Raw genomic sequence first — 44,977 nt, forward strand, 5'->3', positions numbered from 1 at the left:
CTCCCGACTCCCCGAAAGCCGGGAGCGAGCACCCCTCCGGACCCTGTACACTTTTTCTCGGCCGGTGCGGAAAGCGCCGGTCATGGTGGGTATAGCTCAGCTGGTAGAGCACCTGGTTGTGGTCCAGGATGTCGCGGGTTCGAGTCCCGTTACTCACCCTCTTCGAAGAGGCCGTTGACCTGCGCAAGTGGGACAGCGGCCTCTTTCGTCTCTCCTTATGGCCACACCGATGACCATAGGGATCTTGAGAAGAGCCCTGTCGGCCACGTGACGGCAGGTTTTACGATCTGCTCATGGCTGAGGCTCCGCAGCATTGGACCGTGCGTCATTTCTCGCAGGCCAACCCCTTCGGCCCGGGCTGCGATAGCGTCCCGGCCCTGTTGCGGCGGCTGGCCGATTCAATCGAGGCGTTGGGCCCTGTTGAGATCCAGGACGTGGTGATCGAGTCAGAGATGACCGAGCACGGCCCCTGGCAGTCGGGGACCGTCTACTTCCACCTGCCGGAAGACGGATAAGGCGGCGTGTCCGCGACAGCTACGCCCCTGAGCCGCGTCACCAATCTCTCGGAATACATACCTAGCCCAGCGGCAGCTCCGCGAGCATGACGGCATAGACCGGGGGAGTCGGGGGAAGGGCTGGCGCTCCCCCACCTTGCGAGGTCAGGTCCTTCGCGGGCGCCGGGCCGAGGTACTCGCGCCACCACTCACGACCGGGGCTGGCCGAGGCGCCGCACGCGATGCCCACTGCCTTGTCGCCGTCGAACGCGATCACGCAGGAGAGCTCCGGGTGGCCGCCCCAGTGGTCCACGGCGCGTCTACGTCAGTCCCGTGTCGCGCCCTCTGGCCAGACTCTCTCCACGAGTACACCTGTCCTCTCCGCGTAGGACACGACGTCTGCGGTGCCGCCGTATCCACGAGCGGGTTGTCCGTCCCAGACGGCGATCAGCTTGTCCACCACGCCCACGAGGATCTCGCTGCCCGCTTGGTGGGCCTCCGAGGTGGACTCCTTGAGGCCGGTCGAATGGGTCTCGGAAGCGCGCATGAGCAGGGCGTCGTAGGTGGGGTGGTGCCAGATGGGAAGGCCGGCGCGGTACTCGTCTGCTGGGATCACCACTTCGATCTGACCTCTGTGGTCCAGAATGAACTGGGCGAACCAGGAGTCCGGACCGTCCGCGATGCACGAGACCGCGATCAGATCATCGCTGCCGTACCTCTGGACCACTTCCGCGAGAGCGGTACGAACCAGGTTCTCGCTGTCCTTGGGCAGCCCCCGATGCCCGGTGATCCCCAGTCGCATGGCCTCATCCTTCCGCTCAATGCTCACAGATAGATTCCGTGCAAGCGCTCGTCGAACTCTCTTACCACTTGTGGTTTGTCAGCCGAGGTGAAGGATCGGCGCACCGCGCGGGACCGCTCCACGATCCGTCCGGATCGATAGCGCACGCCCGTCTCCAATGCCCTGGTCGCCAGGGAGAATGCCACGTCAAGCCGTCCCGAGACCATGTGCGCGGAGGCGAGATCGAGCATGAGCAGGGCCCGCTGCTTCTCATGTCCGGAGGTCAGGGCCTCGCCCGCCTCGTCCTGGGCTGCCCTGACCCGTTCAGGGAGCCCGAGTCGCGCTCCGCAAGTCAAGCGCATGGCCGCGACCTTGGCGCCGTTGAACGTGAACATCCAAGGCCAGGGCGCGGGATCCTCGGTGGACACCTGCTCGGCCGCCTTGGCTGCCCGGACCAGGGCCCGGTCCGACATTCGGGCATCGCCTGCTACGGCATGCGCCAGGGCCTTGGAGGCGCTCAGCCACGCGGTGACCGTGGCGATGGGACGTTCTTCGATCCGGCTACGGGTCTGGTCGAGGAGGTTCAGGCTTTGCACGGCGTTGCCTCCATGGGCCTCGAACTGGGCGAGAGAGCCGAGTCGATAGGCGGCCAAGAGGCGGTCTCCGGAGCTGCGGGCCGCCTTGATGGCGTTCCCGTACCAGGTCCTGGCGGAACCGTAGTCACCCATGTCCCAGGCCAGCCATCCGGCCAAGCTCCCGACCTCGCTCCCGACCGCGGCAAGGCGATACCTGGCGTCCTGGCTGTCAGCCTCGCTGGTGATGGTTTGCGCGAGGCGAAGGTGGGCAAGTACGGGCTCTTGAAGCTGTCTGGAGGGCGTTGCGCCGTCGAGGCGCCGGAACGCCGTCGTGGCGAGCCTGAGGATGGCTGCCTGGCCCCCGTCACCGCCTTGATGACGGTGCGCCATGGAGGCTATCGGGCCAGCGACTATCGCTGCCGTCCCGTGAAGGAAGGTGCGCCTCCTCGATGACCACCCGACCCAGTGCGCCCAACCGCCGCGTATGACGACCCTGCCCATGCCTACGTCGCCAACAACAGCGTGCCGGTGCCTGTGTGGTGCGGGTGCCTGCCCTCACCGAGTTCGCTCGGGCCTCGGCAGCGGCCACCGCCTTCTTCCGCGACCATCTGGCACCGAACGGAGCACCGAACGGCGACTGACCCAACAGGGGCAGCCTTGGATCAGGCGCTCTGCGGGAGGCAGCACATTTCGCCTCCGACCGTGCCGCTGGCCGCCGCGATGACCTCCTCGAGGTGATCGCGCGCCGTGGCCAGGTCGGCCATCTGGGCGTTGATGCGGTCGCGTTCGGCGGTCAGGCGGGCGATGTCGGCGGGGGTGGCGACGCCGGAGTGCACGCAGGGGAGGAATCCGCGGATGGTCTTGCTCGACAGGCCCGCGGCGTAGAGGCACTGGATCCACAGGACGCGGCCGACCGCGGTGTCCGCGTAGTGGCGCTGGCCGCTGGGGCTGCGCTCCGAGGTGAGCAGGCCCTGCTCCTCGTAGTAGCGCAGCGCTCGTACGCTGACGCCGGTCTTGGCGGCGAGTTCGCCGATACGCACCGTGACTCCTACTGCCTCTACGTCAGGGATGCGTTTCAGGGTAGTCGAGGCGCCCGGGAGTCGGGGGGCGGTTGGGCGGGAGCCTCATCCGCCGTCGGCTTCCCGTCGCCGAGGGGGCCGTCGGCGTGTTTGCGCCGGTCCTCGTCCTCGACGAGCAGGGAGAGGAGCGAGGCCACGGGGAGCCCGGCTTCGGCGGGGTGGCGCAGGACCTTCCCCGGCTCGATGCGGTACGTGTTCGTACGCCCCTCACGGGTGTGGGACAGATATCCGTCCTGCTCCAGGTCGCCGATGATCTTTTGGACGGCGCGCTCGGTCAGCCTGCAGTGCGCGGCGATGTCGCGGATCCGTACGTTCGGATCGTCGGCGATCGCGGCCAGCACGCGGGCGTGGTTGGTCAAGAACGTCCATCCGCTGTGCGATTCAGGCACTCCTCCCATGGCCTCATGATATTGCCGAAACAATAACGCATCTGGAAACATGAATCCGACTTCGTGTATAGCAAGCCGTGTGACGCCAGCGAGGCGACCTCGAGGGGAGACAGACAGGTGCACGCACGAGACATCTCCGTGCCCGAGCCTGGACATCGCTCGCCGTACAGGCCCGTGATCGGCGCGGCGCCGGGCATATCGGCCGACTCGGCGCCGCCGCGCCCCTCGTCCATCCTCCTCACCGACAGCTACCCGGAGGGACCCCGGAAGGTTGTCGTGGTCAACGGAGAGGTGGACTACGAGACCGCCCCCGTCATGTCCGCCGAGCTGCGCAACGCCCTCCGCGATTCCGCCGAGGGCGTTGACGTGGACCTGAGCGCGGTGAGGTTCTGGGACTGCTCGGCGCTCAACGCGCTGCTGAGGCTCCGCCGGGAGGCGCACGCACACGGCAAGACGGTCATCGTCCGCTCCCCCAGTCGCACGGCCAGTCGGGTCCTCGGCCTGACCGGCACCGCACGGCTGTTCCGGCCCTCGGCTATCCCTTCCCCTCGTCCTTGACTGCCCTCTCGTTCTTGACTGCCCTCTCGTTCTTGACGGTCTCGTCCTTGACGGTCTCGTCCTTGAGTGCCTCGGCGACGCGGGTCAGCGCCTGGGCGATGAACTCCGCGGAGGCGGCCTTGTCGATGCCAAGGTCGGTCAACAGGCCCGCGCCGTCCTCGTGTTCGAGGAGGGCGAGGAGGATGTGCTCGGTGCCGATGTAGTTGTGGCCCAGCCGCAGGGCCTCGCGGAAGGTGAGTTCGAGGACCTTGCGCGCGTCGCTGTCGAAGGGGACCAGTGCGGGCATGGAGTCGGCCGCGGGCGGGAGGGCGGCGGTGGCGGCCTGGCGGACGGCGTCCAGGAGGACACCCTGGGCGACGATCGCCTTGGCGGCCAGACCCTCATCCTCGGCCAGGAGCCCGAGGATGAGGTGCTCGGGGCGGATCTCGGCGTTGGTGGCGGCGCGGGCCTCGTTCTGGGAGGCGACCACGACGCTCCGGGCGCGCGGCGTGTAACGGCCGAACCCCTGGCTCGGGTCGAGGTCCGACGGTTCGCCGGACGACTTGGGGACGAAGCGCTTCTGGGCCGCCTGCCGCGTCACCCCCATGCTCTTGCCGATATCGGTCCAGGAGGCGCCGGAGCGGCGGGCCTGGTCCACGAAGTGGCCGATGAGGTGGTCGGCCACCTCGCCGAGGTGCTCGGCGGCGAGCACCGCGTCGGTGAGCTGGTCGAGGGCGTCGGGGTGGACCTTCTTGATGGCCTCGATCAGGTCGTCGAGGCGCACGGGATGGGTGAGTCCGACTGGTTTCGTCATGCGTCAACCATAGGTTGACACCACCAGCGCGTCAACGTTGGGTTGACAGCGAATCTAGCCCCGGTGTTCGCGCTGCGCCCGGTTAGGGGGCCAGAACGACGTCCAGGTGAACTTGTCGCCGCCCACCCACCGGACCACATCCGGATCGTCCAGATCGACGTCGTCCAGGCCGACCTCCCGCGCGATCTCGATGACGTCCAGGACCGAGTGCGCCTTGCCCGCCAGCTCACCGGCGATCTCGACCAGACGGTACGGGGGATCGTTCTGCTGGACGCCGAGCACCACGATCGGAGGCCGGTGGATGCGCGGCGCCTGGGATTCGGTCATATGTCCCAGGCTGCGCCCCACGCCCTCCCGCCGCACCTCGGAGGCGCCGCACCCCGGTGACACCGCACCCCGTAGACACCGCACCCGAGTCACCGATCCGGTACACCTGGACGACCGCGCCGACGGCCACGACCAGGGCGATCACCAGCGCCGCGACACGCACCGGCAGGGAAGAGGCCAGCCGGGCCACTGAGGACGCCGCGCCCCCGGTGGAGCCGTCGTCCTCCCCGCCGCGCTCTTGCCCCCGGCGGGAGCCGACCCGGCCGAGCAGCCATACGGCGACGGTGAGCACGAACAGGGCGATCGCCCATGGAGTGAGACCGGTCCCCATTTCGGCGTGCTCCTCCACCAACGCACTCTCCCGCACTCGCTCCTCCAGCCACTCGCCGGACTCGGTGGTCAGCACGACCAGAGCGAGAGTGACCAGCCCCATGACCGGCAGCACCGGGCCGAGCCTGCGTGCCGCCGAACGCCACAGCGCGCAGACCGCGAGCGCCAACGCCGTCAGCGGGACCAGCACCGCCGCGCCGTGAACGAAGAGGGGATGGCCGGGAACGCCGTTGATCAGCCCAACATCCACGGGACCTCCTCCAGCAGATGCGCGTAAGGCGCATTCGGTAGAGATCTATTGTTTCGGGCGTGCGTGGCGAATATGTCCATGTGTGGAGGGCGTGCGCGCGTATGGAGCAGTGCCCAGGGCTCCGATGAACGGCCGGTTCCCGCCGATGTCACGGGTCACGGGGCCAAGGAGAAGTAGCTCTCCTCCTCCTGGGAGAAATGCAGCCGCAGGACGGTGTGCAGTCCGTAGAGACAGGAGCGCAGGTCGTCGAGTTGACCGGCGTCCAGCCCGCCGCGGGCGTGAGCCAGACGCAGGTGAGTGGCGACGCGTCGGGAAAGGCGCTCGATCTCGGCATGGGCGCGGCTCATGGTGGCGGTGGCCTCGGAGCCGCCGAGCGCGGGGGCGAGCGCGGGGTAGAGCTGGTGCTCCTCGGCGTACTCGTGCGGCAGGAGTCGCTCGGTCAGCAGCCGGTGCGTCTCCTCGACGGTCGCCAGGGCCTGGGGGCCTGAGCCGGTGGAGAGGCGGTCGGCGGCGGCGCGTATCGCCTCGAGCACGTCCTGTAGATCGTCATGTTCGGCCGCGAAGCGGTGGATGAGCGCTTCGGCGTCCGGTGCGAGAGCTGGTCGCACCGCTTGGCCGACGCGCAGGGCCCGCAGGGCGTTGAGGATGACCGCGACATCAATGCCCTCCTGGAGCAGGGCGCCGGCGGCGGGCGGGAGCAGGCCGGCGGCAGCCGCGGCCATGGCGGCGAGCGACAGCAGCATCCCGCCCAGCGCGCTCTGTACGGCGATGCGCCGGGAGCGTTTGGCGATGGCGACGGCATCGGCGAGGCGGTCCACACGGTCGGCGGTCAGGACGATGTCGGCGGCTTCGGAGGAGGCGGTGGAACCACGGGCGCCCATGGCCACCCCGATGTCCGCCGCGGCGAGTGCGGGGGCGTCGTTGACACCGTCGCCGACCATGATGGAGACGGCCCGGTCGCGTTCGGCGCGGACCGCGGCGACCTTGTCCGCGGGGCTGAGTTCGGTCCGTACGCCGTCGAGACCGAGGACGGCGGCGACTTCGTGCGCGGGCTCGGCCCGGTCACCCGTGAGCATCATGATCCGCTGGATGCCCGCAGTCCGCAGGTGGCGCAGGGTCCTGGGAGCGTCGGAGCGTATGGGATCGCGCAGGAGCACGGCGCCCGCCAGGTGCCCGTCGACGGTCAGCCAGGCGACGGCCGCTCCGTCGAGCAGTGCGCGGTTTTCCACCCCTCCGGCCCAGGACGGCGCGGCACTCGTGGTGTCGATCCGGCCGATGGACGCCCGCTGTCCGTCCACGGTGCCCGAGGCGCCCCGCCCGGGGTCCTCGGTGACGTTCGACACCAAGGGCGGTTCCAGACCGCGTTCCCGGGCGGCATCGACGATGGCGTGGGCCAGCACGTGCGGGGAGTACTGGTCGAGTGCGGCCGCCAGGCGCAGCACCTGGGCCGGCTTCCACCCCGGCGCGGCAGCGACGTCAAGGACGCGAGGACGGCCGCCGGTGAGGGTGCCGGTCTTGTCCAGCAGCAGCGTACGGGCTCGGCCGAGGTTCTCCAGCGCGCCGCCACCGCGGATCACCATACCCAGGCGTGAGGCGCGGGACAGACCGGAGACGATCGCGACCGGCGCGGCCAGCAGCAGCGGGCACGGGGTGGCGACCACCAGTACCGCCACCGCCCGTACCGCGGAGCCGCTCAGGAGCCAGGCCAGCCCGGCCACCGCGAGGGACAGGGGCAGGAACCAGGCCGCGTACCGGTCGGCCAGGCGGACCACGGGAGCGGATTCCGCGCCGGCCTGCCGGGCCAGCCTCACGATCTCGGCATAGGCGCTGTCCTGCTCGGTGGCGGTGGCTCTCAGGTCGAAGGCGCCGCCTGCGTTGATCACCCCGCTGCGTACGGCTTCGTCCTTCGCCCGCTCGACGTGCGGGGCTTCCCCGGTGAGCACCGACTCGTCGAATACGGCGATGGCACTCTCCACGCGGCCGTCGACCGGGACCACTTCGCCCGGGGCCACCACGAGCAGGTCACCGACTTCCACCTCGGCGAGTGGCACCGTGCGCACTCCGGCGTCGGTGAGGCGCCGGGCCGTGCGCGGCGCGCGTTCCACCAGGGCCCGCACATCGTGTGAGGCCCGCCGCCCTGCCGCGGCCTCGAGAGTGCGGCCGGTGGCCAGCATCAGAGCGATCAGCGCGCCGGCCAGGTACTCGCGCACGGCCAGGGTTCCGCCGAGGGCCAGAACCGCGATCAGATCCACGCCCGCACGACCACGCCGCAACGCGGCCACCACCCACACCACCGCCGGGACGATGGTGAACACGGTCCCCAGGCCCCACAACAGGTCCGCGAGGCTGTCGGCGCCGACGGCCCAGGCCACACCGCCGGCCGTCAGAGCGGCCGCCGTGACGGCGAGGAGGGACGGTTCCAGATGCGTGGAGAGGGCGGCTGCCGAACGGCGAATCGGCCCTGCGGCGGCGAAGTCGTTCATGGGCACACCTCTGGTGTCCATCCTCCTCCCTGACGGCGCGGTTCGCAGGGCCGGCGCACCGTCCACCCACCCACCCGCACCGGCCCGCGCCCGCACTCATGCCCGTGTCCGTACCCGCGCCCGCACTCGCGAGCCGCATCCGTCAGGCCAGTACGTCCCGCCAGGTGTCGGTCAGCGCCGTCGACACGTCGTACGCCGCGATGGGCGCGCCGTGCGGGGCCGTGGTGCGGCGGGCGGCGAGGCCGTGGAGGTAGGCGCCGGCCGAGGCGGCGTCGCGGGCGGGGAGGCCCGTGGCGAGCAGGGAGCCGATCAGGCCGGACAGGACGTCGCCGCTGCCCGCCGTGGCCAGCCAGCCGACGCCGGTGGGGTTGACGCGTACCGGCTGGTGCTCGGCGGCGATCAGCGTGGTCGATCCCTTCAGCAGTACGGTCGCGCCGTAGCGCTCGGACAGCGCTCTTACGGCGGCCAGCCGGCCCGCCTCGACCTCCTCGCGGCTCACGCCGAGCAGCGCCGCCGCCTCGCCCGCATGTGGGGTGAGGACCGTGGCCGCTTCGCGTTTGCGCAGGTCGCTGCCGAGGGCCGGGGCAGCAGCGCCGCCACGTCCTCGTGCTGCAGCGCCTCCAGGTCGGGGTCGGCCGGGAGGTGGGCGGGGCCTGCGACCCGCCCCCTACCCTCCCGCGGTCCAATGCGGTTCACCGCTCTGTCCGGCCAGGACCTGAGCAAGCTCTTCACAGGCCGGCTGTACGGCAAGGGCAAGCCGAAGCGAGGAGGCGCGTCAGCTGACGTGTTTCTCGATCGCCTCGAAGATGTCCGCGTCCGTCTCCTGCTGCCAGCAGGGAAGATCCGGCCAGTCGGCGACGTACCCGGGCTTCGGGTCGTCGAAGTGCCGGTACATCTGCGCGGTCCAGCACGTAGCGACGAAGCGCCCCTTCTGCTCCCGCGTAAGTCGCCCGGCGTGCCCCTCGCTCACCTCCAGGAACTGCCTCACCTGCTCGTACACCGCCCCGGCAGCCGCCCGCTCCCACTCCGGGGTCTCCTCCCAGGGGGTCACATAACCCGGCTTGGGCTCCCCGGGAAAGTGCCGCCGCACCCCCGCGATCCACGCCTCCCGGAACAGCCGGGCACCCTCGGTCCGCGACATCCCTGCCCCTTTCGTCAGTTCACGCTCAGTGCCTTGATCTCGGCATCCAACTCGACAACCCGCACATCGCGAGCGAGGGAGCCGAAGTCCATACGCAGGGCCTGGAGTCTACGAGCGACGTAACCGGAGGAAGATTCACGTGCCAGGTGGATCGCCTTGCGGGCATAGACGACAACCTGCTCCGGGTCCTTGCGCTTGACGCCGATGGCGGCCAGATTCGCGAGCACGGCACCTCGGCGCCGAAAGGACTGGCCCTCTGCCAGGGCACCTTGCCGAAGGGCGCTCTGAAGCACCTGTTCAGCGAGGTCGAGTCGACCCAGCTGGACATACCGAGCGCCGCGCTCCTCCGCGAGCCGGGAGCCATCAAAGCGGAGCCATCCGCCGTTCTGTGCCGATCCGGTCATGTCCGCGACCCTCTCGGCCTGCTCGAGTGCACTTTCGCACGCGGTCAGATCTCCCAGCCCCGCGAACGCCTCAGCCTGTACCGCAGCGACCCAATGTCGTGTCGACAGGCAACCGTCCCCTCGGCGAGCGATGCGCTCAGCGACCGACAAGATGCCCGCGGCCTCCCGGTAGCGACGCTCGTACACGTCGACGTACGCATGCCGAATGAGGGCGCAAGCCCAGAGATCGAACGACCCTGCCTCCTTACCGGCTGACGCGGCGAGCGTGTACGAAGCCGCCGCGTCGGTATACCGGTTGCCGTCGAAAGCCAGCTCACCGGCAAGCTGGAAGAGGTCCGCCGCAGCGCCGCACAGAGCTTGCCCGTCCTTGCCGTAAGGGCCGTCCAGGGCTTCGGCGAGGGCAGCGAGCTGGCCGGAGACGATGGGCTGCACAGTCCCTTTGGCGCGGGCGAGTTGATACACCTGCCACAGGTGGTTGTTCATCCGGATGAAGTCGCCGGACGCTCGGCGGTGCACTCCTTCCGCGAGCGCCTCCGACTCCTCGGCCGACAGACCGGCCAGTGCCCCGGCAACGGCAATTACGCGCAGGAACTCGCGTCGAATCATGTCGTCGGTATCCCCCGAGCCGTAGTGGTCGACTGAACACGACACTACGGGCTCCTGGAACGTGGCTTGGGGTTTGGTGACCCAGGCGTCCAGTTCGGCCAGGTCGAGTTGCAGCGCTGCTGCGTACTGTGGACGCAACTGGGGCTGGATCTCAGTTTTCCCGCTCTCCCAGCGGCTGATCGTTGTGCGGTCCACGCCGACGACGTGAGCGAGCCCCTCCTGGCTGTACCCCAGTGCTTTGCGCCGCTCAGCTAACCCCATGGGGCTCCCCTTCCCCGCTCCGCGGACCGCCACTCGACGTGTGCACACCCTGCACGCTTCTGCGTCACCTCTGCCGCATGGACGCCGTGGAGCGCACCTGCTCGGAGCGGTTTCCTTGACGTTGTCAGCATCAAGAACCGGCGTGAGCCACCACAAGATGCGGTCGTGATGGCGAGACGCCGGCCACCGGCCAGACGACAGAGCCGCCGGGCTGGCGGTACCTCGCCCCGGAAGAAAGACCCCCTCCATGACCACGACGAGACCCAACGCCATCGGCGCCCCGGGCTACAGCGAAACGATGCCGTGCGAGCCGACGTCAGCGAGCCGCGCTCGCCGACTCGTCCGCGCAGCACTCCACACCTGGGACCTCGGTCACCTCATCGACGACGGGACGCTGATCATCTCCGAGCTGGTCGGCAACGCCGCCCGCCACAGCGGGTGCCGCCTCCTCCGCGTCAGCGTTCGGCTGCCCGATCGGGATCGCGTACGTCTCGCCGTTACGGACAAATGCCCCCAGCCGCCCACCGCCCAGGCGCCGTGCTGCGACGACGAGTCCGGCCGCGGTCTGGCGCTGGTCGAAGCGATGTCGGACCGCTGGGGCACCCAATACCGCACCTGGGGAAAGACCGTCTGGGCCGAGTGCGCTCTGAAAACGGCTGACTGTATTCCCAGCGGAACTGGGAAGGATTCGGAGGAAATCCTTGGGTTAAGCGACCTACCTGAATCCGAAAGGTGCAGGGGAAAGTAGCATGTCGCTGAAGCGGTGGCCATCGTCCAAGCAGCAGGAGAGGCGCACCGCAAGACCCGCGCAATATGGCGAAAGCTGGATTGCCTGAACCCCAATCTCCAGCCGGTTAAAAGACGGACCGATCGGAAAGCTGCTCGAAACCGATGCCACTCTTTGCGGTGACTATCTCTGCCGGTCGCCGTACCTTCGGAGGGTGGGGCGACGCCAAGTGATGGTGTTCAAGGAGATGAGTGGGGCGCCTAAGTTGCGCTATTACGTACAGTCAGCACGAACAGAGGATCGCCTAAAGGGCGAGAGTCCCATGGTGACGGAGTGCCCGTAGTAGTCGCAGGAGTAACGACCTGCCAGGGAGGACGGGAAAGCCGTCCACAGGGCGAAGGGGCACAGGTAACTGGATGCCAACGAGACCTAGGAGGTATGCGAAATGCAGAGCGCCGAGACGGTTCTTGGTGTCCTCCGTGCGCGCGGAAAGCGAAAGCTCCCGTGCAACGAACTGTATCGACAGATGTTCAACCCGCAGTTGTATCTCATGGCCTACGGCCGCATCTACCCCAACAAGGGGGCGATGACAGCCGGGGCCTCGGGGGAAACCGCCGACGGGATGTCCCTGGCCAAGATCGAGCGCATCATCGACACGCTGCGCCAGGAACGCTTCCGGTTCGACCCAGTGAAACGGACACACATCCCCAAGAAGGACGGCACGACGAGGCCGCTCGGCCTGCCGCCCTGGACGGACAAGCTGGTAGGCGAGGTGATGCGGCTCCTGCTGGAGGCGTACTACGAGCCCCAGTTCTCCGGCCACTCTCACGGTTTCCGTCCCGGCCGGGGCTGCCACACGGCTCTGCGCCATGTGGCCTCCGCCTGGACCGGGACAACCTGGTTCATCGAGGGTGACATCGCCCGCTGTTTCGAGTCACTCGATCACGAAGTGATGCTCGGGATCCTGGGCGAGAAAATCCAAGACAACCGGTTCCTGCGGCTCGTGCGGAACATGCTGGAAGCCGGATACATGGAGGACTGGCGGTGGAACACCACTCTCAGCGGCGCGCCGCAAGGAGGGGTACTGTCCCCCGTCCTGTCCAATATCTACCTGCACAAGTTGGACGAGTTCATCGAGACGGTTCTGATCCCGGAATACACCCGAGGGGTGCACCGGGCGAGAAACCCGGAGTACCGGCGAATCGAAGCCGCTGTACAGCGGGCACGCAGACGTGGCGACCGGACGGCAGTCCGAGAGCTGCAACGCAAGCAGCGGAGCATTCCGAGTCAAAACATGTCCGACCCGGAGTTCCGCCGCTTGTTCTACGTGAGATACGCCGACGACACCCTCTTGGGACTCATCGGATCAAAAGCCGAGGCCGAGGAAATCAAACACCGGCTCGCACAGTTCCTCCGCGACGAACTCCGGCTGGAACTGTCACGGGAGAAAACACTGATCACCCATGCGAGAAGCGATGCAGCGAGATTCCTCGGCTACGAGATCACCGTCCGCAAGGACGACCGGAAGGCCGAGCCGAAGGGTGGTTCCCGCAAGGGACGCCGTTCCCTCAACGGCAGAATCCAACTCCGCGTCCCACGGAACGTGATCACGGCACAATGCGCTCCTTACATGAGTCGCGGCAAACCCGCGCGTATCCCGTCGCTGTACCGATACGACGACTTCACCCTCGTCAACATCTACGGCACACGGTACCGAGGAGTGGTGCAGTACTACCTGCTGGCCAGTGACGTCTTTCGACTGAACCGGCTGCACTGGGTCATGCAGTCCTCACTGCTGTGCTCCCTGGCGAACAAGCACCGCTCGACCGTGACGAAGGTGGCCCGCAAGTACAAGGCCATCATTCGCACATCGGCCGGGCCACGCAAGTGCATCCAGGTCGGCATCCCCCGGGGCCCAGGCAAGGAGCAGGTGACCGCACGATTCGGTGGGATTCCGCTCAAACGGCAGAAGTTCGCGACCGTCATGGACCACGAACCCGCCCCGCCCCGCCATCCGCGACGAGAGATCGTGCGCAGGCTGCTGTCCGGGTACTGCGAGCTCTGCGGGAGGTGGTCCTCAGCCGAGGTCCACCAGATCCGCAGGCTCTCGGACCTCGACCGGTACGGGCAGGGCAAGCCCGCGTGGGTGGCCCTTATGGCCCGACGGCGCCGCAAAACCCTTGTGGTGTGCCGCCGGTGCCACCAAGCCATCCACAGCGGCACAACTGCCGTACCCGCGGAGACAGTTACTGGAGAGCCGGATGCGGTTAACGCCGCACGTCCGGTTCGGGAGGAGGCCGCTGGGAAAAGGACCGACCACAAGTCGGCACCTCGCCCGGCGGCCCACCTCACGCTTCGGCCGAAATGACACCGACTGCATGGGGCGCGATGACTGGTTACACGTCCTCGACCAGGCCGCGGAATGTGGCGTGCGCCGTGTCCAGCTCATCGGGGGCGAGCCGACGCTGTACCCGGACAGCCTGCTCCTGGCCGACCGCGCACTTTCTCTCGGCCTCGGCGTGGAGATCTACAGCAACCTGGTGCGCGTCACCGAAGCCTGGTGGGCGCTCCTCCGACGCGACGGCATGTCCTTGGCGGCGTCGTACTACTCCGACACTCCGGAGGAACACAACGAAGTCACCGGCCGACCCAGCCACGCCCGCACCCTCGCGAACATCAAGAAAGCGGTAGCGCTTGGCATCCCGCTGCGCATCGGACGACGAATGGCTCGTCCTGGGATTCGAGGTCGTGGATGCCCGCCAGTCGGACTTCACACCAGCCTCGCCCGATCTGCCTGGAGTGGTCGACCTCGTTGACCAACTCGGGGACCTGCCCCTCCCTGATATCGCCCGAGACTGGCCGGAGAGCCGTTGGGACCGGTTCGCGGTTGACGAGACCGAAGCTGAACTGTTCCGGGGTGACGCGCTGCTCCACACCGACATCAACCCCAGCAACCCGATCATCGGGGAATGCGGCCGGTGGATCGTGGACTGGTCCTGGCCGAGGCGCCGGTTTCATCGACCCCGCATGCCTTGTCGTGCAGCTCATCACGGACGGGCACACCCCAGAGGCGGCTGAGGGGTGGGCGGCCGAGTGCAGGGCCTGGGCGGACGCGGACCCCACCGCGATCGACGCGTTCGCCGCCGCCACCCGCCGCATGCACCGATCACGCGCCGACCGGCACCCCGAGGCGGCCTGGCTCGAAGCCATGGCCGCAGCCGCAGGGGCGTGGGCCGCCCACCGGGGCGTGGCCGAGGTGCCTGGCCAGGCGATGACGTAGGCATGCATGCTGATCGGCCCGGCGCTCGCGTCACCGGGCGACCGGGCACCTGGCCAGGGTCTGGGCCACCGGCGGGTGGCCGCCGACGAGACGGGAGGGGGTGGGGTCGGAGGGGTGGTGTCCTGGACGCTCACGCATATTTGTGGCGCCAATCTCCGGCCCACGCAAGCCCCCGGTCAATGGCGCCGTAAATGTGCGGTCCAGGGCGCCGCACCGGAGGCCCCGCCCCCGGCACCCACCACGCACAGCGGGCGCACCACCCACGCACCCGCACAAGCAACCGCGCCGGCACCACCCACGCACCCGGCGCGCCACCCAAGCACCCGCACCCAGCGGAACTCTCAGGCCAGTACGTCCCGCCATGTGTCCGTCAGCGCCGTCGACACGTCGTACGCCGCGATGGGCGCGCCGTGCGGCGCCGTGGTGCGGCGGGCGGCCAGGCCGTGGAGGTAGGCGCCGACCGAGGCCGCGTCGCGGGCGGGGAGGCCCGTGGCGAGCAGGGAGCCGATCAGGCCGGACAGCACATCGCCGCTGCCCGCCGTGGCCAGCCAGCCGACGCCGGTGGGGTTGACGCGTACCGGCTGGTGCTCGGCGGCGATCAGCGTGGTCGACCCCTTCAGCAGTACGGTCGCGCCGTAGCGCTCGGACAGCGCCCTTACGGCGGCCAGCCGGCCCGCCTCGACCTCCTCGCGGCTCACGCCGAGCAGCGCCGCCGCCTCGCCCGCATGCGGGGTGAGGACCGTGGCCGCCTCGCGTTTGCGCAGGTCACTGCCGGTAGGCAGCAGGTGGAGCCCATCGGCGTCGACCAGGACCGGGACATCGGAGGCGAGGACGTCCTCCAGGGAGTGCCGGGCCGCCGCGCCGTCGCCGAGGCCGGGGCCGACGACCCACGACTGGACCCGGCCCGCCTTGGCCGGGGGCCCGGAGTGGACGAGGGTCTCGGGGAAGCGCGCGATGACCGTGTCGGCCCCGGGGCCGACGTAGCGCACCGCCCCCGCACCGCCCCGCAGCGCTCCCGAGACCGCCAGTACGGCCGCGCCCGGGTAGCGGGCGGAGCCCGCGACGACGCCCACCACGCCGCGCCGGTACTTGTCGCTCTCCGCCGACGGCCGGGGCAGCATCGCCGCCACGTCCTCGTGCTGCAGCGCCTCCACGTCGGGGTCGGCCGGAAGATGGGCGTCCAGCCCGATGTCGACCAGTCGCAGGGCGCCCGCGTGGGTGCGGGCGGGGTCGATGAGCAGCCCCGGCTTGTACGCGCCGAAGGTGATCGTGGCGTCCGCGCGTACGGCGGAGCCGCGCACCTCGCCCGTGTCGGCGTCGACCCCGCTGGGCAGGTCCACGGCGACGACGATCCCGCGCACCGCCCGGACCAGCCGCTCCGCGTCGGGCCGCAGCCCGCCCTTGCCGCCGATGCCGACGATGCCGTCGACGACGAGATCGGCGCGCGCGACGGCCGCCTCGGCGCGGGCCATGGCCGCCTCGCCGCTGTCGGTCGCCTCGCTGCCGTGCGCCGCCTCCGCCGTCTCGCCCCCGGCCGTCGCCGCGCCCCCGGCGGCTACCACCCGCCCGCCCGCCGCCCGCAAGGCGGCAAGGCCGCCACCGTGCGCCCGGTCAGGGCTGAGCAGTACCGCCGTGACGCCCGCGCCGCGGCGGGCCAGGCGGGCGCCCGCGTAGAGCGCGTCGCCGCCGTTGTCCCCGCTGCCGACGAGCAGGGCCACCCGGGAGCCGTACACCCGGCCCAGCAGATCGGCGCACGCGGCCGCGAGTCCCGCCGCCGCGCGCTGCATGAGCGCTCCTTCGGGCAGCCGTGCCATCAGTTCGCGCTCGGCGGCCCGTACGGTCTCGACGCTGTAGGCAATCCTCATGCCCATAGTCTCCCTAACCGAGGGCACTCCTTGCGTGGAAGGCGAGGCACTCCGTGCGTAGAAGCACACACTCCGGCAGGGGGACGGGCCTGAGAGACTGACGGAGATGGACGAGACACCGATGCGCGCCCGTGCCGTGGTCGATCTGGCCGCCCTACGGGCCAACGTGAGGGCGCTGCGCGCCGCGGCACCCACGGCCGAGCTGATGACCGTGGTCAAGTCGGACGCGTATGGCCACGGCATGGTCCCGTGCGCGCGCGCCGCCCGCGCGGCGGGCGCGGACTGGCTGGGCGCGGCCACGCCCGAGGAGGCGTTCGGGCTGCGGGCGGCGGGGGACACGGGCCGGCTGATGTGCTGGCTGTGGACGCCCGGCGGCCCCTGGCGGCAGGCGATCGAGGCGGACATCGACGTCTCGGCCAGCGGGCTGTGGGCGCTGCGCGAGGCCGTCGCCGCGGCCCGCGCGTGCGGCCGTACCGCGCGGCTGCATCTGAAGGCGGACACCGGGCTCGGCCGCAACGGCTGCCAGCCCGCCGACTGGCCCGCCCTGGTCGCCGAGGCCCGCGCCGCCGAGGCGGAAGGGGCCATCCGGGTGACGGGGCTGTGGTCCCACTTCGCGTGCGCGGACGAGCCGGGCCATCCGTCCATCGCCGCCCAGCTTTCGGTCTTCCGCGAGATGATCGCGCACGCCGAACGGGCGGGGCTGCGGCCGGAGGTGCGCCACATCGCCAACTCACCGGCGACCCTGACCGTGCCCGAGTCGCACTTCGACCTCGTCCGGACCGGCATCTCCACGTACGGCATCTCCCCGAGCCCCGAACTCGGCACGGCCGCCGACTTCGGGCTGCGCCCGGTGATGACGCTGTCCGCCGCGCTCGCCTCGGTCAAGCGGGTGCCGGGCGGGCACGGCGTCTCCTACGGGCACCGCTATGTGACCCCCGGCGAGACGACCCTCGCGCTGGTGCCCGTCGGCTACGGGGACGGCATTCCGCGCCATGCCTCGGGCACCGGCCCGGTACTGGTCGCGGGAAAGTGGCGGACCATCGCGGGCACGGTCGCCATGGACCAGTTCGTTGTGGATCTGGGCGGCGACACCGCCGCCCCGGGGGACGAGGCGGTGCTGTTCGGTCCGGGGGACCGGGGCGAGCCGACCGTCGAGGACTGGGCGCGGGCCGTGGGCTCGATCGGCTACGAGATCGTGACCAGGATCTCGGCCCGTATTCCCCGCGTTTATGTAGGTGAGGACGGGGGCACAGGGAACTGACCATGGGCGACGAGACCACGGCCGTCAGCACGGCAGAGATGGCGACGCGAGTCGCGGCGGGGGCCACAGCCGTGAGTTGGCGCCGGGGTGCCGGATTCGCGGGTGCCGCGATCGGCGTGTTGGCGGCGGGGGCGGCGGCGGGTGTCGCGCTCGAGCGGCTGACGGTCGGCCGCGGCGTACGGCGCAAGGCGCGGCTCGCCCTGGACGCCGAGGGCCCGTACGGCACGCTGCGGGGCACTCCGGGGACGGCGGTCGCCGACGACGGCACCGAGCTCTACTACGAGGTCGAGGAGATGCGGGAGAACGCCGCCGCGCCCTCGCCCCGGCGCAAGCGGCGGTTCGGGCGCCGCGCCCCCGCCCCCGTCACCATGATCTTCAGCCATGGCTACTGCCTCGCCCAGGACTCCTGGCACTTCCAGCGCTCGGCGCTGCGCGAGGTGGCCCGCACCGTCTACTGGGACCAGCGCTGCCACGGCCGCTCGGCGCGCGGCTGCGCCCAGGCGGACGGCGAGGCGATCAGCATCGACCAGCTCGGCCGCGACCTGAAGGCGGTGATCGACGCGACGGCGCCCGAGGGGCCGCTGGTGCTCGTCGGCCACTCCATGGGCGGCATGACGCTGATGGCGCTGGCCGCGCAGTACCCCGACCTGATCCGCGAGCGCGTGATCGGCGCGGCCTTCATCAGCACCTCGGCGGGCCGTCTCGGCGAGGTCAGCTTCGGCCTCCCGGTGGTCGGGGTGAACGCGGTGCGGCGGGTGCTGCCCGGACTGCTCAAGGCGCTGGGCTGGCAGGCCGACCTGGTCGAGCGTGGGCGGCGGGCGACCGCGGACTTGTTCGCGGGGCTGATCAAGCGCTATTCGTTCGGCTCGAAGGACGTGGACCCGGGGGTCGCGCGGTTCGCCGAGCGGCTGATCGAGGCCACGCCGATCGATGTGGTCGCGGAGTTCTACCCGGCGTTCATCGCCCACGACAAGGCGGCGGCGCTGCCGCACTTCGACGACATGCCGGTGCTGGTCCTCGCGGGCGACAAGGACCTCATCACCCCGATGGAACACAGCGAGGCGATCGCGGAGCTGCTTCCGGGCGCGGAGCTGGTGATCCTCGAGGAGGCCGGGCACCTGGTGATCCTCGAACACCCGGAGGTGGTCAACGGCCACCTCACGGAGTTGCTCTCGCGGTCGGTGGACGGGGTCGGCGACCGGCCGCGGCGGGGCGTGACGGGCTGACGAGCGGTACTCCCGCCCGGCCGTTCCGGCGGTCCGGCCGGGGCGTTCGGGGTGGCCGCACGCTGGTCCGCGGCGGGCTTTTCGGGCCCGTACCATCGGCGAGTATGGACGTAGGCACGCGCATCACCGTCACCTCTCCCGACCAGATGCGGGACCTGGGCCGCAGACTCGCCAAGCTGCTGCGCCCCGGCGATCTGGTGCTGCTCACCGGTGAACTCGGCGCGGGCAAGACGACCCTGACGCGGGGCCTCGGCGAGGGCCTCGGCGTCCGGGGCGCCGTCACCTCGCCCACCTTCGTGATCGCCCGGGTGCATCCCTCACTGGGCGACGGCCCGCCGCTGGTCCATGTCGACGCCTACCGGCTGAACGGCGGCCTCGACGAGATGGAGGACCTGGACCTCGATGTCTCCCTGCCCGATTCGGTGGTGGCCGTGGAGTGGGGCGAGGGCAAGGTCGAGGGGCTGGCGGAGGACCGGCTGCATGTGGTGATCCAGCGGACGGTGGGCAGCGACACGGCCGTCACGGACACGATGGCCGCCGACGTGGACGACGTACGGGATGTGGTGGTGACGGGCGTGGGTACCCGCTGGGCGGGGGAGGACCTGGCGTCGCTCGCGGGGTAGCGCTTTTGGGGGCTGTGCTGCCGGGCGGTGCTGCCGGGCGGTGCTACCCGGTCAAACGGTCAAGCTGCTGGTAGAGCTCGCGTGCAGATGCCGCGTAGTTTCCGACAAGCCGTCGGCATGCTGTTGCATTCCGGGCATCACCCGTGGTCACATGGTGGGAGAAAGCGTGGGTTAGGTTTGCCTAACTCCTGCCTGACTCCGCTCGACTGCCCCAGGACCCTCAGGAGGCATCCATGTCGGCCCACGACCCTCTGGCCGGGACCGGCGCCGCGCGCGACGACCGGTCACCGTCGATGTCGGAGCTCCTGGCGGCGTGTGCGGCGGCGAGCGCGGTCTCGACGCCCCCGCGGCCGGCCGAGGAGGAGACCCCGGTGTCCGTGGAGCCGGCGTCCGTCGAGCCCGAGGCGGATGACGAGGAGCGGGACGCGGCGTAGCCGCGCACGGCTGCGTCAGCTGGCTACGTCATCCGGCTACATCAGCTGGCTACGTCATCCGGCTCGTCATCCAGGTCCGCTAGGGGACGACGACCACCTTCATGTCCGGCTGCGCGAACTCCCACATCGCCGTACCGTCCGCCCGGCTCTCCCGGACGGCCCCGGTCCGCTTGCGCGCGTTCGGGTCCGGCATCGACCCGTCCACCGCCGCGCTGAAACCGAACACGACCCCCCCTTCCGAGTGGAAGACGACGACGTGCTCGACCTGGACTCCGTCCGACCCGACCCCGCCCTTGTTGCGCGAGGTCACCGTGTAGGTCCCCGGGTCGGGACTGGCCGGGCTGGGGCCCACCTCGAAGGTGCGGCTGGCCTTGCCGTCGGCGCCGACCAGCCAGACCCGCTTGTCGCCGAGGGCGTAGACGACCCGTACGCCGGTCCCGGAGCGGGCCGGGAGGGCGGTGGACTTCTTCTTCGACCCCGCGTCGTCCTTGTCCTTCTTCTTGGACTCGGCGGAGTGCGACCCCGGCCGGGCCTGGGTCGGATGGTCGGGCGCGGTCGCGGCGGCCTGGTAGCCGAGGAACCCGACGACGCCCAGCGCGGCGGCGGTGAGTACGGCCACAGCTGGCCCGGTACTGCTCCTTGGCACGGCGGCTTCCCTCTCCTGCGGTCAGTACGTGCTGACGGCCCGTACGCACTTACGGTGACGGTAGCACCGGCGTCCGCCGCCCGGCCGCGCTCCGGGCGTCCGGTGACCGAGCCGTTCCACCGTCGGTACGAAAGAACGACCTCCCGGCGCGCCGTACGCTGTTCTCGTGCTGTTGCTCGCTCTTGATACCGCCACCCCCGCCGTGACCGTCGCCCTGCACGACGGCTCCGCAGTGATCGCCGAGTCCTCCGACGTGGACGCCCGGCGCCACGGCGAGCTCCTGCTGCCCGCCGTCCACCGGACGCTGAAAGCCGCGGGCACCGAACTGGGCGCGGTGACGGAGATCGTCGTCGGCGCGGGCCCCGGCCCGTACACCGGACTGCGCGTGGGCCTGGTGACCGCGGCCACCTTCGGATCGGCCCTCGGCGTCCCCGTCCACGGGCTGTGCACGCTGGACGGGATCGCGTACGCCGCCGGGCAGGCCGGTCTGGAAGGCCCCTTCGTCGTGGCCACGGACGCGCGGCGCAAGGAGGTCTACTGGGCGCGCTACGACGACGCCCGCACCCGCGTCACCGAGCCCGCCGTCGACCACCCCGCCGATCTCGCCGAGCGGGTGGCCGGGCTGCCCGCGGTCGGCGCGGGCGCGCTGCTCTACCCGGCGGCCTTCGCCGACGTACCGCCCGGGATGCCGGAGTACCAGTCGGCCGGGGCGCTCGCCTCGCTCGCCGCCGAGAAGCTGGCGCGCGGCGAGGAGATGCCGCCGCCCAGGCCGCTGTATCTGCGCCGCCCCGACGCCAAGGTGCCCGCCAACTACAAGGTGGTCACCCCGAAGTGACCGGCACCGGCACGACCGTGACCCTGCGCGAGATGCGCTGGTGGGACCTGGAGCGGGTGATGGCGCTCGAGGAGGAGCTGTTCCCCGAGGACGCCTGGTCGCGGGGGATGTTCTGGTCCGAGCTCGCCCATGCCCGGGGCCGGGACGCCACCCGTCACTATGTGGTGGCGGAGGACGGGCCCCGGCTGGTCGGGTATGCCGGGCTCGCGGTCGTCGACCGCACCGGCGACGTCCAGACCATCGCCGCCGCCCGTGACCAGTGGGGCACCGGCCTCGGCGCCCGCCTCCTCACCGACCTCCTTACGGCCGCCACCGCCTTCGAGTGCCGTGAGGTGCTGCTGGAGGTCCGGGTGGACAACGCCCGCGCCCAGCGGCTGTACGAGCGCTTCGGCTTCGAGCCCATCGGCATACGCAAGGGCTACTACCAGCCCGGCAATGTGGACGCCCTGGTCATGCGGCTGGCCGACCCGGCGACGGCGGGCGCGGTGACGGCGGGCGCCGTCACGACCGCGAACGGCGAGCCCGGCGAGCCCACGGCGTCCACGGCGTCCACGGCGAACACGGCGTCCACGGCGAACACGGCGTCCACGGCGAACACGGCGTCCACCGCGCACACAGCCAACCCCGCGAACCCCGCGACCTCAGTACAAGGAACCGAGACCCATGGCTGACGAACCCCTCGTCCTCGGCATCGAGACCTCCTGCGACGAGACCGGCGTCGGCATCGTCCGCGGCCACACCCTCCTCGCCGACGCCGTCGCCTCCAGCGTGGACGAGCACGCCCGCTTCGGCGGGGTCGTCCCCGAGGTCGCCAGCCGCGCCCATCTGGAGGCGATGGTCCCCACGATCCAGCGGGCGCTCAAGGAGGCCGGGGTCGCCGCCTCCGACCTCGACGGCATCGCCGTCACCGCGGGCCCCGGGCTCGCGGGCGCGCTGCTGGTCGGCGTCTCGGCCGCCAAGGCGTACGCCTACGCCCTCGGCAAGCCGCTCTACGGCGTCAACCACCTCGCCTCCCACATCTGCGTCGACCAGCTCGAGCACGGCCCGCTGCCCGAGCCGACGATGGCGCTGCTGGTGAGCGGCGGCCACTCGTCGCTGCTCCTCGCGCCCGACATCACCGCCGACGTCCGCCCGCTCGGCTCGACCATCGACGACGCGGCGGGCGAGGCGTTCGACAAGATCGCCCGAGTGCTGAACCTGGGCTTCCCCGGCGGCCCCGTCATCGACCGCATCGCCCGCGAGGGCGACCCGGCCGCGATCGCCTTCCCGCGCGGACTGACCGGTCCGCGGGACGCCGCGTACGACTTCTCCTTCTCCGGGCTGAAGACCGCCGTCGCCCGCTGGATCGAGGCGAAGCGGGCGGCGGGCGAGGAGGTCCCGATCGCCGATGTCTCGGCCTCCTTCCAGGAGGCGGTCGTGGACGTGCTGACCCGCAAGGCCGTCCGCGCCTGCAAGGACGAGGGCGTGGAGCACCTGATGATCGGCGGCGGCGTCGCCGCCAACTCCCGGCTGCGGGCGATGGCCGAACGCCGCTGCGAGGACGCGGGCCTCACCCTGCGGGTGCCGCGGCCGAAGCTGTGCACGGACAACGGGGCGATGGTCGCGGCGCTCGGCGCGGAGATGGTGGCGCGGGGACGGTCGGCCTCGGCGTGGGACCTGTCGACCGACTCGTCCCTCCCGGTGACGGACCCGCATGTCCCGGCGCCCGCCGGGCACACCCACGACCATGTGCACGAGCTGAGCCGGAAGAACCTGTACGCATGACCGTCGCGTTGATGTGGGAAGCACGGGCCGTGGCCGGAAAGGGCGAGGAACTGCTGACCTGGGCCACCCACCAGCCCCTCGATCCGCCCCCGCTCCGCCGCGAAACCTTCCGCGCACCCGAGGACCGGGTCCTCGTCATCACCTGGTGGGACGGCGCCTACGACACCCAGGGCCTGCCGGAACTCCCCGAGCCGGGAGAGGACTTGTCGCGGCGTGCGGTGCACCGCTGGCGCTTTGAGGCGATCGCGGAAGAGGGCTAGCGGTACGGGTGGGGGCGTACGGCGCCGGGCCGTTGGGAGCGGGGCCGTCCGGCGCCCGCTCCTGCGGCGCCCCGTTTCGTACGGCACGCGACCGCCGTAAGGCGCCCGGCCGCACCCGCGGCGCACGATACCCGGGCCGCGCCCCCGGTGTGTGCGGCGCCGATCCGTACGGCGCCCAGCCGCACCCCGGCTGTACGGTGCTCGGCTGCCCCCTGGCTGTACGGTGTCCGGCCGCCCCCGCCGTAAGGTGCTCGGCTGCCCCCTGGCTGTACGGTGTCCGGCTGCACCCTGGCTGTACGGTGCTCGGCTGCCCCCGCCGTAAGGCGCCCGGCCGCACCGTCGCCGTACGGTACGCGACCGCACCCCCGGCCATACCCCCGGCCATAGGGCGCCGGGCCGTGTCGTTACCGCAGGGCCTCGGCCAGATCGGCCAGGTGCCGGCAGACCGGGCCCAGGGTGAGCAGCCCGCTGCCCGCGCCGGCCAGCTCGGCCTCCGCGGGGGCCAGCGCGGCGCGGGCGCGGGCGATCGTCTCCCGGTCGCCGACGGCGATGGCCGCCCGCCCGGTGAGACACCACAGGGCCTCCAGCAGCAGATCTCGGGGCGGCTCCGGGACCTCGCGCAGCGCCGCCGCGGCCTCGGCGCGGCGGTTCTGCGCCAGCAGCACCAGCGGGCGGGTCCAGGGCGCGTAGGGCCCCCAGTCGAGGTCCGCGTCGGTCGGGGCGGGGCGCCCCCGCTCCACGCGCAGACAGAGCAGCGCGAGCGGCAGCAGACCGCGCTCCAGGCCGGGCATCCCGGCGCCGTCCAGCCGCGCGGCGGCGTCCCGGTAGGCCGCCTCGACCGCGGCCTCGGCCTCGCCCTCGTCCGCCCGTTCCGTCGCGGCCAGCCGCAGCGCCCGGTACCACGCGGTGAACACCCCCACCAGCGGCCGCTCATGGCGCTCGCCCAGACGCTCGGCGGCGGCCGCGTGCCGGTCGGCCGCCGCGAAGTCGCCGAGCGCGCTGCGGGCCTGGAGCCGGATGAGATGACCGAGCACCTCGAAGGCGACCAGCCCGTGCCGCGCAGCGAGGGCGATCAGCTCGGCCCCGGTGGCGTCCCGGCGCGGCGCCAGCCCCGCGCGCTCGAAGCTCTGCATGAAGACGCCGTTCAGCGCGAACGCCAGCAGCCCGGGATCGTCCAGCCGCCGGGCGATCTCCTCAGCCTGCCGAGCCGCCTGCCGCCTCCGCTCGGAGCGCCCACCCCGCGACTCGACGGCGATCGTCGCCAACAACCGGGCGCGAATCGCGTCATGGCCGGTCGGCGCATGGCCGGGCGTCTCGTGCGCGGGGGCGCCGTGGCCAGGGGCTGCGGGGCCGGTTGCCCCGTCGCTGGGCGGCTCGTGGCTGGGCGGCTCGTGGCTGGGCAGCTCGTGGCCGGGCGGTTCGTGGCCGGGCGGTTCGTGGCCGGGCGGGCCGGAGCCCGTTGCTCCGCTGCCAGGGGGCTCGTGATCGGGCGCACCGGGCTCGGTCGGGAAGTCGGCCGCGAGCGCGGCCAGCGTGCGTTCGGCTGCCCTTACGATCGATGCCGCCTGTTCCGGGTCGTCCAGGCGGGTCCAGATCGCGGGGACGTCGTAGGTGCCGATGACTCGGGCGGTCAGTTCCGGGTCGCCCAGTTCTTCCGCCGCCGCGACGGCCGCCACGCGTTGTTGCCGGGCCGTCAGCAGGCCGCCGCCACCGGTCATCGAGAGGTCGCGGAGCAGGGCGGCGGTCGACTCCAGGCGGGTCCGGGCGCCGGAGGCCACGGTGCGGTCGTACGCGGCGGTCGCGTCCGCCCACACCTGGGCCGCCGCGCCGCCCGCCGCCGCGCCGCCCCGCGCCGCGGCGGGGTCGAGGTGGGGCGCCTGGCCGAGGATGTCCGTCTCCAGGCGGCGCAGCTCAGGGCCGGGGTCCACGCCCAGCTGCTCGACCAGCAGCGCACGGGCCCGGCGTAGCACCGCCAGCGCGTCGCCCTGGCGGCCGGTGCGGTACAGCGCGAGGGCCAGCGTCCGCCAGGCGCCCTCGCGCCAGGGGTGCTCGGCCAGATGCGCCTCCAGGTCCGGCACCGCCTCGGCGGCCCGGCCCAGCGCCAGCCGGGCCTCCGCCTGCCGTTCGACGGCGTGCAGCCGCAGCTCCGCCAGCCGGGAGCGCTCGCCCCGGGCCCAGCCCTCGTCGGCGAACTCCGCGTACGCGGGCCCGCGCCACCGGCTCAGCGCCTCCTCCAGCCGGGGCAGTGCGCCGTCCGGCGGCAGGGTCGCGGCGGCGGCCACGTCCTGTTCGAAGCGCCAGGCGTCCACCGCGTCCGGGTCGGCCCGCAGCGCGTACCCGGGGCCCTCGGTGACCAGCAGCCGGGCCGGGGTGCGCGGCGGGCGCTGCGGCTCCAGCGCGCGGCGCAGCGCGGCCACGAACGTACGCACCGCGCCCACCGCGCCCGGCGGCGGCTCCGTCCACAGGTCCTCGATCAGCCGGGAGACGGGTACGACGCGGCGGCGGGCGACGATCAGCCGGGCCAGCACCGCGCGGTGCCGTGGCCCCTTGAGCGCGACAGCGCGCCCGTCGGCGTCCGCGTCCCAGGCCACCACCGGCCCCAGCACCCCGAAACCGACCCGCATGCGGTCACCGTAGCGCGCTGATCGGATGCTCATCCGCACCCGGCAGGCTGACAGCCACCTGGTCACCTCCTGGTCGCCTACGTCATCCGGCCGCCCGGCCGTCCACAGAAAGCGCGCTGACCCATGGCCTCTGTCATTCCCGGCTTCGACTATCGCCGCGTCCCCGTCGCCGACGGCGTGTCCCTGAACGTGGCCGTCGCGGGCTCCGGCAGCCCCGTCGTCCTGCTGCACGGCTTCCCGCAGACCCACCTCATGTGGCGGCATGTGGCCGCCGACCTCGCGGCCGATCACACCGTGATCTGCCCTGACCTGCGCGGCTACGGCGCCAGCGACAAACCGGCAGCCGATGCCGATACCAATACCAATACCGATGCCAATGCCGACACCGACACCGACACCGACACCGACGCCAATGTCGACACCGACACCGACCCCGCCGCCTACGCCAAGCGCACCATGGCCGCCGACATCGTCGCCCTGGCTCACGCCCTCGGGCATGACCGCTTCGCGCTCGCCGGTCACGACCGCGGCGCCCTGGTCGCCTTCCGGGCGGGCCTCGACCACCCCGCGACGATCACCCATCTCGCCTGCCTGGACGTGCTGCCGACCCTCGACATGTGGGACGTGCTGCACGGCACCACCGCCGCCGTCGGCTTCCACCTCTTTCTGATGGCCCAGCCCCCGGGGCTGCCCGAGCGGATGATCGCCGCCTGCCCCGACGACTTCTTCGGCCACTTCCTCGACCTGTGGGCGGGCGACCCGCGGGCCATCCCCGCCGAGGTCCGCGCCGCCTATCTGGACGCCTGCCGCGCCGCGGTGCCGTCGATCGTGGCCGACTACCGGGCCTCCGCCGGTGTCGACGTCGACCACGACCGGGCCGACCGGGACGGCGGACGCCGGCTGACGATGCCGCTCACCGTCATCCAGCAGGACTGGGGCGCCGCCCTCGACTATGACGCGGCGGCGCTGTGGCGCGCCTGGGCCGACGACCTGGAGCACCACACCGTCGGCTACGGCCACTTCATGGCCGAGGAGGCGCCCGCCGACATCGCCAAGGCGCTGCGGGAGCTGCTCTCCCGCTAGGAGCTCAGGAGTTGTCGTCACATGTCACGCCCCCGCCCACATCGTGGCGGGGCCGCCTGGATCAGGTCGCGTGGAGAGCGAGCGTCGGGGACAGATGGGAAGCGCGGACCGCTGGGTAGAGGCCCGCGACGGTGCCGATGACGAGGGTGGCGCCGAAACCGCCGCCGATCGTCCATGGCGGGATCACCCAGGGAATGCCGTTGCTGATGGCGTAGATGCCGGTGGCGGCGGCGCCCAGGAGGATGCCGGCGAGACCGCCGAGTCCGGACAGCAGCAGCGACTCGGTGACGAACTGGCCCCGGATCTGACCCCGGGTCGCGCCGATGGAGCGGCGCAGTCCGATCTCGTAGCGGCGCTCCAGCACTGAGATGATCATGGTGTTGGCGACGCCGACTCCGCCGACCAGGAGGGCCACTCCGCCGAGTCCGAGCAGCAGGTTGCTGAAGGCGCCCTCGGTGGCGGCCTTGGCCTGGAGCCCGGATGACGGGTCGGTGACCTCGACGTTGTGGGGCGTCTGGGGGTCGACCGTGCGCGGGATCAGGCTGTGGACCGGCTCTACCCTGCCGTCGGTGGAGCGTTCGTAGATCGTGGTCGGCCGGCCGTCGAAGCCGAGTCGTGTCCGTCCGACCTCCCATCCGACCAGGGCGGAGCGGGCGATCTCGGGGGCCAACGGCAGTTCGTCGAGGATGCCGAGGACGGTGAAGTACTCGTCGTCGATATAGACCCGCTGACCGGGCTCGGTGATACCGAGGCGCTGAGCCGCGACGTCGCCGAGCACCACCGAGGGGTACTTGCCGGTGGCCGCGTTGAGCCAGGTGCCGCCGCGCATGCCGCCCCGCAGGGTGGTCAGCAGGTCCTCGGTGGCACTCTGGACCGAGATACCCCCGGTGATCATGTCGTCGATCTTCTCCGACCGGCGGACGGTGTGATCCAGCAGGCCGGTGGCGCCGACGTGCTCGACGCCGTCGATCCGGGCCACCCTGCCCGCCGCGTCCTCGGCCATCGGCACCTTCTTCTGGGTGACCAGATCCGTGCCGGGGGTGACGACCAGCATGTTCGTGCCGAGCTTGTCGAGTTCCCGCAGGAGTTCCTCCTTGCTGGAGGCGGAGATGCCCACCACCGAGATCATTGTCGCTATGCCGATGGCGATACCGAGAGCGGACAGCACGACGCGCATCGGGCGGTTGCGCATCCCGGCCATCCCGGTGTGCAGGATGTCCAGCGGTGTCAGACGGGCCGGTTTGAGCACCGGCCCCCGCCGCCTCACCGGGCCCCGCTCGGTACGTGGCCGGGGGTACCCGCGTGCCCCTGGTCGTGAGCGGTGTCCTGGACGATGTTGCCGTCGCGGATCCGCACCTGCCGGGGCAGCCGGCCGGCGATCTCGGTGTCGTGGGTGATGACCGCGATGGTCGCGCCCTCCTTGTTGAGTTCGTGGATGAGTTCCACGACGGCCTCGCCGGAGGCGGAGTCCAGCGCGCCGGTCGGCTCGTCGGCGAGGAGCAGATCGGGCTCGCCCACGACCGCGCGGGCGATGGCGACTCGCTGCTTCTGACCGCCGGACAACTCATGCGGCCGGTGGTTCAGCCGGTCGCCGAGGCCGACCCGTTCCAGGGTCTCCACCGCGCGCCTGCGGCGTTCGGCGCGCGGCAGACCGGAGTAGAGCAGGCCCTCGGCGACGTTGGCCTGCGCGCTCATGCCCGGTACGAGGTGGAACGCCTGGAAGACGAAGCCGATGTGCTGGGCGCGCAGCGCGGACAGGCCGCGGTCGCTGAGCCCGGCCGCGTCATGGCCCGCGATGGTGACCGAACCGGCCGTGGGCTGGTCGAGGGTGCCCACGATGTGCAGCAGGGTCGACTTGCCCGACCCCGATGGGCCGACGATGGCCACCAGTTCGCCCCGGCCGATGGTCAGATCCACACCGCGCAGGGCCACGACCCCGCCCGGGTACTCCTTGGTCACACCCGTCAGCCGCACCACGGGACCGGTCCGGGCGGCATCGCCGACGGTCATGTCGGCGGCGGTCATGTCGGCGGCGGTCATGTCAGCGGCGGGCATGTCAGCGGCGGTCATGTCAGCGGTGGGTATGGCGTCGGTGGGCATGGCGGCGGTCATGTCAGCGGCGGGCATGGCGTCGGCGGTCGCGTCAGGGACTGGGAGATCAGGGGTGGTCATGTCGTGGGCACCCCGACGCGCATACCGTCCCGCACTCCGGCGCCGGAGACCTCGACCCGGCCTTGAGCGAACATGCCGAGCCGCACCTTGACCTCGCGTGCCTTGCCGCCCGCGACGACCTGGACGCCGAACGAGCCGTCCTCCAGAGCGAGCAGAGCGCTGACCGGAACGCTGAGCACGTCCTTGCGGATCCGGCCGGTGAACACGACGGTGGCGGGGGACTTGTCGACGCCCTCCACCGCACCGGGATCGTCGAAGGTGACAGTGACGTCGACCTTCGGGGCCTTGTCGTCCGGGTCGTCCCCCGTCGTGGCGACCTCGCCCACGGAGGAGACCGTCCCGTCGGCGACGGTTCCGTCGGGCAACTCCACCCGCACCTTGTGGTCCGGCTTGGCCAGCGCGGCCTCGGAGACCTTGACCTCGAGGCGCACGACCCGGTCGGAACCGGTGGTGGTCATGATCTTCTGGCCCGGCGCCGCCACGTCGCCGGCCGACGCGTTCACGCTCTGCACCCGCAGCGGGCCGGACGCGAAGGCGATCTGGTCGGCCCCGATCCGGCCGGTCTCCGCCAGCCCGTGGTGCTCCTGCCAGCGCTCGACGGCCGCGGCCGTGCCCGCGGTGAACTTGTCGTCGGCGACGAGGGCGCCGCCGTACCCGAGCTCGACCAGATTCTCCTTCAGCTGCTTGACGTCGGTGCCCGTGTCGCCCTTCTGCAGCGTCCGGTACATCGGCTCGCTTCCGTACATCAGGCGTACGTCCTTGCCGCCGAGGGCGTACAGACGGCCGTCCCGCTTGACGGTGGAGCCGCTGCGGGTCACCCAGGTGAGAGTGCCGGACGCCCCGGCGTTCAGCTTGCGCTCCCGGGAGTAGCCGAGCGTGCCGTCGACGCTGGTGCTGCTGGTCAGGTCGCCGCGTACGACGCGTTCTGTCGCCGCGGGCAGTTGGGACCGCCGCGGCCCGGATTCGTCCTTCTGCGGCTGGGCCAGTCCCGTCACCGCGACGCCGCCGCCGATGACGGCCGCGACCACGACCAGCGGGACGACGATGGCCGCCCGCCTCATGCCGCGCACTCGTTGAGGGCCTTGAGGAACTTGTCGGGGTCGGCTCCCTTCGGGACCCGGAAGCCGGTGTTGCCCCCGCCGGGGCCGGGCTTCGGGTCGGGCATGTCGAAGCCCTTGCCCCGCACACACTCGGCGATCTTGACCTGCTGGTCGAGCGAGTCCTGCTGGTCTGCGGCGCCGCCGGAGCCGCCCCCGGCCATGTTGGAGCCGCAGTTCTTGAGCGCCTTGGACCACTTGTCCGCGGATGTGCCCTCCGGCTGCCCGAGCGTCGCCGAGTGCGGATCCTCGCCCGGCTTGAGGTCCGGAACGTCGATGCCCTTGCCCCGCAGACACGTGCGCAGCTTCTGGGCCTTGTCGAAAGCGGCCGAGCCCGAGTCGCCCGAGCCGCTGGACCCGCCCGAAGCGGTCGAACTCTCGGACGAGGACGAATCCTTGGCCCCGTCGGAGTCGGACGAGCCGGAGCAGCCGGTCACGAACAGGGCCAGACCGGCCGTGGTGGCCGCCAGGGCCAGGGTGAGCCTGTGGTTCCTCACGGTTCTCTCTCCTCGCGTACGGGCCGCCGCACCGTGCTGCGCGCCGTGCGGCGACCGCGTGGTGTGCGGACAGATCGGAGAGTGACCGATGGGACTGTTTCGTTTCTCTTACAGACGCACGGGTCTGGCCGCCCCGCCCGGCGCCGCGGGGCGGCACCGCGGACACGTGTAACGCGGACACGTGTAACGCGGACACGTGTAACAACGGCGAAAGGCGCCCGTCAGGTAGACAGGGCCCATGCGTGTTCTGGTGGTGGAAGACAACGCGTTCCTCGCCGAGATGATCGCCGACGGCATGCGCCGCGACGCGATCACGGTCGATGTCGCCCTCGATGGAGTCAGCGCTCTGCGCAAGCTCCAGTTCGGCGACTACGACGTCCTCGTACTCGATCGCGACCTTCCCGGTATGCACGGCGACGAGGTGTGTCGCCGCCTGGTCGCCGAGGGCCTGCTCACCCGGGTGCTGATGCTCACCGCCTCGGTGACCGTTCCCGAGCGGGTGGCGGGCCTGAGCCTCGGCGCCGACGACTACCTCACCAAGCCGTTCGCCTACGAGGAGTTGCTCGCCCGCGTGCTCGCGCTCGGCCGCCGCGTCCAGCCCGCGCTGCCGCCGGTGATCGAGCGTGCCGGGATCACCCTGGACACCGCCCGCCGTCAGGCCGACCGCGACGGCGCGGCGCTCTCCCTCACCCGCAAGGAGTTCGCCGTCCTCGAAACGCTGATGCGCGCGAACGGCGCCGTCGTCAGCGGCGAGGACCTCATCGAGAAGGTGTGGGAGGAGAACGCCGGGTACGACACCAACCCCGTGCGCGTCGCCCTGAGCCGCCTGCGCACCAAGCTCGGGAGCCCGCCGGTGATCGAGACCGTGCCCGGCGCCGGATACCGGATCGCCGCCTCCGCCCGGTCCCGGCAGCACGCCGCGGACACACCCCGCTCCGCGGGCACCTCCGGATCCGGCGATTCCGGGCAGGCCGGGCGATGATGCGCCGACTGCTGCCCACGACGGAGCGGGCCCGCCTCACCGCCCTGTACGGCGGGCTCCTGCTCCTGGCCGGAGGCGTCCTGGCCGGTGTCATCTACGCACTGCTCCAGGACGACCTGGACGCACGTCTCGGCAAGGCGGTCACCCCCGTGCCGCGCGGGCCGCGGATGAACTCCGACGGAGACATCCCTCCCGGCGCCGTCCAGGGGGACGAGTACACCGTCGTCCCGGCGAACAAGGTGGGCGAGGCCGCCAAGACACGGACGGTGGCGGCCCTCACCGCCACCACCCTCAGCCGCCTGCTGACCGTCTCGGGCATCGCGCTCGGCGTCTTCGCGGTGCTCTCGCTCTTCCTGGCCTGGTGGATGGCGGGCCGGGTGCTGCGCCCGGTCGGCGTTATCACCGCCACCGCGCGCAAGCTCTCCGGGGAGAACCTCCACCAGCGCATCGGCCTCAAGGGACCGCCCGGGGAGCTCAAGGCACTGGCCGACACCTTCGACCAGATGCTGGGTCGGCTGGAACAACTGGTGACGGCCCAGCAGCGGTTCGCGGCGAACGCCGCGCACGAGCTGCGCACACCGCTGGCCGTCCAGCGGGCCGCCGCCGAGATCGGCCTGGCCGACGCCGACCCCGAACGCGTGGCGTGGATCCGGGCCGAGCTGATCAAGGCCGCGGACACCAGCGAAAGACTCATCGAGTCGCTTCTCCTGCTCGCCGCCACCGACCAGGGCATCCAGCGCCGCGAGGACGTCGAGATGGACGAGACGGTCGCGGTCGTCACCGCCGGGTTCTCCGACGAGGCCCGCGAAAAGGCGATCACTGTCACGACCACCGTGGAGCCGCTGCGGGTTCCGGGCGACCCGGTCCTGCTCGCCCATCTGGTCCGCAATCTCGTCGCCAACGCGGTGGCGTACAACCACCAGGGCGGCCGCATCCGCGTCCAGCTCGCCGACCGGGTGCTGCGGGTTTCCAACACGGGCCCGGAGATCCCCGCGGACACCGTCCACCGGCTCTTCGAACCGTTCCGCCGTCTGAACGAGCGCGCGCACACCCCCGGGGAGGGCACCGGACTCGGCCTGTCCATCGTCGCGTCCATCGCGCGGGCCCACGGCGCGGAGGCCACCGCGGACGCCAACCCGGGCGGCGGCCTCTCGGTCAGGGTCCGTTTCCCATAAGGGCGTGTGGTCCCGACCGGCCTCGGCGCACGCCCTCACGCCGTCCGGGCGTAGTGGTCGGCGATCTCGTCGCTGGTCGTCACCCACACCCCGGGGTGGTTCACCACGTACTCCAGCGCCTGGTCCACGTACCTGTGCCGGAAGGGCTGGTTGATCACGAACGGATGCAGCACCAGGGACATCACCCGCCCGCTGTCGGCCGAGTCCGCGTAGAGCTGGTCCAGCTGGTCCTTGACGATCCGGACGAAGTCCGGCCCGCTGAGGCTCTTGCCGACGAACATCTGGACGTCGTTGACCTCGATCGAATACGGCACGCTCAGCATGCCCGGCACGTTCAGCCGGTACGGCTGGTCGTCGTTGGCCCAGTCCAGCACGTATCCCAGCCCCAGCTCGGCCAGGAGCTCCGGGGTGCGGAAGGTCTCGGTCAGGGCCGGTCCCAGCCAGCCGCGCGGCCTGCGGCCGGTGGCCTTCTCGATGGTGCCGATCACGTCGGTGAGGTAGCCGCGCTCCTCCTCGGGGGACATGTCCGCCTGGAGGATCGAGTTGTTCTTGCCGTGCGCCGCCCACACCCAGTTCCGCTCGCGGCCGGCCCGGATGATCTGGGGGTAGCGCTCGGCGACATCGGAGTTGAGCATCACGCTCGCCCGCACCTGGTGCCGGTCCAGGCTCTCGATCAGCCGCCAGATCCCGACCCGGGGCCCGTAGTCCCGCCACCCGTAGTTCAGCGGATCGGGCGCCAGCGCCCTGGTGTCGGGGAAGATACTGGTGGAGGGGCGGTCAACCGCGTAGTGCTCGACGTTCAGCCCCACGTAGAAGGCCACCCGGGCGCCGTCGGGCCAGTGGATCGGGGCGCGTTCGACGATGGGGCTGTAGTCGAAGAGCTGGTTGTCCATCAGGGCTCACCTCATCTGTGCGGCTCAGCTGTGCGGCGGTTCGGCGCCGCTCGATGGACATCGTGAAACCCTCACACAAGTGAGAAGGTCAAGTGGCCTGCCCTCGTGAGCTGAGAGACTGCGTCGGCGTACACCGCAGTGCTGTGCGTGCCACGGGTGCCACGAGTGCCGTGCGTGCCATGAGTGCCATGAGTGCCATGAGGAAGGACGCCATGACGCCGCCCAACGAGCTTCCGCCACCGCCGCCCGCTCCGGACGAGCGGCCGTGGAAGGACCGCGCCGGGTTGCTCGATGAGCGGGCGCGGGCGATGGGGGCGCTGGCGCGGTGGTATCTGGCGCCGCACCGGGCGCTGCTGCTGTGGCTGTCCACGCTCGTCTTCGCGCTGGGGTGGAGCCTCGCGGTCTCGGGGTTCCAGTTCCTGGTGAAGGGCGAGATCATCGAGCACGTACTGGGCGTGATCTTCCTGGGTCTCGCCCTGGGCGCCACGGTCCCCTCCAGCCTCGGGGTGGCGTCCGGCATCCGGCGCGATGTCTTCGTGGGCGCGTGCCTCCGCGACTGGGCGGAGCTGGAGCGCGATCCCCAGTCGCTGCCCCACTGGCGGGTCTCCGGCGGCGCTCTCCTGTGGCTGGGCCCGTCCATCGTGCTGACCTGCCTGGGGCTGGCGCTGGGCGGGTTCGCCGCCGTCTCGGATGTCGGTACGGAGAGCGTCGGCACGGTCGCCGGTATCGGCCTGGTCTTCGCGGCCGCCGGCGCGCTCGGCATGGCCAAGGCGATCGACTACTACCGCCTGGTCAGACGCGAACTCCGCCCCCTCCGTCCCGACACCCGCGGTCCCGACACCCGCGGTCCCGACACCGGCGGTCCCGACACCGGCGGTCCCGACACCGGCGGTCCCGACACCGGCGGTCCCGACACCGGCGGTCCGGACGCCCGCCGTCCGGACTCCGGCTATGACGACGGCTTCTCCGACGACGGCTTCTGCAGTGACTGAAAGCGGGTCCGCAGCTCCTCGTACCGCTCACCCGGGGTCTCCCCGCGCTCCTTGGCGACCTCCTCGATCCGGGTCAGCAGCTGCCTGACCCGCACGGCGTCCGTATAGGCGTCGCGCTCCAGCTTCTTGTACGCGGCGGCGGCCGGGGTCTTGTGATCGTCGGGGTCCACCGACTGCCTCAGATGACCGAGACGCTCGATCTGTTCCTCGAGGTAACTGAGCATCCCCTCAAGGTCTTTGATGAGATCCGACAGATCCTGGTCCGATACGGACAGTTTGTCTTTACTCATGTTTCATCCGTCCCTGCCACCCTCCCATCGGCCCATTAGCGGGATGATCGTGCCATGACCGGGGCCGGTGTGGAGAGCCACCGCTTCTATGGAAGTTGGCCGGTGTCCGCCAACTCATCACAGACCGGGCTGTTTGGGGCCTGGTGACCTCGCGAACGGTCTTCGAGGTCGGGGAGCGGCACGAGTTGGTCACTTCGGCGCGGTCGGGTCTTGCCGCCCTGGTGGGGCGTGCCCGCTGTCCTGGGGGGCTCGTGGTCCCGCGTGGCCTGGACGGGGATGCGGTCTGGCCGGTAGCTCTCCGCCGCCCGATCCTCTGGTCGGGTGCGGTCAGACGGCGATGACGGCCAGGCCCTGGTGACAGGCCATGGAGCGCAGTCGTTCGCGGAAGCGTGCGGTGGGGATCTGGGCCACGGTGCGGCGGAAGGCCTTGCCCCGGCGGCCGCGTCCCATGGTCACCCGGCCGGTGGTGCGGGCGTCGGAGAAGCCCAGGTTCTCGATCACGATGGCGGCGCAGTCGTGCTCGTGGGCGAGGGCGATGAGGCGGGTGATGGCCGCTCGCAGGTGTCCGTCCTGTGTGGTGGTGGGGCCGGTTGGCTTTAGAGGTGGACGGCCCGGCGTGGTGGGGGAGCCGTGGGCGCGGTGGGCGGAGGGGTCAGTCCGGCAGGACCGTGTCCGGGGGCAATTCGATGCCGAAGTCGGCGGTGAGAACGCCCAGCACCTGGTCGCTGTCGGCGAGTTGGCGCTCCTTGCGGGTGCCGTCGGAGCCGGTCTCGACGAGGGTCCGCCCGGTCAGGGAGAGATGGCGGTCCGGGGTGGCGCGCTGGACGTAGAGGCTGTGCTGGAAGGGCGAGCGCGGGCTGGTGGCGACGTACCAGTTGATCACCACGTAGTCGGACGCGTGGCAGGGCTCCCGGGTGAAGGCGTACTGGTCCTGCCAGGAGCCGTCGAGGAAGGCCTGGAACACCCACAGGTCCTCCAGTCCGCCGGGGTGCGGCTCGCGGACGTAGCGATGGCGCCGGGTGCCGTCGTGGAACTCGGTGTCGGCCACGAGCGGCACGGCCTCCAGGAGGCTTCCGATGCTGCCGAAGCCCACATCGGCCACGTAACGCCGTTCCTCGCCCGGGATCTCGACCAGCAGCAGCATGTGGGTACGCGGACGGACCGCCCCGGGGGCCGCTCCGACCCGGACGCGGCCGGTGAGGCCGGTGACGCCGAAGCCGAGGGTGGTGAGGGCGGCGGTCAGCAGCGTGTTGTGCTCGTAGCAGTAACCGCCGCGCCGACCGCGGACCAGCTTGGCCTCGAGGTCGGGGAGGGCGAGGGAGGGGGCCGAACCGAGGACGGGCTCGAGGTTCTCGAACGGGATGGACATGAGGTGCGCCCGGTGCACCGCCCGCAGCGTCTCCGCGGTGGGCGCGGGGCGCCGGTCGTCGGTCCAGCCGATACGGGCCAGATAGGCGTCAAGATCGAGGTCGGTGCGGGTCGGTTCCATACTGCCGACCGTAACGCCGCGGCCCTGGCACCGGCCTCCGCTCATGGTGGGGGCCGCACCTGGTCCCCTGGACGTAGGTCCCTTACGCCTTCGGCGCCGCGGCGAGGTGGTCGAGCTCGCCCGCCTTGATGGACCGGAGCAGGGCTCCCAGCTTCACGGGGGTCGTGGCGAGGACGGTACGGGGGTCGTCGCTCTCGCGGAGGGCGACGGTCGTGCCTATGAGGGCGAGTTCTATGCAGGAGTTTCCGTCCCCCGCGCTGGAATAGGAGGATTTCTGCCAGTTGACCTCGGTCATCTCCACGCCTTCATGTCTGTTGAGCGATGTCACGAATGAAATCACGTGACTCCTCCACGGAGAGGGCCGCCTCGGTGGTGCGGTCCAGGACTCCACGATGGTTGACGAGCTGTGACTGCGCGTCCAGGAAGACCGGTCCGTGGGCGGCGTCGAGTTGCGCGGTGTCCAGCTGGGGCACCGTCCCCAGGGCGTAGGTGACCGAGAGCCCGGGCACATGGAACCCTCCGGCCTCGAAGGTCAGCACGCGCACGGTGACGTTCTTCCGCTCGGAGGACTCCAGCAGGCTGTCCAGTTGCGCGCGCAGGACGAGGTCCGTTCCGAACCGCATGCGCAGCGCCGCCTCGTGGATGATGAACGTGCACGACGGCGGGTCGTCCCGGTCCAGGATGTCGCGGCGCTTCATGCGGTGGGAGAGCCTGCGTCTCAGGTCCGTGGCGGACCACTGCGGGACGGTGGAGCCGAGCACCGCCCGCGCGTACTCCTCCGTCTGCAACAGGCCGGGCATATGCATGATTTCGAGCACGCGCAGGCTCGTGGCGTAGTACTCCAACTCGGCCAGATCGAGCCCGCCGGTGGCGATATGGCCCCGGTACTCCTCCCACCAGCCGCCTTTGCGTTCCCGGGTCATGGCGACGAGCGCCTCGACATACGCGCTGTCCGGGCAGGCGTAGATGGCGGCGAGGGCCCGGACCCGCTCCTCGCTCACGCCGAAGCGCGCGAGCTCCAGGTTGGTGATGTGGGTGCGATTGATGCCCAGCCGGTCGGCGGCCTCCTGAATGCTGAGACCCGCGCCTTCGCGCATCCTCCTGAGTTCTGTACCGAGCCGGACTTGGCGCGCGGTCGGGACGCTCCTGGGTGGCATGGTCCTCCGTAACCCTCAAGGAGTAATTGTCGGGGAAATTCAACGGGACCGTAGCAGTTGTTTGCAGCACTGCCCTACCGTAGGTGTCGTTGCCGCTACTGCGCGTTGATCGCCGTAACGGTACGCGCGCTGTCGGCCCCCTCACAGGGAGTTGCCCCATGGATTCCGATCACGAGTCCGACGACCGTCCCCCACGCCGCCCACCCGTTCCCTCCAGGGATCCGTACGTCTACACCCTGCAGAGCAGTCGGCACGCGACCTCCCCCAAGGTCTGCCGGGACTTCGTCGCCTGCGTCCTGAACTCCGTGGGGCAGGAGGAGCTGGTCGACACGGCGACGCTGTGCACCTCGGAGCTGGCCACCAACGCGTTTCTGCACGCCGAGGGCGAATCCCTGATGCTGCGTGTGGTGATCGAGCCGCCGCGCTTCCGCGTCCTGGTCTACGACGCCTCCGCCGAACTCCCCGCCGTGGCACGCCTCCCCGAGGGCGATCGTCTCCGCGGCCGCGGCCTCGGCCTGGTGGCGGCCTTGGCCGACGCGTGGGGGACGGCGGAGGGGGACGCGGTCGGCACGTACGCGAAGGGGGTCTGGTTCGAGCTCGCGGGCAAGGAGGAGGGCGAGGGCTAGCCTCGGCCTTTCATGGTTTTACGGATTTCCTCACCGCTTGGCTTTGGCGTCCATGAAAGTCAGCGGAAATATCTCGCCGGACTCCGCGTAACGGTGGAACCGGCTCGCCCAGGACGGCTCCCGAAGGGCCCGGACCTGGGTGCGGGGCAGGGCCATGTGCACATCGCGGGCGCCGTTCTGGTCGGCGGGGGTCGGTGCTATGTGCACGGTCGAGGGAATGGGGGTCGAGGTGAAGTCGTACCAGAAAGGGGCGCCCTGGCCGAAATCGATGCGGTAGAAGGGGAGCTTCGACCAGTTGTTGATCGCGATGGTGCCCTCGAACGCGTCCAGTGCCATGGTGGTCATGACTCGCTTGAAGCGTCCCGCATCGCGTTCGGCACAGAGGAACGCCGTTTCCTCGCGGATCCTCTCCTCCGTGTTCATGGCATGGCCCGCGCGGACCGCCGCGGCGACCTCGCCGAGAGAGCGGGCGCGCAGTTCGGCCGCGGTCATCCCGGGCCGGGTATTGGTGATGGCGTTGCCCCAGTAGTCATCCGGTACGGCTTCGCCGACGGACGAACGGAAGTCGGCGATGAGGCCGAGCCTTTCCTCGCTCGCGTCGGGGCGGTCACGCAATTCGCCGAGCACTTTCCACAGATGGGCGGTCAGCGCGTCATTGGTCGACACCCACCGCTCCGTGCCCGCGAGGTCGGCCATCGCGGTGTCCTTCATCGTGGCCAGTTCGGCGGCCGTGAAGCGGGTGGTCACCGTCGTCACATTGCCGAGGCTGCCCATCAGGGCGCGGCCGATGAAGGCGGCCTTCTGGCCTCGCCCGGTGACGGTGAGATGGGCGCCGCCCGTACGGGTGTCACCTGTGGCCGACGCGCCGAGCGTGTCGATGACGCCGCGGTCGTGGCCGGGTTTGGCGTATCCGAGGCCCCGGTGCTCGTTCACCCAGCTCTCCAGGAAGCTCATATAGCTGGACCCGTCGGCCACGGCGTGGTTCATCGTGAGGCCCAGGATGGAGCCCTCGCCCTTCATATGGGTGAGTTTCACCGTGAAAAGCGGCGTATCGTGGTCAACCACCCAGAACGGCATGGCGTGACTGAGATGGCGCTCCAGCCCCTTTTTCGCCGTATGGCGAGGCCCGTAGTCCGGCATGGGCTCGGATGCGTATGCCTCGACGAAGCGCACACCGCCATCGTCGCAGAGCACGCTGAGGCCGCCGTCGGGATCCCTCTTCATGCGGCCGGAAAGGATCGGGAAGTTGCGCAATGTCCTGGCGAGGGAGGCGCGGAGCGCCTCGCCGTCGAGCGTCTCCCGGTAGAAAAAAGCACGAGGCGTATAGATCGACCCGATGAGCATGTCGTAGACGCTCAGCCGTATGCGGTCACCGCTCGCCTCTCCGGCACGCACGGTGAACGTTCGCTTGGCGCCGCTCTCGGTGGCGGATGCCGTCATACTCACACGCTCTTTCGTCGGGACCGAACACGCTGTCGCGTCGACGCGTTGACCCTAACTCCCCGGTCGCGAGCGGCCTCATGAACTGGAGCCGGGTTTAGGGAAATCCCGCACCTTCCGTTCGGCCTCGATCTTTCTCGGCGGTCGTGGCCGTGTTAGGCCCTGCCGGCAAAGGGGGCGCCCCGCTCCCGACGCCTGGCACGGCCGCTCGCCGCGTTGTCGCATCACCCGAGTACGGCCCAGTACGCGGGCGCCGCTCCGGCTCGCGATCGATCGCACCAGCCGCCGCTCGCGGCCGGGCGCCCCCTTTGACGACAGACCCTAGGCCGGGTGCCCCAGCAGCATCGTGGGGGAGCCCGCCGAGCGCGTCAGCACGATGGTGCAGGCGTTCCCGCCCTCGAGCCGCAGCTTCTTGCGGAGCTGCTCCGGTTCGACCGCCGAACCGCGCTTCTTGATGGTCGCGATGCCGACCTCCCGCTCCCGCAGCAGCGCCTTGAGCTTCTTCAGGTTGAACGGCAGCACATCCGTGATCTCGTACGCGGTGGCGAACGGGGTCGGGCGCAGCTCGTCCGTCGTGATGTAGGCGATCGTCGGGTCGATCAGCCGGCCGCCGACGCGGGCCGCCACATCGGCCACGAGATGCGAGCGGATGACGGCGCCGTCCGGTTCGTAGAGCCAGCGGCCGACCGGGCCGGGCTCGGGGTCGGGGAGGAGCGGGGTGCCGATGAGGGAGTGGCCGGTGGGCAGCAGCGTGGCGCGGCGCAGCCCGGGGCGGGCGGTGCCGAACCACAGGACGGCCTCCTTCACATGGCCGTGGTCCGAGATCCACTCGGCCTCCGCCTCCTCGGGGACCGCCTCGTGCGGCACGCCGGGGGCGATCTTGAGGGCGGCGCGCGGAGTGGTGCGGGCGGCCTCGATGGCCCAGGAGAGGGGCGGGGAGTAGGCCTCGGGGTCGAAGACGCGGCCCCGGCCGCCGCGCCGGGCCGGGTCGACGAAGACGGCGTCGAAGTCCCGGGTGTCGATGTCGGTGACATCGGCGCAGCGGACTTCGATGAGGTCGGCCAGGCCGAGCGCCTCGGCGTTGGCGCGGGTGACGGCGCAGGTCAGCGGGTCGTGATCGACGGCGAGGACGGAGATCCCGGCGCGGGCGAGCGCGATCGCGTCGCCGCCGATGCCGCAGCACAGGTCGGCCATGCGGCGGACGCCGAACTCCGCGAAGCGGGAGGCGCGGTACGCGGCCACGGAGGTGCGGGTGGACTGCTCGACGCCGTTCGGCGTGAAGTACATGCGGTGCGCGTCCTCGGGGCCGAATTTGGCCACTGCCCGCTGCCGCAGCGCGGCCTGGGTCAGGGCCGCCGAGACCAGCGCCGGGGGATGGTCGCGGCGCAGCCGCGTCGCGGTGGCGAGCTCCTTCGCCGGGTCGTAGTCGCGGAGCGCGGTGAGCAGCGCCTGCCCCTCGTCGCCGAGCAGTGAATCGAAGGCGTCAACGTCCACATGGCCCATTCTCCCCGCTCCCGCGAGCGCATTCGCCCCCTCCCGGCGCGCATATGCGCGCCCTCGGCCCGAAGATCACTTATGTGATGATGATCAAGACTGGTTTTCCTCGCTGTCTGGTTCTCGTCGGCGCGGCGGCCGTGCTCACGGCCTGTGGATCCCTCGCCGCCGCCCCCGAGCCGTACACCGGCTCCCGCCATGGTGCTCCCATGCCACCGGCCTCCCTCGCCCCACGGCTGGACGACCCGCCCTCGGCGTCGTCGCGGCCGCCGTCCGGACGGAAGCCGGAGCAGCGGCCACCGGCGTCGTCCGGGCCGGGGCACGAGGGGTACGAGGGGCACGAGGGGTACGAGGGGGGCGAGGGGGGCGAAGGGCACGAGGGCGACGACGGAGGGGCCGGGGACGGCCGGGTCCAGGACGGGCAGCCGCCCTCCGGTGACCCCTCGGCGTCCGGCCCGGCCGCCGGGCCGCCCGGTACGGCCCCGGCGGGCGCGTACGACGCCTACCGCCGCTGGGGGCTGGACCGGCCGCTGGCGAGGCCCCCCGCCCCGCCCGACGTCAAGCCCGCGCTCGGGCGGTCGGGACCGCAGCAGTGGGGGCTGCCGCCGACCGTGCGGCGGGTGCCGACCGACCAGCGGGTGGTCTTCGTGACGATCGACGACGGGATCGAGAAGGACCCGCGCTTCGTGGAGCAGGCCCGCGAGCTCGGGCTGCCGTTCACCGGGTTCCTGACCGACAACGTGATCGGGACCCACTACGACTACTTCGACCGGCTGCGCCGGCTCGGCAACCCCATGGAGAACCACACCCTGACCCACCCCAGCCTGGCCGGTATGGCCTACGACGACCAGGTGCGGGAGATCTGCGGCCAGCGCGACAACCTGTGGCACCGCTTCGGTCAACAGCCGAAGCTCTTCCGTCCCCCGTTCGGGGAGTACGACGACACGACCCTGCGCGCGGCGGCCTTCTGCGGGGTGCGGACCGTGGTGCTGTGGCGCGCCGAGATGGAGACCCACGGTCTGGCCTACCGCTCCGGCGGCCATCTGCTGCCGGGGGACATCGTGCTCGCGCACTTCCGGGGGCCGGAGCAGCTCGAGGGCCAGTCGATGACCGACATGATCACGGGGCTGGTGCGGGCGATCCAGGCTCAGGGGTTCACGATCGGGCGGCTGGAGGACTACGTATGAGGGCTCTCCGCGGAGCGGCCACGGAGTGCCGCCACGGAGTGCCGCCCGGAGGTCGCCACCACGTCGCTTGGCACTCTAGTTGACTGAGTGCTAACCGCGTCATAATGTCGAGGCTGGCACTCGGGACCGATGAGTGCCAGGGATACAGCGACGGGCAGGTCCGGCACCCGCGACGACGGATCCACCTGGTCGCCACCTCAGACAGATGACCCCGTGAGATCTCCGAAGGGGGAGGTCGGATCGTGACGACCACCAGCTCCAAGGTTGCCATCAAGCCGCTCGAGGACCGCATTGTGGTCCAGCCGCTCGACGCCGAGCAGACCACGGCTTCAGGCCTGGTCATTCCGGACACCGCCAAGGAAAAGCCCCAGGAGGGCGTCGTCCTGGCTGTGGGCCCGGGCCGTTTCGAGGACGGCAAGCGCCTTCCGCTCGACGTCTCCGTCGGTGACGTCGTGCTCTACAGCAAGTACGGCGGCACCGAGGTGAAGTACAGCGGCGAGGAGTACCTCGTCCTCTCGGCTCGCGACGTTCTCGCGATCGTCGAGAAGTAATCACCGAAGTTTTGCCTATGAGCCGTGCCCCGGTGCCCGTGTCATCTGAAACCGGGGTCGGGGCACGGTTTGTTTGAGAGGACATACGCAACTCATGGCGAAGATCCTGAAGTTCGACGAGGACGCCCGTCGCGCCCTCGAGCGCGGCGTCAACAAGCTCGCGGACACCGTCAAGGTGACCATCGGCCCCCGTGGCCGCAATGTCGTCATCGACAAGAAGTTCGGTGCCCCCACCATCACCAACGACGGTGTCACGATCGCCCGAGAGGTCGAGGTCGAGGACCCGTACGAGAACCTTGGCGCGCAGCTCGTCAAGGAGGTGGCGACCAAGACCAACGACATCGCGGGTGACGGCACCACCACCGCCACCGTGCTGGCCCAGGCGCTGGTCCGCGAGGGCCTGAAGAACGTGGCCGCCGGCGCTTCCCCGGCTGCCCTGAAGAAGGGCATCGACGCGGCGGTCAAGGCCATCTCGGATGACCTGCTGGCCACCGCCCGCCCGATCGACGAGAAGTCCGACATCGCCGCCGTGGCCGGGCTGTCCGCGCAGGACAAGCAGGTCGGCGAGCTGATCGCCGAGGCGATGGACAAGGTCGGCAAGGACGGTGTCATCACCGTCGAGGAGTCCAACACCTTCGGTCTGGAGCTCGACTTCACCGAGGGCATGGCCTTCGACAAGGGCTACCTCTCGCCGTACATGGTCACCGACCAGGAGCGGATGGAGGCCGTCCTCGACGACCCGTACATCCTGATCCACCAGGGCAAGATCTCCTCCATCCAGGACCTGCTGCCGCTCCTGGAGAAGATCATCCAGGCCAACGCCAGCAAGCCGCTGCTGATCATCGCCGAGGACGTGGAGGGCGAGGCCCTCTCCACCCTCGTCGTCAACAAGATCCGCGGCACCTTCAACGCCGTCGCGGTGAAGGCTCCCGGCTTCGGTGACCGCCGTAAGGCCATGCTCGGCGACATCGCCACCCTTACCGGCGGCACCGTCATCGCCGAGGAGGTCGGCCTCAAGCTCGACCAGGTCGGTCTGGACGTGCTGGGCACCGCCCGCCGCGTGACCGTCACCAAGGACGACACCACGATCGTCGACGGTGGCGGCAAGAGCGACGAGGTCACCGGCCGCGTCAACCAGATCAAGGCCGAGATCGAGGCCACGGACTCCGACTGGGACCGCGAGAAGCTCCAGGAGCGGCTCGCCAAGCTGGCCGGCGGCGTGTGCGTGATCCGTGTGGGCGCGGCCACCGAGGTCGAGCTCAAGGAGAAGAAGCACCGCCTTGAGGACGCCATCTCCGCGACCCGCGCCGCGGTCGAGGAGGGCATCGTCTCCGGTGGTGGCTCCGCGCTGGTCCACGCCGCGAAGGTGCTGGAGAACAGCCTGGGCCTGCAGGGCGACGAGGCCACCGGTGTCGCCGTGGTCCGCCGCGCCGCGGTCGAGCCGCTGCGCTGGATCGCCGAGAACGCCGGTCTCGAGGGCTACGTGATCACCTCGAAGGTCGCCGAGCTCGAGAAGGGCCACGGCTACAACGCGGCCACCGAGGAGTACGGCGACCTGGTGAAGGCCGGCGTCATCGACCCGGTCAAGGTCACCCGCTCCGCGCTGGAGAACGCGGCGTCGATCGCCTCGCTGCTACTCACCACCGAGACCCTGGTGGTCGAGAAGCCGGCCGAGGAAGAGGCCGAGGCCGGGGGCCACGGCCACGGTCACGCGCACTGACGCTCCGGAGTTCTGCCACAAGCAGCGCGAAGGGGGGGGCGGCCCGCGGGGGGGGCCGGCCGGGGGGTGTTGGGGTGCCGCCGCGCGCCGGCCCGACACCGGGGGGGGGGCGCCCC

46 protein-coding genes, 1 tRNA gene and 3 pseudogenes are annotated in these 44,977 nt (G+C 70.9%); 23 read left to right on the forward strand and 27 right to left on the reverse strand.

The window, feature by feature from the left end; translation table 11 throughout:
* Positions 1-85 precede the first annotated feature (85 nt).
* Positions 86-158, forward strand: a tRNA-His gene (locus tag ACFXB5_RS21180).
* 135 nt (positions 159-293) lie between these two features.
* The gene (locus tag ACFXB5_RS21185; RefSeq protein WP_385210061.1) at positions 294-515 is read left to right on the forward strand and encodes a hypothetical protein; all 222 of its coding nucleotides are present in this window, start codon (positions 294-296) and stop codon (positions 513-515) included.
* A 61-nt stretch (positions 516-576) separates the two neighbouring features.
* On the opposite strand, the gene ACFXB5_RS21190 is transcribed toward ACFXB5_RS21185, so the two are convergent.
* The 5 genes from ACFXB5_RS21190 to ACFXB5_RS21210 form a co-directional block, all read right to left on the reverse strand.
* Positions 577-807, reverse strand: coding sequence for a hypothetical protein (locus tag ACFXB5_RS21190; RefSeq protein WP_385210063.1), 231 nt, complete (start codon positions 805-807; stop codon positions 577-579).
* A gap of 12 nt (positions 808-819) precedes the next feature.
* Positions 820-1,296 (reverse strand): hypothetical protein, encoded by a 477-nt coding sequence (locus ACFXB5_RS21195; RefSeq protein ID WP_385210066.1) that lies wholly within the window; start codon positions 1,294-1,296, stop codon positions 820-822.
* 23 nt (positions 1,297-1,319) lie between these two features.
* The gene (locus ACFXB5_RS21200) at positions 1,320-2,240 is read right to left on the reverse strand and encodes a DNA-binding protein (RefSeq protein WP_385210068.1); all 921 of its coding nucleotides are present in this window, start codon (positions 2,238-2,240) and stop codon (positions 1,320-1,322) included.
* Positions 2,241-2,512: 272 nt separating this feature from the next.
* Positions 2,513-2,890, reverse strand: a complete 378-nt coding sequence (locus ACFXB5_RS21205; protein WP_385210071.1) for a MerR family transcriptional regulator — start codon at positions 2,888-2,890, stop codon at positions 2,513-2,515.
* A 35-nt stretch (positions 2,891-2,925) separates the two neighbouring features.
* Complete coding sequence (locus tag ACFXB5_RS21210; RefSeq protein ID WP_385210074.1) at positions 2,926-3,327, reverse strand: helix-turn-helix transcriptional regulator; 402 nt, start codon at positions 3,325-3,327, stop codon at positions 2,926-2,928.
* A gap of 108 nt (positions 3,328-3,435) precedes the next feature.
* Here ACFXB5_RS21210 and ACFXB5_RS21215 point away from each other — a divergent pair, with 108 nt between their 5' ends.
* Positions 3,436-3,876 (forward strand): STAS domain-containing protein, encoded by a 441-nt coding sequence (locus ACFXB5_RS21215; protein ID WP_385210077.1) that lies wholly within the window; start codon positions 3,436-3,438, stop codon positions 3,874-3,876.
* On the opposite strand, the gene ACFXB5_RS21220 is transcribed toward ACFXB5_RS21215, so the two are convergent.
* From ACFXB5_RS21220 to ACFXB5_RS21250, 7 genes and pseudogenes are all read right to left on the reverse strand, one after another.
* Positions 3,854-4,669 (reverse strand): Clp protease N-terminal domain-containing protein, encoded by an 816-nt coding sequence (locus tag ACFXB5_RS21220; protein WP_385210080.1) that lies wholly within the window; start codon positions 4,667-4,669, stop codon positions 3,854-3,856. The two genes, ACFXB5_RS21215 and ACFXB5_RS21220, sit on opposite strands and share 23 nt — an antisense overlap.
* A 54-nt stretch (positions 4,670-4,723) precedes the next feature.
* Positions 4,724-4,954, reverse strand: coding sequence for a hypothetical protein (locus ACFXB5_RS21225; protein ID WP_385210083.1), 231 nt, complete (start codon positions 4,952-4,954; stop codon positions 4,724-4,726).
* Positions 4,896-5,576, reverse strand: a complete 681-nt coding sequence (locus ACFXB5_RS21230; protein ID WP_385210085.1) for a hypothetical protein — start codon at positions 5,574-5,576, stop codon at positions 4,896-4,898. Before ACFXB5_RS21230 ends, ACFXB5_RS21225 begins: the two co-directional genes overlap by 59 nt.
* A 155-nt stretch (positions 5,577-5,731) precedes the next feature.
* Positions 5,732-8,059 carry a heavy metal translocating P-type ATPase gene (locus ACFXB5_RS21235; protein WP_385210087.1) on the reverse strand — a complete coding sequence of 776 codons (2,328 nt, stop codon included), beginning with the start codon at positions 8,057-8,059 and terminating at the stop codon, positions 5,732-5,734.
* 142 nt (positions 8,060-8,201) lie between these two features.
* Positions 8,202-8,624: pseudogene (locus ACFXB5_RS21240) on the reverse strand (NAD(P)H-hydrate dehydratase); the annotation flags it as partial.
* 210 nt (positions 8,625-8,834) lie between these two features.
* Positions 8,835-9,200, reverse strand: a complete 366-nt coding sequence (locus tag ACFXB5_RS21245) for a hypothetical protein (protein WP_385210089.1) — start codon at positions 9,198-9,200, stop codon at positions 8,835-8,837.
* 14 nt (positions 9,201-9,214) lie between these two features.
* Positions 9,215-10,471: a helix-turn-helix transcriptional regulator gene (locus ACFXB5_RS21250; RefSeq protein WP_385210091.1), complete on the reverse strand. Its 1,257-nt coding sequence runs from the start codon at positions 10,469-10,471 to the stop codon at positions 9,215-9,217.
* Between the two features lie 298 nt (positions 10,472-10,769).
* Between ACFXB5_RS21250 and ACFXB5_RS21255 the strand changes: the two genes are divergently transcribed.
* From ACFXB5_RS21255 to ACFXB5_RS21270, 4 genes and pseudogenes are all read left to right on the forward strand, one after another.
* Positions 10,770-11,219: an ATP-binding protein gene (locus ACFXB5_RS21255; protein WP_385210182.1), complete on the forward strand. Its 450-nt coding sequence runs from the start codon at positions 10,770-10,772 to the stop codon at positions 11,217-11,219.
* Between the two features lie 424 nt (positions 11,220-11,643).
* Positions 11,644-13,419: pseudogene (locus tag ACFXB5_RS21260) on the forward strand (reverse transcriptase domain-containing protein); the annotation flags it as partial.
* 157 nt (positions 13,420-13,576) lie between these two features.
* Positions 13,577-14,014 carry a radical SAM protein gene (locus ACFXB5_RS21265; protein ID WP_385210094.1) on the forward strand — a complete coding sequence of 146 codons (438 nt, stop codon included), beginning with the start codon at positions 13,577-13,579 and terminating at the stop codon, positions 14,012-14,014.
* A 221-nt stretch (positions 14,015-14,235) separates the two neighbouring features.
* Positions 14,236-14,478, forward strand: a complete 243-nt coding sequence (locus ACFXB5_RS21270) for a hypothetical protein (protein WP_385210096.1) — start codon at positions 14,236-14,238, stop codon at positions 14,476-14,478.
* Positions 14,479-14,819: 341 nt separating this feature from the next.
* Here ACFXB5_RS21270 and ACFXB5_RS21275 read toward each other — a convergent pair whose 3' ends face one another.
* Positions 14,820-16,343 carry an NAD(P)H-hydrate dehydratase gene (locus ACFXB5_RS21275; protein WP_385210098.1) on the reverse strand — a complete coding sequence of 508 codons (1,524 nt, stop codon included), beginning with the start codon at positions 16,341-16,343 and terminating at the stop codon, positions 14,820-14,822.
* Between the two features lie 106 nt (positions 16,344-16,449).
* On the opposite strand from ACFXB5_RS21275, the gene alr reads away from it, so the two are divergent.
* From alr to ACFXB5_RS21295, 4 genes are all read left to right on the forward strand, one after another.
* Positions 16,450-17,604: an alanine racemase gene (gene alr, locus ACFXB5_RS21280; protein ID WP_385210101.1), complete on the forward strand. Its 1,155-nt coding sequence runs from the start codon at positions 16,450-16,452 to the stop codon at positions 17,602-17,604.
* 2 nt (positions 17,605-17,606) lie between these two features.
* The gene (locus ACFXB5_RS21285; protein ID WP_385210103.1) at positions 17,607-18,830 is read left to right on the forward strand and encodes an alpha/beta fold hydrolase; all 1,224 of its coding nucleotides are present in this window, start codon (positions 17,607-17,609) and stop codon (positions 18,828-18,830) included.
* A 104-nt stretch (positions 18,831-18,934) separates the two neighbouring features.
* A complete protein-coding gene (tsaE, locus tag ACFXB5_RS21290) occupies positions 18,935-19,453 on the forward strand; it encodes a tRNA (adenosine(37)-N6)-threonylcarbamoyltransferase complex ATPase subunit type 1 TsaE (RefSeq protein ID WP_385210106.1) in 519 nt (172 codons plus the stop codon).
* A gap of 233 nt (positions 19,454-19,686) precedes the next feature.
* A complete protein-coding gene (locus ACFXB5_RS21295) occupies positions 19,687-19,887 on the forward strand; it encodes a hypothetical protein (RefSeq protein ID WP_385210108.1) in 201 nt (66 codons plus the stop codon).
* Positions 19,888-19,966: 79 nt separating this feature from the next.
* Here the strand turns inward: ACFXB5_RS21295 and ACFXB5_RS21300 are convergent, their stop codons facing one another.
* Complete coding sequence (locus ACFXB5_RS21300; RefSeq protein WP_385210111.1) at positions 19,967-20,506, reverse strand: hypothetical protein; 540 nt, start codon at positions 20,504-20,506, stop codon at positions 19,967-19,969.
* A 193-nt stretch (positions 20,507-20,699) separates the two neighbouring features.
* Here ACFXB5_RS21300 and tsaB point away from each other — a divergent pair, with 193 nt between their 5' ends.
* The 4 genes and pseudogenes from tsaB (at position 20,700) to ACFXB5_RS21320 (ending at position 23,392) form a co-directional block, all read left to right on the forward strand.
* Positions 20,700-21,368 carry a tRNA (adenosine(37)-N6)-threonylcarbamoyltransferase complex dimerization subunit type 1 TsaB gene (gene tsaB, locus ACFXB5_RS21305; RefSeq protein WP_385210114.1) on the forward strand — a complete coding sequence of 223 codons (669 nt, stop codon included), beginning with the start codon at positions 20,700-20,702 and terminating at the stop codon, positions 21,366-21,368.
* A 32-nt stretch (positions 21,369-21,400) separates the two neighbouring features.
* A pseudogene (gene rimI / locus ACFXB5_RS21310) lies at positions 21,401-21,844 on the forward strand (ribosomal protein S18-alanine N-acetyltransferase); the annotation flags it as partial.
* Positions 21,845-22,031: 187 nt separating this feature from the next.
* Complete coding sequence (gene tsaD / locus ACFXB5_RS21315) at positions 22,032-23,132, forward strand: tRNA (adenosine(37)-N6)-threonylcarbamoyltransferase complex transferase subunit TsaD (RefSeq protein ID WP_385210116.1); 1,101 nt, start codon at positions 22,032-22,034, stop codon at positions 23,130-23,132.
* Positions 23,129-23,392, forward strand: coding sequence for a hypothetical protein (locus ACFXB5_RS21320; RefSeq protein WP_385210119.1), 264 nt, complete (start codon positions 23,129-23,131; stop codon positions 23,390-23,392). Before tsaD ends, ACFXB5_RS21320 begins: the two co-directional genes overlap by 4 nt.
* A gap of 404 nt (positions 23,393-23,796) precedes the next feature.
* On the opposite strand, the gene ACFXB5_RS21325 is transcribed toward ACFXB5_RS21320, so the two are convergent.
* On the reverse strand, positions 23,797-26,016 hold the full coding sequence (locus ACFXB5_RS21325; protein WP_385210122.1) for a BTAD domain-containing putative transcriptional regulator: 2,220 nt from the start codon (positions 26,014-26,016) through the stop codon (positions 23,797-23,799).
* 123 nt (positions 26,017-26,139) lie between these two features.
* On the opposite strand from ACFXB5_RS21325, the gene ACFXB5_RS21330 reads away from it, so the two are divergent.
* Positions 26,140-27,099 carry an alpha/beta fold hydrolase gene (locus ACFXB5_RS21330; RefSeq protein WP_385210124.1) on the forward strand — a complete coding sequence of 320 codons (960 nt, stop codon included), beginning with the start codon at positions 26,140-26,142 and terminating at the stop codon, positions 27,097-27,099.
* Between the two features lie 61 nt (positions 27,100-27,160).
* Here the strand turns inward: ACFXB5_RS21330 and ACFXB5_RS21335 are convergent, their stop codons facing one another.
* The 4 genes from ACFXB5_RS21335 to ACFXB5_RS21350 all read right to left on the reverse strand — a co-directional run bounded on the left by ACFXB5_RS21335 (position 27,161) and on the right by ACFXB5_RS21350 (position 30,865).
* Complete coding sequence (locus ACFXB5_RS21335; protein WP_385210185.1) at positions 27,161-28,300, reverse strand: ABC transporter permease; 1,140 nt, start codon at positions 28,298-28,300, stop codon at positions 27,161-27,163.
* 62 nt (positions 28,301-28,362) lie between these two features.
* Entirely contained in the window at positions 28,363-29,124 is a 762-nt protein-coding gene (locus ACFXB5_RS21340) for an ABC transporter ATP-binding protein (protein WP_385210187.1), read from the reverse strand.
* A gap of 143 nt (positions 29,125-29,267) precedes the next feature.
* Positions 29,268-30,332, reverse strand: coding sequence for a peptidoglycan-binding protein (locus ACFXB5_RS21345; protein ID WP_385210126.1), 1,065 nt, complete (start codon positions 30,330-30,332; stop codon positions 29,268-29,270).
* Complete coding sequence (locus tag ACFXB5_RS21350; protein WP_385210129.1) at positions 30,329-30,865, reverse strand: hypothetical protein; 537 nt, start codon at positions 30,863-30,865, stop codon at positions 30,329-30,331. The genes ACFXB5_RS21345 and ACFXB5_RS21350 overlap by 4 nt, the downstream gene beginning before the upstream one ends.
* A gap of 238 nt (positions 30,866-31,103) precedes the next feature.
* Between ACFXB5_RS21350 and ACFXB5_RS21355 the strand changes: the two genes are divergently transcribed.
* Together ACFXB5_RS21355 and ACFXB5_RS21360 are read left to right on the forward strand one after the other, a co-directional pair.
* The gene (locus ACFXB5_RS21355; RefSeq protein ID WP_385210132.1) at positions 31,104-31,847 is read left to right on the forward strand and encodes a response regulator transcription factor; all 744 of its coding nucleotides are present in this window, start codon (positions 31,104-31,106) and stop codon (positions 31,845-31,847) included.
* Positions 31,844-33,022: a sensor histidine kinase gene (locus ACFXB5_RS21360; protein ID WP_385210135.1), complete on the forward strand. Its 1,179-nt coding sequence runs from the start codon at positions 31,844-31,846 to the stop codon at positions 33,020-33,022. Before ACFXB5_RS21355 ends, ACFXB5_RS21360 begins: the two co-directional genes overlap by 4 nt.
* A 35-nt stretch (positions 33,023-33,057) precedes the next feature.
* On the opposite strand, the gene ACFXB5_RS21365 is transcribed toward ACFXB5_RS21360, so the two are convergent.
* On the reverse strand, positions 33,058-33,915 hold the full coding sequence (locus ACFXB5_RS21365; protein ID WP_385210138.1) for a polysaccharide deacetylase family protein: 858 nt from the start codon (positions 33,913-33,915) through the stop codon (positions 33,058-33,060).
* Between the two features lie 188 nt (positions 33,916-34,103).
* On the opposite strand from ACFXB5_RS21365, the gene ACFXB5_RS21370 reads away from it, so the two are divergent.
* A complete protein-coding gene (locus tag ACFXB5_RS21370) occupies positions 34,104-34,907 on the forward strand; it encodes a hypothetical protein (RefSeq protein ID WP_385210140.1) in 804 nt (267 codons plus the stop codon).
* On the opposite strand, the gene ACFXB5_RS21375 is transcribed toward ACFXB5_RS21370, so the two are convergent.
* The 5 genes from ACFXB5_RS21375 to ACFXB5_RS21395 all read right to left on the reverse strand — a co-directional run bounded on the left by ACFXB5_RS21375 (position 34,865) and on the right by ACFXB5_RS21395 (position 37,843).
* The gene (locus ACFXB5_RS21375; RefSeq protein ID WP_385210142.1) at positions 34,865-35,197 is read right to left on the reverse strand and encodes a hypothetical protein; all 333 of its coding nucleotides are present in this window, start codon (positions 35,195-35,197) and stop codon (positions 34,865-34,867) included. The two genes, ACFXB5_RS21370 and ACFXB5_RS21375, sit on opposite strands and share 43 nt — an antisense overlap.
* A 327-nt stretch (positions 35,198-35,524) precedes the next feature.
* Positions 35,525-35,698 carry a hypothetical protein gene (locus ACFXB5_RS21380; RefSeq protein ID WP_385210144.1) on the reverse strand — a complete coding sequence of 58 codons (174 nt, stop codon included), beginning with the start codon at positions 35,696-35,698 and terminating at the stop codon, positions 35,525-35,527.
* 151 nt (positions 35,699-35,849) lie between these two features.
* On the reverse strand, positions 35,850-36,686 hold the full coding sequence (locus ACFXB5_RS21385; protein ID WP_385210147.1) for an arylamine N-acetyltransferase: 837 nt from the start codon (positions 36,684-36,686) through the stop codon (positions 35,850-35,852).
* An 82-nt stretch (positions 36,687-36,768) separates the two neighbouring features.
* Complete coding sequence (locus tag ACFXB5_RS21390) at positions 36,769-36,981, reverse strand: DUF397 domain-containing protein (protein ID WP_093463909.1); 213 nt, start codon at positions 36,979-36,981, stop codon at positions 36,769-36,771.
* A gap of 10 nt (positions 36,982-36,991) precedes the next feature.
* Positions 36,992-37,843: a helix-turn-helix domain-containing protein gene (locus tag ACFXB5_RS21395; protein WP_385210150.1), complete on the reverse strand. Its 852-nt coding sequence runs from the start codon at positions 37,841-37,843 to the stop codon at positions 36,992-36,994.
* Between the two features lie 158 nt (positions 37,844-38,001).
* Between ACFXB5_RS21395 and ACFXB5_RS21400 the strand changes: the two genes are divergently transcribed.
* On the forward strand, positions 38,002-38,469 hold the full coding sequence (locus ACFXB5_RS21400) for an ATP-binding protein (RefSeq protein WP_385210154.1): 468 nt from the start codon (positions 38,002-38,004) through the stop codon (positions 38,467-38,469).
* Positions 38,470-38,499: 30 nt separating this feature from the next.
* On the opposite strand, the gene ACFXB5_RS21405 is transcribed toward ACFXB5_RS21400, so the two are convergent.
* Both ACFXB5_RS21405 and ACFXB5_RS21410 read right to left on the reverse strand, forming a co-directional pair.
* Positions 38,500-39,909, reverse strand: coding sequence for an acyltransferase (locus ACFXB5_RS21405; RefSeq protein ID WP_385210156.1), 1,410 nt, complete (start codon positions 39,907-39,909; stop codon positions 38,500-38,502).
* Between the two features lie 321 nt (positions 39,910-40,230).
* Positions 40,231-41,412 carry a methyltransferase domain-containing protein gene (locus tag ACFXB5_RS21410; protein WP_385210159.1) on the reverse strand — a complete coding sequence of 394 codons (1,182 nt, stop codon included), beginning with the start codon at positions 41,410-41,412 and terminating at the stop codon, positions 40,231-40,233.
* 77 nt (positions 41,413-41,489) lie between these two features.
* On the opposite strand from ACFXB5_RS21410, the gene ACFXB5_RS21415 reads away from it, so the two are divergent.
* From ACFXB5_RS21415 to groL, 3 genes are all read left to right on the forward strand, one after another.
* Complete coding sequence (locus ACFXB5_RS21415; RefSeq protein WP_385210162.1) at positions 41,490-42,590, forward strand: polysaccharide deacetylase family protein; 1,101 nt, start codon at positions 41,490-41,492, stop codon at positions 42,588-42,590.
* A 242-nt stretch (positions 42,591-42,832) separates the two neighbouring features.
* Positions 42,833-43,141, forward strand: a complete 309-nt coding sequence (groES, locus tag ACFXB5_RS21420; protein WP_014054228.1) for a co-chaperone GroES — start codon at positions 42,833-42,835, stop codon at positions 43,139-43,141.
* 94 nt (positions 43,142-43,235) lie between these two features.
* A complete protein-coding gene (groL, locus tag ACFXB5_RS21425; RefSeq protein WP_385210165.1) occupies positions 43,236-44,861 on the forward strand; it encodes a chaperonin GroEL in 1,626 nt (541 codons plus the stop codon).
* Positions 44,862-44,977: the final 116 nt, after the last annotated feature.

It is taken from the genome of Streptomyces sp. NPDC059455, from assembly GCF_042750115.1.
GTDB classification, from domain to species: domain Bacteria; phylum Actinomycetota; class Actinomycetes; order Streptomycetales; family Streptomycetaceae; genus Streptomyces; species Streptomyces endocoffeicus.

Bases quoted from the DNA above. Each gene is read 5' to 3' on its own strand.
- ACFXB5_RS21355 (WP_385210132.1), top strand. From the start codon at position 31,104: ATGCGTGTTCTGGTGGTGGAAGACAACGCGTTCCTCGCCGAGATGATC.
- ACFXB5_RS21400 (WP_385210154.1), top strand. From the start codon at position 38,002: ATGGATTCCGATCACGAGTCCGACGACCGTCCCCCACGCCGCCCACCC.
- ACFXB5_RS21275 (WP_385210098.1), bottom strand. From the start codon at position 16,343: ATGAGGATTGCCTACAGCGTCGAGACCGTACGGGCCGCCGAGCGCGAA.
- ACFXB5_RS21370 (WP_385210140.1), top strand. From the start codon at position 34,104: ATGAGTGCCATGAGGAAGGACGCCATGACGCCGCCCAACGAGCTTCCG.
- ACFXB5_RS21235 (WP_385210087.1), bottom strand. From the start codon at position 8,059: ATGAACGACTTCGCCGCCGCAGGGCCGATTCGCCGTTCGGCAGCCGCC.
- ACFXB5_RS21365 (WP_385210138.1), bottom strand. From the start codon at position 33,915: ATGGACAACCAGCTCTTCGACTACAGCCCCATCGTCGAACGCGCCCCG.
- ACFXB5_RS21325 (WP_385210122.1), bottom strand. From the start codon at position 26,016: ATGCGGGTCGGTTTCGGGGTGCTGGGGCCGGTGGTGGCCTGGGACGCG.
- ACFXB5_RS21360 (WP_385210135.1), top strand. From the start codon at position 31,844: ATGATGCGCCGACTGCTGCCCACGACGGAGCGGGCCCGCCTCACCGCC.
- ACFXB5_RS21415 (WP_385210162.1), top strand. From the start codon at position 41,490: ATGATGATCAAGACTGGTTTTCCTCGCTGTCTGGTTCTCGTCGGCGCG.
- ACFXB5_RS21385 (WP_385210147.1), bottom strand. From the start codon at position 36,686: ATGGAACCGACCCGCACCGACCTCGATCTTGACGCCTATCTGGCCCGT.
- ACFXB5_RS21340 (WP_385210187.1), bottom strand. From the start codon at position 29,124: ATGACCGCCGCCGACATGACCGTCGGCGATGCCGCCCGGACCGGTCCC.
- ACFXB5_RS21375 (WP_385210142.1), bottom strand. From the start codon at position 35,197: ATGAGTAAAGACAAACTGTCCGTATCGGACCAGGATCTGTCGGATCTC.
- ACFXB5_RS21210 (WP_385210074.1), bottom strand. From the start codon at position 3,327: ATGGGAGGAGTGCCTGAATCGCACAGCGGATGGACGTTCTTGACCAAC.
- ACFXB5_RS21220 (WP_385210080.1), bottom strand. From the start codon at position 4,669: ATGACGAAACCAGTCGGACTCACCCATCCCGTGCGCCTCGACGACCTG.
- ACFXB5_RS21335 (WP_385210185.1), bottom strand. From the start codon at position 28,300: ATGGCCGGGATGCGCAACCGCCCGATGCGCGTCGTGCTGTCCGCTCTC.
- ACFXB5_RS21330 (WP_385210124.1), top strand. From the start codon at position 26,140: ATGGCCTCTGTCATTCCCGGCTTCGACTATCGCCGCGTCCCCGTCGCC.
- ACFXB5_RS21195 (WP_385210066.1), bottom strand. From the start codon at position 1,296: ATGCGACTGGGGATCACCGGGCATCGGGGGCTGCCCAAGGACAGCGAG.
- ACFXB5_RS21405 (WP_385210156.1), bottom strand. From the start codon at position 39,909: ATGACGGCATCCGCCACCGAGAGCGGCGCCAAGCGAACGTTCACCGTG.
- groL (WP_385210165.1), top strand. From the start codon at position 43,236: ATGGCGAAGATCCTGAAGTTCGACGAGGACGCCCGTCGCGCCCTCGAG.
- tsaE (WP_385210106.1), top strand. From the start codon at position 18,935: ATGGACGTAGGCACGCGCATCACCGTCACCTCTCCCGACCAGATGCGG.
- ACFXB5_RS21250 (WP_385210091.1), bottom strand. From the start codon at position 10,471: ATGGGGTTAGCTGAGCGGCGCAAAGCACTGGGGTACAGCCAGGAGGGG.
- ACFXB5_RS21320 (WP_385210119.1), top strand. From the start codon at position 23,129: ATGACCGTCGCGTTGATGTGGGAAGCACGGGCCGTGGCCGGAAAGGGC.
- ACFXB5_RS21345 (WP_385210126.1), bottom strand. From the start codon at position 30,332: ATGAGGCGGGCGGCCATCGTCGTCCCGCTGGTCGTGGTCGCGGCCGTC.
- alr (WP_385210101.1), top strand. From the start codon at position 16,450: ATGGACGAGACACCGATGCGCGCCCGTGCCGTGGTCGATCTGGCCGCC.
- ACFXB5_RS21245 (WP_385210089.1), bottom strand. From the start codon at position 9,200: ATGTCGCGGACCGAGGGTGCCCGGCTGTTCCGGGAGGCGTGGATCGCG.
- ACFXB5_RS21185 (WP_385210061.1), top strand. From the start codon at position 294: ATGGCTGAGGCTCCGCAGCATTGGACCGTGCGTCATTTCTCGCAGGCC.
- ACFXB5_RS21255 (WP_385210182.1), top strand. From the start codon at position 10,770: ATGCCGTGCGAGCCGACGTCAGCGAGCCGCGCTCGCCGACTCGTCCGC.
- ACFXB5_RS21265 (WP_385210094.1), top strand. From the start codon at position 13,577: ATGGGGCGCGATGACTGGTTACACGTCCTCGACCAGGCCGCGGAATGT.
- ACFXB5_RS21200 (WP_385210068.1), bottom strand. From the start codon at position 2,240: ATGGCGCACCGTCATCAAGGCGGTGACGGGGGCCAGGCAGCCATCCTC.
- ACFXB5_RS21410 (WP_385210159.1), bottom strand. From the start codon at position 41,412: ATGGGCCATGTGGACGTTGACGCCTTCGATTCACTGCTCGGCGACGAG.
- ACFXB5_RS21295 (WP_385210108.1), top strand. From the start codon at position 19,687: ATGTCGGCCCACGACCCTCTGGCCGGGACCGGCGCCGCGCGCGACGAC.
- ACFXB5_RS21285 (WP_385210103.1), top strand. From the start codon at position 17,607: ATGGGCGACGAGACCACGGCCGTCAGCACGGCAGAGATGGCGACGCGA.
- ACFXB5_RS21395 (WP_385210150.1), bottom strand. From the start codon at position 37,843: ATGCCACCCAGGAGCGTCCCGACCGCGCGCCAAGTCCGGCTCGGTACA.
- ACFXB5_RS21390 (WP_093463909.1), bottom strand. From the start codon at position 36,981: ATGACCGAGGTCAACTGGCAGAAATCCTCCTATTCCAGCGCGGGGGAC.
- tsaD (WP_385210116.1), top strand. From the start codon at position 22,032: ATGGCTGACGAACCCCTCGTCCTCGGCATCGAGACCTCCTGCGACGAG.